The sequence below is a fragment of the Ruegeria sp. HKCCA5839 genome (assembly GCF_013035585.1).
Lineage (GTDB): Bacteria > Pseudomonadota > Alphaproteobacteria > Rhodobacterales > Rhodobacteraceae > Ruegeria.
In genome coordinates, this window is sequence record NZ_WQIE01000010.1 from 1 (window position 1) to 57671 (window position 57671).

Below are 57671 nucleotides of genomic sequence, written 5' to 3' on the forward strand. Positions count from 1 at the left end.
ACCACCGCGTTTTAGGCGTCGGGAACAACGTTAGCCAATTTCGGGTGTGCGGACAAAGCGTAGCTACCTTGAGAAGGCCGACAACGATGTCTAGGTATCGACTTCTCCCCGAGAGCCATACTCCAACCACGCTCGATCTTTGGGATCTAGATATGCATTCATTACGCTGTCGTAGTTTGCCAGTTCGTCGACCGTAAGTTTTCCGAGCCATTTGCCACTCGTACCGCTGTGGAAAAACTCAGCATCCGACCTGAGGAACCCCTTACCACCTGATGGAGCATAGCGCTCTGCCTTGTCCTTCATATTGTCGAAGTCGCAGCCTGAACAAGTTGTTCCATGACTGCTTCGGAGTAGGTCATGTCCAAGATGTCAGCCAGTCTGGAGAACGTGCCTTTCAAATCCCGTGTCATATCCGCATAGTGGAAAAGCGATACGTTCGGACGGTCGGAAACTGCCGCAGCAGCTTTGTAATGCTGGAGAATATGTGCGAGCGGCATTGCATCTCCATCGAATCCCTCCGCTCCACCGTCCAGAAAGCGGCGGAACGTGATGCCCTCTTCATCGTTCTCGGGAAACCAGGAGTCAAACCAGGTCATTGGGATGTTTTTCACGTGTTTGCGAAAGGAGAAATGCGCATCCAGTGGATGACGAAACACACAGATGTACTGCGCTTGATCATCTAGAGGTAGCCCATCCATTGGCGTGTGGCTTTTCATGCTGCGCCGATGCTTCATAGCTTCGAGCCGTTCAGCGACTTCAGGCATCTCTCGAATTCGGACGTCCACCCAAGGCATTTTTAGGGACAACTCCGTTTCAACTTCGGGATCACCAGAAAACAAAAGAGATACGATCGTTTGCATCCAGGTGGTTCCGCATTTCGGAGGTGTCACTACGAAAACATCGTCTGGGCGGATGCGAACCATATCCCAGCGTCTATTGTCAGTAAGGGGACCAAGGTAGAGCTTTCGGTTCTTCATGTCTGAAATCTCCTGCGTGCAGACTGTGTCTGCAAGGCTGAAAAAGCAGACAAGCGTTCTCAATCACCGTTTTCTACAACACGAAACTCAAATACCAACACTGAAAGCCAATTGTTTAATTCGGTTTATTCAACTTGATGAGCAAGCTTGCCGTCCCATTCTTCTGTCGAAATTTTGGGTGCCGGCGGGTCTGCGATGTAAGACGGTGTCATTATCTGCGTTCCGTTTTCATTAAACACATCGACAATGTTTTCGCGCAAATCAGACAAAATCTTGGGCAGGCTCGATCCGCGCGATGTATATGCGTTGATCTCATAATTGATTGCGTAGTCAGCCAGCTGCGTCCAAAGCACAAAAGGTTCAGGGTTCTTTCTTAACCCTTGAGTTCGATGAGCTGCCTCTATCAGCATCGCTTTGATCTTCTTTGGTGGCTCCTCGTATCCTATCCCTACTGTCGTGTGGACCAACAGCCCTCGACCATCCACTTTACGCGAGTAGTTTACGACCTCGGAATTGAGTAGCTGTGAATTTGGAATGCTTATCATCTCATTCTTGATCGATTTGATGAGTGTTTCCATCAGTTTAATCTCGGTGACGTCGCCAATCTTGTCCCCAACCTGAATTCGATCGCCTACATTGGTACTGCGCCTATAGATGACAAACAAACCTGCCATCATATTCGAGACGACCGTGTTCGAACCTAACGATACCATGATACCGGCAAGAATAGTCAGGCCTTGGAAGGCTCGAGAGTCAGATCCGGGAATATAAGGGTAGGCAAACACCAGCGCGATAACAATCAGCACAGCCCTACACAGCATTTTTGTTGGTGCAATCCAATGATCTTCAAAATCTTTCAGTTGGAATGCACCGCTCTCGACGTTGTCGAAAAAAAGATCGAGGCCTCGAGTTCCTAACCGTGTCACAGCTGCGATGATTGCGAGCATGATCAAGTTAGGGACATATCCAAAAATTGCCAAAACTACAGTTACAAGCGGCTCGCTCACGTATTTCAATAGGATCTGGGCTATGCCTTGCGTTTCAGCAAAGGAGAGCAGCACCAATGAAAGATAGTAGTAGAAAAAGAAAAGGAACAAGACCCACATCAATAGGTGGATTAAATAGACAATAATCGACGCGATTGCCCTGCTTCTCAAGATCGATTTTGTGGCTTCCTCAACGCTTTCAGCTCTTTTTTGCAAGTTGTTTCTGATGAAGTCTAAAAGCTTTCGCCGTTTCGCAAAGAACGCATATGAAGCGAGGGCGAATACTGCCGTCCAAGCAAATGCAACCATCGCACTATCTACTCTGCCTTCATTGGATCGAGCATCTCGGTATTGAAGGATTGCAGTCTCAATCGCTTCAGCCTGAAGCCCAGCCAGAACTTCAATAGCCATTTGTTCGTGCTCGGCGTCGGCTTGGGTGGTTATTGTGACCATTTGCCCGTCGACACGTATCATTTTCCCAAATTCAGCGTCCGAAACTTGAGCTTGAACCGACGCACTCGTAGAAGCATCGGCGACTTGAGCAATTCGACCTTCAATCTTTCTCGCTCGCTCGGCAGCGGGCAACGCACTTGATCCGCGAACCAAGAACAACTCTTCGCCATCCACTATCACTGGAGCTATAAACTCGGGATCCTCCATCTCTTCAATCGGTGTGAGAATATCTTCTGACTGAGCAAACGCGACACCGCAGACGAATAGAAGTGTAAGCAACCAAAGTGTAAGAGCCCTCATGATTTTGCTCCTTCTGCGGGAATAATGTGCACATCGCGTTGCGGGAACGGTATAGATATTCCTTCTTTGTCAAACCGCTCTTTTGCTTGGCCGGTCAGGTCCCAAAAAACGGTCCAATAGTCATCTGACTTGGACCAAGGGCGACAGAAGATGTTGACGGAGTTGTCTCCCAACTCACCCACGAAGATCTCTGGTTCTGGCGTCTTCAGGCAAAGCTGGTGTCGCGCAACCAAGTCTTTGAGCACTTCAATTGCTTGGGCAGCGTTGTCCGAATAGGCGATGCCAAAGACCAGATCGACGCGACGTTCTTCGGATGCGCTTACATTGGTTATTACGTCCCCCCAAATCTTGCTGTTCGGGACTATGATAATCTGATTGTCGAATGTTCTAATCTTGGTTGAAACCACCGACATCTCATCCACAAACCCAGATGAGCCGCCTATTTGGATATAGTCGCCAGTGTCGAATGGCTTGAGAACCATGATCATCAGACCGCTTGCGAGGTTTCCCAGCGTTTCCTGCAACGCAAAACCTAGGATGAACGACAAACCGCCGAGCACGGCAAAAAGCGGTGTAACATTAACTCCGAACAAAGCTAAAACGACGAGAATGCCAAGGACGAAAACCGCCCAGTACACGGCGGTGGCAATGAAGCGTTTAAGCATTCTGGAAATAGTTGGAATTTTATTCAGCCCCTGTTCAGCGACCCGTCGCACCATTCGAGCAATGAACATCATGGCCCACACTGCCAACAAAACACCCAGACCGGCCATCAGCAGACCGACGCCCCCATCCCAAGAGAACAACCACGCCCAAGCGTTCTGAAAAAGTGTTTGAAGATCGGTCGTTTTTAGGGCTCCCGTTTTCAACGCGAGAATATAGTCAGTATGCGGCTCCAGATCTTCCGCCTTTGCGCCTTTCAGGGTCCACGCTTCGAGTACCAGGCGATAGTTGTTGAGAATGTCTGATCCAGAGTCGTTCAAAGAGGACAACCGAGATCGCAAGTTGTCTTCGCGAGTTCCGCTCGCCGACCGAAGTTGCAAGTTTACTCGCGCGACTTCTTCAAGCCGAGAGCGCACATAACTCTTCCAAGTACCAGCGATCTGGGAAAGCTCTTCCGCAGTTAAGGGAACAAGCAGGATCTCGAGATCGTCGGCTGCAATCATCTCATCTACGACTTCATTAATAAGATCGTCATTCTCGACCTCCACAGCCTCTTTGTCCGCCTCAGTTTCTTGCGCGCCGGCAGGAAAAGCACTCGAAAATGCCGTGAACCAAACGAATGACCAAATCATTAACGTTCTCAGTGATTGTTTCATCTGTCTGTCCCCTACTGCCTTAACAGTCGAAGAGAGCACACACAGACTCAAAAAATCCAGAATTATCTTGATGTTTGAATGTTCCGCAGTGATCAACAGATACTTAGTTTGGGTCTAACTCTAGATCTGATCACTCACCCAGATCAGCCGGAAATATGTACTCTCCGGAAAACGCTTACGCCAGTTCGAGTAACTGCTACCCACCGCCCTCTTCCATCTCTCTACCGGTCGTGGGCCGTATTAACATCCAGAATGAGTTTCAGGGAAAGTCGGAGCGCAGCACGGAAAACAGAACCACAAAGCTCACTTACTGTTTTCACGAAAGCTTTTTCCATCTTTGTTGTTTTTTATGCGACCGTTTTGGAATAACTTCAACTGGAACAATCGAAAAAAGCGGCCAAACAGATCTAAGAAAGTACTCAGGAAACTTGCCGCCAAAACGTACCACCGTGAGGAGTTGTCGTATTACGCTCTCCGAAATTGACAGCAGTTGGCCCTATCAAATATGCAAATTGGATACATAGAAAAATCAAACATCAATATATCAAGATGTTTCCCGTAGTGAGTGCGGGCATCGTTTTGATTACCTAGCACTTTCCTACAGTCCTGCGTCGATCCCATCCCAGGGCAATCGACGCGGGGCATTTACTAACTTTTGATTTTAAAAACAACTATTCTATTACGATGCCGAAGTACCAATGCACCGTGTGTGCTAGCCCTAAAAAGTTTCGAAAAACGGTAGGTTTAGGGAAACTCCACGTCTTCTTTGAGCTCACAGCAATCAGCGTATTTTTAAAGCACAGCTGCACGATGGAAATAGCGGCTTTGGGCTCTCAGCGGTCGCTCGCAAAGTTTGGGCGAATTTCTGCTCTGCGGACATAGCTGCCGTCCACTTGGCACAAGGCAATAACCGCTCGCAGTCCACTGAGGGCACCAAGATGTACTGCGCTAAGTAGGCTCGCGCACAAAACGCAAAGCTGGCCTCAGGCAATTTCTTTGAAATCACAGTTGATTTTGCAGTGAATGGCTCGGCAATAACGCAAAAGATCCAGTGTCAAATTTTGATTCAGCTGCTTTTCTCAATAGTGTTGGAAAGCAGAAAATTATTGATCGCAAGTCGCCAATCATAAGGGTCAAGGTTGCAGAATGAAACTCTCGTATCTCCTTCACGGTCACGTAACCCATCAACTTTACTGGCGATCACATTGCGCTTCGCGGCAAGCGCTTCGTCCAGCACAAGTCCGTAAGCCTCCCAACGCGACGGAATCGCAACAATATCGACGGCTTGATAGGCCTCTGCAGGGTCCTCGGCGTAGCCCCGAAATTCTATGCGCGGGTCACCCTCTGCCAGTGTCTCAAGGTATAAACGCTGACTGCCTTCGCCAAAGATCAACAAACGCGCGCCCGGAGTTCGGGTTAACCGAAAGCCTTGGATCAGGATGTCGAAGCCTTTCTGCTGCTCGAGCCGCCCGATGGCACCAATTGTGGTCTTTGACTTGGGGGGCATCGTGTTGCGCGACAACTGCTCAAGATCAACGGTCGGAGGAATGACGATCAGCTTTTCCGAGGCGGCCAGGCGTCTTTCCTTCATCCAGCCCGACTGCGAATGGCTGACCGCGACCACCTGATCGAAGAAGGAATAGATCACCCTCAGCATTGCAAAGAACCGACGTTTGTGTGGGACATTCAGAGTGGTGAATGCCCGGGTGTAACTGTGTTCGACATGGACCAGTCGAGTGTCCAGATGCATTGCGCGAAGCGCCGAGAACGCGGGTAAGCTTCTCCAGCTTGGTACGACGTGGGACACGATGACATCCGCATTCAGTTTGCCCCAAGAAAATGCAGTCCGTTTGACCTTCAACACCTTTTGATCGACCGTTTCGGACAGATCTGATTGCGCCAAAAGATGGTCGAGCATCCGCATCACGCCGCCCGCTGTCGTGTCGTCCACCAGGTGGAGTATCTTTTTCTGTTCCATGGTGACGCCTCTCTCAGATCGATTGCAGTTTGGATTTCATTTGTCCCAGCCGGGTGATCGGGCCGGGTCCAAACGTTTTCAACACAAGGGCTGCGGCGAAAGTGCTGAACGTTTTCACAGGTTCCTCAAACACCGGGCGGAGGCTTTCCTGGACGCTGCATGCAAACAACTCCCAAGCTTTGTCCCGATCGAGGTTGGTGATAGCCCGCCGCGCCAGATAGCGCAGCTGATAAGCACGGGACGAGGGTTCGTGCCGGGCAAAGAATTCAGGGTTCAGCGGGCGCAGCTTCGCGACCATCCTCTCCCACGCCTCTAACTGGCGATCTAAAGCCGCCGAAAGCCCGCCTGCATTGATCCGGTAGTGGGTCAGCAGCCCCGGAACACCTTCGATCTGCCAATCGGTCTTCAACATCAGCCGCATCCAGCATTCGATATCTTCGGACTGACGGAAGGTCTCATCGAAGACCCAATCCCGCTCGGTTTCAAAGCTCGGGCGGTAGGCCAAAGCCTCCAGCACTGTCTTTCGAATAACGGCCGCCGATCCGTTGCCGATCGGGTTGCGGTTCAGAACATGTGCTGCGGTCACATTCTTCAGGCGGGGTGCTTGTTTGATCCTCATCATGCACCCCGCTTCGTCGATCAAGGCACTGCCCGAGTAACTAACCCCCACGTCCGGTTCGGCCTTGAGATGGTGAACATGAGCCGCCAGCTTTTCGGGCATCCACAGATCGTCGGCGTCGCAAAAGCCGACTAATTTACCCCGCGCGGCAGCGATGCCAGTATTTCTTGCCCCCGCCAGCCCACGATTGGCTTGCCGGACAAGTCGTACGCGTGTGTCGCCTTGATGCGCGCGAGCAATCTCGGAGGTCGCGTCCTGCGATCCATCGTCGACGATGATGATTTCGAAATCGTCATAGGTCTGCGCCTGCAGTGAGGCGAGCGTTTCGGCCAAGGTTGCTTCGGCATTGTAAGCGGGTACGACGATTGATGCTGTGGGCATGGTGATCTCCTTCAGAATTCTTAAGAAAACAACGCGCTTTTGATCGCTTGCGGCAGGATCGGGGCCAGCGCGGCCCCTGCGGCGGTAGGCAGTCCTCGGCGCAGGGGCAGCAGAAAACTGCGCGCATGCAGGCTCAAGCCTTTGCGGGTGTAAGACAGCGCCTGACCCTGATGCCCTAAGCGCAACGCCCGGCGGGCGAGATAGCGAAGATAGACGGCCTCGGACGACCGCGACGGGAACACGCCATATGATGCGGCTGTTTTGACCGCGTAGGCCCGCCCAGCGCGCATGGCGGCCAAATCCGAGGACAAGCCCCGGGCGCTGGTGCGATACCAGACCTGAAATTGATCCACCCCTTTGATGGCGAACCCTTCGCCTGCTAGGCGGATCAACAGCTCCAAGTCTTCGTTATGCACCGTTCTCGCGTCCAACCCGCCAACGGCGTTAAAGACCTCGCGACGGATTGAAAGGTTGGACATGGTGCAGACCGGGTTCTCAGCCAACAGGTCCTGAATGGTCAGTGGTGCGTTAGGAACCCTCGAGCATGTCTGAGAATCTCCGAGCTGATCGGCGAAGAACCTGATCTGCCCAAAAACCGCATCCGTCGAAGAGGATTGGAAGGCTTCGTTCAGCTGCGCCAGCTTGTCCTTGTGCCACAGATCGTCTGCATCGCAGAACGCCAGCATGTCTCCCTTGGCCAGTTCGGCCCCATAGTTGCGGGCGGCACTTGGGCCATCGAAGGGGCTGCTTGCGATCCGGATACGGTGGTCTTGGGCAATGTGATTCAGCACAATAGACAGGCACGCCTTCGAGGGACGATCGCCGACGCAGATCGCCTCCCATTCCGTGAAGCTTTGCGCGCGAATGCTGGTCAACGTGTCAGCAATTGTGTCCGCATCGGTGTGAAACGGCACGATGATGGTAAAGCGGGTCATTGGAAGCCGAACCTCTCTGTTGTCTTTTGATCCCGAGGCAGCAGAACCCAAGAGGCGATCAACATGAGGGCAGCACTGGTCATCAGGTATCCCATCGCCAGCGGCATCAGCCCGAACGGCGCCATGATCGCGGTGTTGAGGATCAATGCGAATGCAAGGGCCGTGCTGACTCGTAGCTCGGTGATCGCGCGGTTCTCGGACCGCAGCCAGCCGGCCACGGCGGACCAGATGACGCTGGGCAATGCGGCAAGGCACAAGACCGAGACGACCGGTGAAATCTGCTGCCACTCAGCACCCAGCAGCAGCGGCACGTAGATCGGTGCAAGCGCGGCTTGCAGCAAAACCAACGGGCTCAGCACCAGGAGGGACGTGCCGAGCCCATGACGCAGCGCCTTGGTTTTATCCGGGGCTGCGCAAAGATGTGGGAAAAGAACGACTGAAAAGGCCTGCGTGAACGATGTCGCCAAGCCGAGCCCAGCATTGAAAGCCATGAAGTAGATGCCAAGGCTCTCGGCCCCCAGCATCGCGCCAACCACAAGCTTGTCGGCCTGCAAACGCAGAACTTTGACAACCTCAACCCCCAGAACAGCCCAGCCAAAGTCAACAAAGGGGCGAAGTGCGGCAAACCCGCGCGGCGCGTTTGATGCCCAGGGACGTAGACGGCGCATCAGGACCAGCCAAATCGGGGCGGCCAGCAATCGGGGCAGCACCAAAGCCAGCGGTGAGGCCCAGAGCAGCGCCAGTAGCGCGGCCATAGCATTTGCGCCAACCACCTGCCCTCCGGCAACAGCGGCTGTCTTTTGTAGCTTGCCCTCACGCATCGCAAGCGCGGCCTGCACCAGACCGGCGGGCATGAACAGGTACTCTCCGGCCAGAATAGCGAGCAGCAGCGCCAGGGTCTGGTGCCCTATCGCATAGAGGGCAATGGCGATGGTCACCTGCAGCAAAAACAGCGCCCCGCACCAGACCCAGAAGATACGATGCGCGGTGTTGCAGCGCTGTTCCAGCTCGGAATGCGGGGCTTGGATGATCCTCTGCCCCACGCCGTTCTCGGTTAGCGCCTTTAGGATATCCCCTGCCGCGAGGGCAGCGGCAGCCAGCCCTATAGCCTCGGGGCTGAGAGTGCGGGCCACAACCACGACCACCGCAAGGCGTGAGGCTTTTGCCGCCACTTCGGACACCGCATAGGCTAGCAGGTGCCGCAGGAAACTGGAATGTACCAATCGCTGAGTCATATCGCCAAGTGTCCAAAAACAGTGTTGGGATAAGTTCTAATTGGCAGCGACATCCCTGTCCCAGACGCGGGCGGACAGCCAGACGAACCATCGGGCGAGCGACCTATCCGATTGGGATAAACGGCAATCCCGATGCCGGTCTGACACACATCAAGACACTGCTGTAGCTGTGGATGCAGTTCAGGAGAGTTCAAAATGAAACGACATTTCAAAGTTTTGGTTTTAGGGGCCGTCAGCGCGATTGCTCTGTCGGGTTGCAGCAGCATGAAGACCCCGCGCAACATCGAACCCGTCGCAAAAGGCGAAAGCTATCAGGCCCAGTACCGTGCCCCATCACGGCGCCGGGCAAATGCGCCCTTGCTGCAAGCGGAACACTTGAACGGGCGCGCCTGTATGCCTCCGACCGGGGATCAGGGCAAAGACGCCTTTGCCAAATGGTCTAAACACGCGCTTAGCCCTTTGCTGGGCGAGAAACTTTCGCGCAATGATATGGTGCAGATCACCATCGACGGGGATGAGCTTCTCAGCGACACCTATGTTGTGTCCCGCGATGGCGACCTGAAGCTGCCGTACCTGCCGCCGGTGCGCGCGCAGGGCAGAACGACCGAGCAGGTCGAGCGGGACGTGGCCCGGGTTCTGGTAGCCGCACAGTTCTACGACAGTACCCCGCGCGTCACGGCGCGCATCAGCGATTTCGCCTCGGTCACTGTCGGCGTGAAAGGCGCGGTGTTTGAACCCCATTCAGTCGAGATCGGAGGCATCCCCGGCGACGTATTGGATCGAGGGCGTCAGGGCGTGCTGGGTGCCTCGACCGAGGCGCGCAACCTCTCGGTCGCCATTCGCGCTTCCGGAGGTGTGCGCCCGGATGCGGATCTGTCAGCAGTTGAGCTGCACCGGCAGGGCACGATCTACCGGATGGACCTGCGCGGGGTGTTCGAAGGCTCGGATCCGACCGACATCATGCTGCTGACCGGGGATCAGATCGTGATCAACAGCCGAGGGTGTTTCCAGGATGAGTTGATGCGTCCCAGCCCGATCAGCCCGCCCGGCGTAACACTTTATATGTCCAACCTCACGCAACCTGCCACCGGCAACGCTGAGTCGGCCATTGGAAGAGACGTGCGTGAGGTACCCTATGGCACGCGCTACCTGCAGGCCGTAGTCGATACCAATTGCGTCGGTGGGGCCAAGACCACCAATGCCAATCGCAGCGCGGTCCTGTTCACCCGCAACCCGATGACCGGGAACTCGATCGTTATTGAACGCAATATCGAAAAGCTGCTGCGACGTGGGGATCGCGATGACTATGACCCCTATGTTCTGCCAGGAGATGCGATTGCATGCTACGACAGTAAGGTTACCGGCCTGACCGAGGTCGCCCGCGCAGTTGGCATCGTCGGCGCAGCGGCGCTGCTGGCGCCCTAAGTCAATCTCAAGCGGGCGATGATTTCGCCCGCTCCCAAGCAGTGGAGACTGCAGCGAGTTTGTTAGTGATGTCTTTGTGTTCTTTGGCTGCAGTCTCTACCGCAACTAACGCCTCTCGAAACTCTTCCACGCCGAAGGTTGCTGCACTCCCAGCCAGTTTGTGACAGGCCAGAGCTATTTGACTTAAATCTGTCTGGTCAAATGCCCCGGTTTCTAGTTGTTCAACCAATTCATCCCCTTCGGCAATGAACTTGGCATGCAGGCGGGCAAATACTTCAGGGCCGAGGCTGCCTTTCAACTCCGCTAACGGATCTGGCTGCGCATGCTCCGAAATCTGCCCGTCGGTGCGCGTGACCACCGAAAGCGCCCTGCGCAGGGCATTCAGCGAAATCGGTTTTCCAATGAAAGCCGTCATACCGGCCGCGCGAAAGTTCTCAACCGCATCTGGCAGGACATTGGCCGACACAGCGATAATCGGCACATCGGTCGACTGACCCTGACCGCCACGAATATGGCGCGCAGCGGTTGGCCCATCCATCACTGGCATGCTGATATCCATCAGGATCGCATCGAACCTCTGACTGCTGGCCTTGTCGACGCCAACCTGCCCGTTCTCCGCCGTAGTTACACGGTGCCCGTCCAGCGCAAGCATATTGCAGATGACCTCGAGGTTGATCTCGTTGTCTTCGACTACCAACAAGTTCAGCGGGAGAGCGGTCTCGGTATTGATCTGAGCAGCTTCTAGCAGTTGGTCGCGCGCTGACGGCTGTAACGGTATCCGCAGCCAAAAAACGCTTCCTTCGCCCAATGTGCTTTCCGCCCCCACCTCACCACCCATGGCCTGCGCGAACCTGCGGGCAATTCCCAGGCCAAGCCCGGTTCCTCCGACCGTTCGACCGATAGAGGGATCGCTGGTGTGGAAGTCATCAAAAATGGAGTCGATCTCATCCTCGGCGATGCCAGCCCCGCTGTCGATCACACGCACTTCGTAGACATGCGCTTTACCCTGACCGCAAGGTTCACATCTTTCGACCTCGATAGACACACGGCCATTTTCGGTAAACTTGATCGCATTACCCACAAGGTTCAGCAGAATTTGCCGCAACCTTTGCGCGTCAGTCGCGACATGCGGATAGGCTCCGCCCACCCATTGCCACGAGATTGAATTGCCGCGCGAGGCCGCATTGCCGCTTTGACCATCCACAATGTCCTGCAACATCGCGTTCAAGTCGGTTGGCTCGTGCGCGACAGACAGCTTGCCGGCCTCGAACCGAGCAATATCCAGGACTGCATCCACATGATTTTGCAGAACCTGGCCCGAGATCTCCATGTTGCGGACAAACTGAGACTGCTGTTTGGTCGTGCGTGTATTCTTGAGAAGGGTGAGGTTGCCCAGCAACCCGTTCAACGGGGTTCTGATCTCATGACTCATAACAGTCAGAAAATCCGACTTGGCCTTTTCCCCGGCAAGGGCACGGTCGCGGGCCGAGACAAGCTCTTTCTGATCCGCAACGCTTTGTGAGATATCGCGGACAAAACCGATAACAATTTCCTCGTTCCCGGCCTGAGCGGATTGCAAAGCGAGTTCGACGGGAAATACATCGCCATTCTTGCGCAACGCCTCAAGTTGAACGCGACCCTTGCCAACCACGTGGCGGTCGCCCCCGCTCTGCATCCGCTCCATGCCTGCATCATGCGCCGCGCGTAGATGCGCAGGAACAATCAAGTCGCCGATCGAACGCCCTTTGGCCTCATCTTCGGAATACCCGAAAGTCGCCTGTGCAGCTGGGTTGAACTCCAGCACTTCGCCGGCGGCGTTCACCACGATCACGGCATCCAATGAGGTAGAAAGGATCGTATTCATGCGCTGGTTGGCCTGCTGGATTGCCCCACCGCGTCGTTCTGCCTTGCGATTGACCACCAAGAGATAGGCGCTGACCGCGGTCAGCGTCACAAACAATCCCCCGGACAAAACGGCCAGTTGAAACAGGCTGAGCGCGGTTTCTTCACGGCGCTGATCCGACTGGCTTGCAAAGTACGAGATCGCCGAGACCGAAAGCTCTCGCACTTTTTGAGCGATCCCCTGCGCGCCGTCATAGAGAACCGGCAGCCCCGCCTTCAACCCTGGGTCCTCAGCATCGATTGTAGGCACCGAGACCTCCAGATATGCGGAGACGTCGTTCAGAGGTTCAGCGAATTTCGGGTCACTTCGCAGCGTTTCAAACAGACGCGAGGTGTCTAGAATATCGATACGGCTGTAAAAAAGATCGAAACGGCGCCGGACAAGGTCCAGGTTTTCTGTGCTTGGCTCTGCGTCCGATACACCCGTCTCAAGCGCGTTGAGGTAGAACAGGAACTCGACCTCGACCTGCGTCAACGTCCATTGCACGTTATCTGTCTGGGCTGACTGCCGGTCGCTTAGGTCAGATATCACCTTGACGGACAGCAACACGACCAAAGCAAGGGCGCCCAAAACAGCGATACCGATGAGCCCGAGAGCCCACCGGCGCCGCGAGTGGTATTGGAATTTTCTTGTCAAAGTCTGGCCCGTATCACCCACTTCACACTGTGTTGTAACCCCACGCTATTTAACGATTTCCAACCTGTCGAGCTGCCAAATGCTGCGAGAGTAAATCACCTCGGTCTGGTACTTGGTGTCACTGTCATATGGATATACGATCCATAGCGGACCTTTATGCCGCCGGGACATCGCCGCGCCGTCCATCTCATAGGCGACAATCGGGTCTTGCGCCGATATTGAGCCCACAGGTATCTCAACCGCGTAGTCGTTGATCGCCGTTGCCCGGATCGTAGCACCTTCTGCTTCGACCTGTTCCAGCAAGACAGAGAGGGGAACGCCGACAAAGGTGGTCTCGCCTTCAGTCCAGATCGTCGAGGTTTCAAAGCTGCGCTGCGGTAGCGCCTGCAACATTTCCATATCGAACTGCGCCGCCCCGTCGGGGCCGGTCTGTGCAATGTTGCCCGAAACGGTCAGGACCACTCCTCCTGTCGGAGTTCCCAAGTCTGCGGCTTGCGCAGGCGTCAGGCAAATGATGAACGCCGCTGTGAGGATCGCAAAAAACATACGCATCGTAGTCTCCACTTCATTGACCTCAAGAAACCAGAAAGAGATCCGCCGCGACAGATGGGCATGGGGATACGCACCTATCCGAACGGATAGGTGCGCAGGTCTCATGCCGCGGCAGACAGGAGGTTCATGCGCTGACGCAACATGGATTTGAAACCGTCACGCAGCTCGGCACGTTCCAGCGCAAAGACGGTCGTTGCCTCAAGATATCCGGCGACTGACCCACAATCGAAGCGCTCTCCTTGAAAAGCGAAACCGCAGCATCCGGTCGCTTCGATATCGGCCGCAATCGCATCGGTCAGTTGAATTTCATTACCCGCGCCGGGTGCCAAACCGTCCAGCTGATCGAAGATCGAAGGGTGCAGCAGATACCGCCCGACAATGCCAAACTCTGACGGAGCCTGATCGGCCGCGGGCTTTTCGACCAACCCTTTCAGATGCTGTACCTGCCCTGTCCCATGCGCGATATCGACCACGCCATAGTCGCTGATCCGGTCGGATGGAACGGCCTCGGTTGCGATCATGTGGCTGCCTTGAAAGTTCTGGACCATTTGCGCCAGGACCGGGCGACGCGCGTGGATCACATCATCCGGCAGGATCACCGCGAAGGGATCGTCACCGACAAAGTCGCGCGCCAGAGACACCGCGTGGCCCAAACCACGCGGGCTGTCTTGTTGGATAAAGTTGTATGTCTCATCATCAAGATTCGATCGGCGCAAACGGTTCAGCAGGTTGGTCTTGCCACCATCCTTCAGTTTGCGCTCCAGCCCTGAGTTGCGCCCGAAATACGCCTCGAGCACGGATTGTCCGGTTGAGGTGACGAAGATGAATTCATCAATCCCCGCGGCGCGAGCCTCGTCCACAGCGTATTGGATCAAAGGGCGGTCGATCAGCGGCAACATTTCCTTTGCCACAGATTTGGTGGCGGGCAGAAACCTTGTGCCCAGACCCGCGACCGGGAAAACAGCTTTGCGAATACCTGTCATTTCAATGCTCCTAGGTTTGATCAGTAAGCGCCGCGACCTGACACGACGGCACGTGCGGTCATTGCAATGAGGATGAGGTTCAGAAGGGGCGAGCGGGAGCGGACATAGGCTGCATCCAGCGCGATCATGTGGTCAAAGCCGATGCCGGCGCGGCCCGAAACCTGCCAGAGGCCGGTGATGCCGGGACGCACCTGCAGGCGCTCCAGCGCTTGTTCGGGATAGGCAGCAACCTCTTCGGGCAAAGCTGGGCGCGGGCCGACCAGCGACATATCCCCTTTTAGCACGTTGAAGATTTGCGGTAATTCATCCAGCGAGAACCGGCGCAGAACCTTCCCAACGCGGGTGATGCGTGGGTCATTTTTGGCTTTGAAGCACAAGCCCTTACGATCCGAATGGGTGAGCAAATCCGCACGTCGCGCTTCGGCGTCCTGCGTCATCGAGCGAAATTTGTACATTGTAAAGGGCACCCCGTTTCGACCAATACGTGTCTGCCGAAAAAAGGCGGAGCCGCGACTGTCCAATCGCACCAATGCGGCGATTGCGGCCATGGGAAGGGCCAGAAGAGACAGCGCGACCACCGCCAAAGTGAGGTCCAGCAGGCGACATGCTGAGACCTTGGGAACAGAATTGTGCGCGACACGCACGAGGAATTCGAAATTACCCACTAGATATCTGCGGGCCATACGGCGGGGCTCCATCGCCAACCGCCATGCCCATTCCATCCGGGCGCGCCGAACGATGCGCGGTGCCCGACGCACATTCCCGGCCAGGAAGTCGAACAAAGCACCCACGCCAAGCGCGATTCCAGGGTCGAGCCGGTGACGGTTCTGCGTAATCCAAAGCTCCTGCAGTGGGACGCCCATAGCGATCAACAGAATGTCCGCGCCAGATTGGTTGATATCGTCGATCGCCTCATCAACCCGCGCTGCCCCTTCATAGCCGTCGCGCGTACCAACCACGACCAAATCGGGGATCATGTGCTGCAACCGCGCTGCCGCAGCCTGAGCTGTTCCGGGACTTCCCCCCAACAGGTAGACCGACTGGCCAAGACGCGCGGCACGTTTTAGTAGTTTTGGAACAAAATCCGTACCGTTCAGATTCTCGGCCAACGGGACGCCTTGCAACTTCGCCGTGACCTCCACCCCAATTCCGTCAGGTAGGATCATATCTGCCCGGGCCAAAGCTGCTCGATATGTATGGTTCCGGGCCCTTATATTTGCGCAATGTGCATTCAGGAAAAACACAGTCCGGCGGGTCCCATCCAGCAGTTTTGAGATCACCTGTCCGGATCGGGCGTTCACAACTGGCAGACCCAAAATCTCAGGCTTTTCCAAAGTTGGTTTGGGTGTTGGCTGCGCGCCTTTATGCATATCTTGGACTGACAGGAACTGCATGGAACTCTCCGATCAACGATGACAATCTGTGGCTTCAGACTGCCAATGAGACCCTGCAACCGATAGGCGAGCATCCGGAGAGGGATCGGAGAATAGGTCTATTAAAACGACCCCGCAGCACATAGCGTGGTGAAAACGGCCGGCTGACCTATCCGATTGGATATTCACCTGTCCGTCAGGAAGGCTTCATGCCATGGGTTCAATGTTTTACCAACGCATTTGGGTGTGGTTGGGGGCAGACGGAGATTTGAGATGAAAGTTCTTATTGCTGACGACCACGACCTTATTTTGGATACGCTCGTTGCCTTCATAGAAGCAGCAGGCGGGATCGAGGTGGAGACCGCGCCGGATTTCCCAGCCGCGAAAACTTTGATTGAGAACGACGGAGCCTTTGATCTGGTTCTTCTGGACCTGAACATGCCCGGCATGAACGGGTTGGCCGGACTTGAAACCTGCATCGCTTTGGACGGTGCCCAGCATGTGGCGCTGTTTACCGGCGACACCTCGCGTGATCTGGCGCAACGCGCGCTAGAGCTTGGTGCAGCCGGTTTCGTCCCAAAAACTTTACCGGCTAAATCTCTGGTCAACGCGATCCGCTTTATGGCGATGGGGGAACAATACCTTCCTGCGGGTTTCATGAACGCAGAGCAGCCGGAAGACTCCCACCCCATGGCTCAAAAACTGACAGAGCGTGAGCGGCAAGTTCTGAAAGGGCTGACTGAGGGCAAATCCAACAAGGAAATCGCTCGTGATCTGGATCTGACAGAGCCGACGATCAAGCTGCATATGAAGACTTTGTACCGAAAAGTTGGTGTCAGCAATCGAACGCAGGCCGCCCTAGCCGCGCGCGAGGCTGGGTTGTACTAGGCCTAACTATCCGAAGGGATAGGGGACGCTCCCAATCCCCTCGGCCCCTAGCCTGCTGAGCGAATGATCAGCGATCAGATGCGGTGTATCACCCTTGTAAGAAAGGGTTTTTCCATGCCGCAACAGATTTCGAACTCCCCTGAGTCCACGCGCGACATGCAATTTCTGCATTGGGTGCGCATTTCCCGATCCAATTTCAGAACGCTCGGGTGGCGCCGCATCGTAAAGGGCGGGCGCCTTAGCGATGTAGGCCGCCTGCCTCGTTACGTGGCATTATACCTTCTTGGGGCGAGTTGCATCTGGGCCCCGATCAGCGGCTATTTGGCGACCGCGCCTGTAAAATACACCTCTCACGCATCATTAATCCTGCCAGGATCTGGCGCTTCGGCATCGGTCAATCTGGCCAATATCGGTCAGGCATCCTCGTACGCGAATTCCGCCTTTGCCAACGGGTCAATCAGCCCGACCGAGACGTATAAACGTTTGTTGTCGGCCGACCGTATACTCGACGCGGCAGCCAAGGCGGTAGAGGCTGACCGGGACGCGTTTGGAAAGCCGCGGGTGCAACTGGTCGATCAAACCAGCCTGATCCATATCGAGCTTCAGGCGGCCTCTCCGGCAGACGCTCAGCAATATGGAGACGCCTTGGTGGCCGCTTTTTTCGCTGAGATTGACGCCCTGCGCGCCGATGAAATTGCCACCCGTGAGGCCAGCAATACCGGCGCGATCGAAGACTACACGAGCGCAATTCAGGCCACGCGGGCCGAGATCAAACAGCTGCAATCGCAAAGCGGTCTGATATCAGTCGCGCAATACCAAGAGCAGGTCGCCGCTAATGACCGTGCAAAGCAGGAGCTGCGAACGCAGGAGAGCGAGCTGGCACGCCAATCGGAACGTGTCGCCGCGCTTCAAGTCGCGTTGAATCTGCCCTCCGACGCAGCGGCGGCAACGCTGAAACTCTATGCTGATGCGCAGTACCTATCGTTGCTTGCGGATGTGTCGATGGGGGCTGCAAAGCTGGCGCAAGCCGACGCGACCTACGGATCGCGCCACCCAGTCTATGTGAATGCCCAAAACGAATATGAAGGGGCGCGTTCGGTGGCTTTAAAACGCGCGGCGCAGGTGACTGGTCTTGAGGTCGAGCAGCTCGGTGGACTGGATCGCGCGCCGGAAGGGCAACGGGCGCAGTTGCTCAGCGAGTTGGTGCGCGAAGATGCCTTGCGCGCCGGATTGGAAGAGCATGTCGCGACACAACGCGCGCAAGTTCGTTTGGAAACCCTGCGCCTGTCAGACCTCGCCCCTATCGCCGCTGAATTGGAGGACCGGCAGAGAGATTTCGCCGTGGCAGAAGCCGTGTTCGCCTCTGCCATCGCGCGGTCCGAGTCGAAAAAGACCGATGTCTATGCCTCCTATCCCTTGATCCAAGTGCTGGAGAACCCGTCTCTGCCGACTCGCCCGTCTTCGCCGAACAAGAAGATCTCGATTGCCGCCGGGATCGTTGCAAGCCTTATGCTGCTGATGGGTTTGGTTCTGGCATGGATCCGGAACCCGCTGATCTCAAAGCTGCTGAAAGACCAGAAAGAGGCCGCAGTTTGACGCGTGTGGCCCCTCAAACGCCAGCCGAAAAGATCGTCTGGTGTACGCTGATCTGGACATGGCCGTTCTACGGGCTTGGCGCGCTGTATGTTGTCGGTCCGGTGCTAGGTTGGATGTTGGCTACGATAGCAGGGGTGTCACTTTATCTCGGCCCGGTGATCCGTTTGGATATGCGTGCAACGGGCCCTGTACCTGCTCTGGTCTGGATCTGGAGCGTTGGCATGCTGGTGCTGCTGGTCTCACTTTGGGCAGGCCATGCGGATTGGAACCTCGGCACCACCAAAACGATCAAATCGACTATCGGATGGGCAAAGGGTTGGGCGCTGATCCCGTTGTTTATCCTAGCAGGGGCGGTTTTGCCAATACGGCGCGAGGTTTTGGTCAGAGGGCAATGTGTGGTAGGCCTTTGGACCTTGTGCCTTCTGCCGTTGCTCATTGCCGCCCCGTATGCCGGTCTGCCGCATCTGCTGTTTACATCTCCCCTTAAAGCAGTGGGCGGCCCGGGACCTGAATATTTCTCGGTCTACCTGTATACAATCGACCCCGCCAGCGGCACGCCGCGGTGGCAGTTCTTTGCGCCCTGGTCGCCATTCGCAGCCTTGTTGGGTGTCTGCATGGTCCTATTTGCCCTGGAAGAAAAACACAGCAGCTGGAAGGTCATCGGCTTGGCTGCCGGAGTTCTGATGATCCTTATGTCCAAGTCCCGAATGGGTATGGTCGGATTGGTGATCTGCTCGCTGTCACCCCGCCTCTTGCCACTTGTCGCCCGCAGCTTGGGGTGGATTCTATTGTCTGCAGCCACCACCACCGTAGCCGTTTGGGGCGCAGTCTTTGTCGAATTCGGCAACCGAGCCCTTTACAGGTTCAAATCCGCGCGCGCCGATAGTACCCGCGTACGCGAAACTCTGCAGCGTATAGCGTATGAGCGCTGGCAATCGGATGCGATGGTTTTCGGGCACGGCACAGTCAGACCCGGTGCGCATCTTGTTGAGTACATGCCGATCGGCAGCCATCACACCTGGTACGGATTGCTATTCGTGAAAGGGCTGACCGGATTTGCCGCGTTTCTCGTTCCTTTCCTCGGTCATTTAGCAATCGTCACCCTGGACGCCATAAAGTCGGAACGCGGGAGGCTGCCGCTCGGGCTGTTGCTCACAGTTCTCCTGCTGACCTTTGGAGAGAACGTTGAAATCCAAACCTATCTACTCTGGCCGACCTTACTGATGCTCGGATTGCATTTGCGAGAGGTCAAATCAGTATGTCTGGGAAGCTGATACGCCGCTAGGATTGTTGCGACACCAGCGTAGTGTCAGACGTCACTCTTTTGGGTTGGTTCTTCACTGCTGATAGGGGCATTTTGACCTTGTAAAGTGAGTACTTTCACATCGGGCAACCAACGAATTGACCGTGAAATGCTCTTCAGCCCAGCGTTTAGTGGCACTAGTCGCCGACTAGAGCCGGCTGAAAGGAGCCGCCCGTTGTCCCTCTACTCAAAACTCTTCGGCGGCGTTGAGAAGTCCGAGCCGGACCCGTTCTCTTACAAAGGGTTCGAGATCTTCCCCGACCTGATGGCGGAAGGCAGCAAATACCGTCTGTTGGTCCGTTTGGAGAAGACCATCGACGGAGATCGAAAGACCCGTACTTTGATCAGGGCGGACGTGTTTGACAGCCGGAATCAAGTCGAAGGCTTTAGCATTGCAAAGCCGAAGCAAATGATTGGTGAGCAGGACGAAAACGTTTTCGACTTGGCAAGCCGGTAGCTTTAAGCTCGATCTATGATCGGGAGCACTATATGAGCGGCACCGTGCGCGCGCCGCTAGGCATGCTTCTACGTCCAAGATTGAACGGACGGCTTAGGTTATCATTGGTCAACCATTTGTTGGGCAAAGGAGACTGTTTATCCGCCCTGTTGGTTTGTTAGCGGCTTCCGCAAAGCGCGGAAAGCGAACGTTCGCGAAAAACACTGTAAGACAGGTTTGTCCCGCATCGCAGTCAATAATGTACTGCAGAGAGAATGGCTCCTTTGCGGACTTTGCAGCCATCCGCATTCTTAATTCAAAGGACCGCAGTCAGCCCAAACCGGACATTCGATACTGGAATTCGCAATTCCCGAGATGCGGGAAGAGGTGGCCATTTCGTTTTTCTGCGATTGAATGCGACAAGCCAGTGTGAGTTTCTTACGGTTGTCAGATTTGCGGTAAAACAAATGCGTAGAGGCGTGACTTTTTTTCATCATCGGTCAAGATGTAGAGAACGCCACCACTTTCATCCAAAGCTATCCCCTCAGGGTTCTTCACTCCCTTTACTTCATCCTTTTTGGAGTAAACTAAGTCGATAGTTTTGACCGTTTGAACTTCAGGATCAAAAACAAAAATTCGGCGCCCTTCATCGCTGAGTATCCATAAAGACTTAGTCTGGCCGGACCAGGCGATCCCGCTGATGTCTAGTTCGTCATCGTCGGCACGAGATGAAACGAAACCAGCCTGAGCCGTTAGTGGAACTGCTTCGACAATCTCATCAATCTCTGGCGAAATGATGAGCAGCAGTCTTGGTTGACCCTCAATGACTACGAATACTTGCCCAGAGTCTTGATCTACAGTGATCCCTTCTGGCCCCTTGTTCAAAGGGTTCTCAGCAAGCATTTCAGCAACTTTGCCGTAGCCCCTGAGTGAAGAAATTGGAGTAGAATTGATTTTGATTGGTTCTGTAGGTTGGACCGTTACGATAGATCGGTCAGTTTCTTGTAACAGCAATACAGACCCATCCTTTCTTCCCGCGACACCTTCCAAGTCTGCGCCCAGATATTCTGGAAGTTTGAACGAACTCTTTAGCCCTCCATTTACTCCTAGAAGGTGCAGCTTCGATGCTTCATCGCTTACTGCCCACAAGAATCCATGAACACTTGAAAGCGACAATCCGGATGGCTCAGAAAAGCCCGCTGATTTATCTGCAACTTTGTAAGACTCAATAAGTTCCAACATATCAGTCTGCGCTCTCACTGGGCTCGTTAACGCCAAAGCGTTGGCGACCACAGCAAGGCTTACGCAAATTACCTTCGCAACTCTTCGTTTGTGCCGATCATTTGGCTGGTTCATTCGAGTAAAACCTGCGTTCTTTTGGACTTAGTTCATACTCGATCAAAAATCGATGTTGTCCAACCTAACACAGTATTTGGCGGAAGTTTGATGTTTCATCCCGCAAGGCTTTACCGGAACCAAATTCATAAGGTTGAATTAGTCTATGGGAGTGCGGCTTCATCGCGAGGTTTGGAACGATTGCGTCAAGTTACTCACTTCGCAGCGACTATTCGACGGTACAGCGGGAGGGAAAGACTTTTGAGTAAGCTATTTTCGATAGTATCGGTCCTTTTGGCGGTGCTTTTGCCTAGTGTTAGCTATTCCCAGATTGATCCTGCTTCCTTGCTTGCGGGAACGTCCGAGTCAGAGATAGTGATTGAGCGAGGCTGGACTCAGTTCCGCGGTAAGCAGGAACTCTACTTCTTCACACTAGACGTCATTGTAACTATCATTTTGACCGCATTGATTGTCTATCATCCCGTACGACGTAAAGCGCGCCGAAGTGTCAGCGATCTGGTTATGCCCAGACTGTTCTTCCTTTACGCGCTAATTGGAATGGCTGTGGGATTCCTGGTGGTCCAGCATGGGTCAATGATTGGTTTCGTTATTTTTGGCATCGGTGCGTTGCTCAGGTTCCGCTCCAATCTGGATGATCCGGTCGATACAGTCGAAATGATAATCGTAACGGTTCTTGGTCTTGCCGTCGGTTTGGGCTTACCGCTGATGGCCACGCTGGTGGCGATTGTGTGTTGGAGCTTCATTTGGCTCGGAGGGCGAAACAAGGGCGTGGAAGTTTCGCTCAAAGCTTCAGATGAAGAACACTCATTGAAAGTCAGCGGTGACATTGAAGCGATGGCCGCAGACGCTGGCTGGAAGCTGGTCAGAAAACACCACGTCCCCGGAAAGTCTCGCGTCTCATTGCTTTTCATCACCTCAGGAGGACTTTCAGAAGCCCGGATCGAAGAGATGATTAACGATCTGGTCCCAGAAAAAGTTGAACTGAAACTCAACCTCTAGTCATTTGACAAGGTCTAAGCGTTTCAACACCGCATTCGGAGATCTGATCTCTTTCGGGAGCGACTTGAAATTTACCGACCTTTCGAAATCAGGCCCTCGATATACTGCTATCCCAAACTCTCCGTTTGGCTGGAACGTAACATGAGTGAAGCTGTGAGGTGATCTGGCTTTTGAGCCAATAAGCCGTCGCGGGCCACCTCCCAAACAAGCTTGAGAGACGTAAGCTACCCCGTCTTTCCAACCAGGATAGAAGGCATGGTGGTGGCCTGAAAGATGCAGAACGACACCGCTTTCCAAATAGATTTTTTCAAGTGTTGGGTCACCGATGATTTCGCGTTCGCGCTGGATCGCGAACGGCCAAAGTGGGAGGTGACTGAAAGTGACAATCGGGTCTCCGTCTGCACCCAGTTCCTGTAGGCGGTCCTGCTGGTCACCGGACAGGGGTCCTAGGGTTGTTGCATCCAGAGACGCAAACGTAATGCCCTGCATCTCAAATGCGTAGAAGAACGGGTAGTCATTTGAAACCAAGAAATCGACGTCTGGTTTTCTCGGAGTCCATTCCGCTGCGTATATTTTTCTTTCACGCTCGAACCCACTGTAGGCGGAAGCATCATGGTTTCCAGGCGTGACCGCAAATGGAATTCCGGCAGCCGCTAGAGGATCTGATACGGCCACGTGAAACGCCTTCCACATCTCCCTGACCTGTTTGTCGGACAAGTTGGGAATGCGCTGTCCCGCAACCATGTCTCCGGTCGAAATCACCAAATCGGGATCAATCTCGACTATCCGCTTAATCGCCTTGTGGACGCGGGCATCGTATTTCACCGAACCATAGCTGCCGTTCAGATCCGATATGACGATAACATCCAATGCCGCCGCTTTGCAGGCGAGCAGAGTGGTCCAAATGAACGCCGCAAAAAGGGTGGAAAGCTTACGGGGCATTACAGTCCACAGCCTCTACCTCGGTGTCGTTTCTCAAAAAGAATGCGACAGGATCCAAGTCGAACATCAAATCACCATTAGAACAATTGTCCTGGAGAATGGACGTTGCCAGCTCGGTGTTTTTCACAACTTGGGCAATCTGCCTATCTGACAACCCAAAGCTTTGCGATAGCCAGTCATAGACCGAGCCTTGGGTTTGAAGGTCACTATTCAATGCAACCAAGCTCCGATATGTGCTTGGAGAGAAGTGGCGAATTTTCTCCAGCATTTGTGTAGATTTCGCGAAGTTGGCATACTCGACACGCCCACCAGCATCGTTGTCGTTTAGATTGCTGCGACGGATCAATAACGCGTCGGCGGGAACGTCTCCATCGTTTGGCTCATGGTGCTTGGCTTTCTTATGCTTCAACTTTCCGTCTTCGACCCAATACCAATAGGGTGTGAAGTCTATGTTTCCTACGCGGTCCTGCTGGCTAAAGATGAAATCGAGGAGAACAATCTCGGTAAGTTCTTGCATCCAAAATGCCATCTGTTGTTCGCTGACATCGGGACCGAGATCCTTGTTGATCATCCGGTCTCTTCGACCTTCTCTGACGCCCTCTGCGATTGCCTCTGACAATGGTTTTGAAGAACGCAAAGCCAAGAAAGCGGGGGTTTCCTGAAAATCACGGTTTTGTCCTTTTCCCCAACCAGATTTGCGGGTGCCGTTGATTTCCGAGCCGTATCGATGTCCAGGGCTCTCAAGCAGAACACCATATATTTGCGTTCGATCTGCGGTGAATAGATCATCGGTCGGTTGGTATGAGTCCGGGTCCGCATCCGCAGCTGCGAAGACCCGCCAGCCTTCGTGGTTCATGCGCCCGCCATGAGAGCCACCGGAAATCGCAAGGCCGGGCTCTGCGACCTCGGAAAAATGCGCCCGGGCGTCCATGCTGCGCCAAACGGCGACTGGGACTTTGACAGTCGCGTCGAAATATCTGGAGAAATGATAGTAAAGCAACGACGAGGTGGAAAAGGTTCCACTGGTGCCTTTTTGGTTCATGGTGGACTTGAATTTAGCCACCCTATCCTTGGCCAGATCTTTCGCGGCCTTCCCCTCTTTGCAAGCGTTTCTCTCGAACTCAGAACGGTTCCCCGTGTAGGGTCCTTCCGAAATATCGTAGACTGCCGTTCCTGGGCTGGTGCTCCAGGTTTTTGGGCAAATAGCAATTTCGGAGGCATAGAAATCGATCTCGCAATAGGCAGTTTCTTCCTCAAGATCGCTGTTCTTGTACACGCCCGTTGGAACTTTTTCGATACGAATACAGCGTTCAGTAGCGCCGTTGGGACTATTAAATGTCGTGGCTTCACCGAGAACATCGTCGCTCGCCCACAAGGCAGTGGGTGCAATGAGAGCAAGTGACCCCAGAAGATTGAACTTCATTTGGATAGTCCTCCTGGATTCATTTAGGGCAAATCGCGGCCTGTTGTTCGGTGGAGATTTTCAACTTTGGGTCGACGCTGAAGTTGGAGAATTTTGAGTCAATCCACTGGTCGCATCCGCCTGAACATGGGGCCCCGTTTCGGGCATCATTCCAATATTCCTTGGCCCTTTCTTCCGTCCAACCGCAGAACTGAACGAGCGCCATTGCCGACAATGCACCTGAGGAATGAACGCCCCACATACAGTGCACCAGGACAGGGCCTTTTCCGGGGTTTTCAATCACCTCGTGTATGGACGCCATGACAGCACCGGGTCGGGAGGATCTGGCGCTTTGATAGTCAAAGGATCCGTTTCCGCAACTGGTGCGACCGTATTCAGTGTTTTTACCAAAGTCGGCGTAGAACCCGGTTGAAAACCCTTCACCGCACAGAGTTTCGCGTTGACCTTCACTTAGGCCCGTTCGCTCCTTGTCGCCGCCTTTGAAACCAGAGCGATACAATACTCCGCTTAAGACGGGGCGAAAAAAAGCGACGCCATCGATGCCTCCGTCACCACCCTTTGAGAGCATTTGACTGTTGCTTGGGCCGCCGTTTCGACTGGTCACGTCAGAATTGGCAGCGGTTGCGAAAACACCAATGAATATGAGGGACATCAAAAACCGCATGCCAGCTCCTTCCTATTCTTGAGCACTTGATGGTTACACTCTTCCGACCTGATAAACTCTCGAAAGGGCTGGTTCACGATAACCATTTCAAGTGGGCGGTTAACTTAACGTTATGAAACTTTAAATGGGCCACACCAGGTTGATGATAACGATGACCACGAAGTAGGCTAGAACAACTTTCCAGTTCCATTGGTGTTTGTTTTCTTCATTGATCACGCCAGCCGATATCAAAGCCAGATTTGTCATAACTAGAGCAGCGATGATGACCGCCGCATGTGCCAGGTCAAAGTGCAAGTGCGAGCTCCTTCTTTCAGATTGGAGATTGATGAAAATGTGTTAGCAATCACCTGATGGCAGCATAGCTACATCTGAGTACCTTCCCTCGGATGTCGTGATCCGAGCACAGGCACCGGTATCTTTGTTAAACCAGTAAGAGGTCAGCCCTTCGCTTCGGATGAGTTCAAACCCGAGACTTTGAATACCCATTTCAGCTTGGCCCGCTCTTGCCCCTTCAAATGAAGAAAGATCGCTAGAGCTGCCCACAGTTGGTGCACTTGCATCTACCGAAGCGCTACTCTCATCGCATGCTGCAAGCGCAGAAATGCACATCATGCCGATCACAAATAGTACTTTGGATTTCATCTGTTTTTCCTAGCTTTATGGGGGATACGTTTCGGGGATTCTAGTCGATCACCTATTCAATTCCGAAAATTACGTTGTAGTTGACGGAAGAGTTGCTGCGATTGATAACCTCCACAACATGATCACCAGATTGCCAAAGCTGTCCTCGATACTCTTTGTCCGCCGACATCAATCCCAACAGTTCAGTACCATCGGGGTTACGTATAACGTAGTCTAAGGAGCCATTTCGCGGAGCAACGCGGACGTAAAGAAACTGTTCGTTTTTGGCACCCAGAACGTATTGCTGCGACGCTCCGGGCGCGAGTTCACCGACTAGTTCTGCGCCAGTGGAACCAGAATCAAATTTGACACGTTGGCTTCCAGTAGACCCGGCTGCGCCTGCCATGGCTCCTCGTCCATCATCCATCGCTTCGACAACCGACATCTCGCCGATGCTTCCATCCTTGTAAGCGATGCAGCGCCAAAGCGTTCCGCCTGCGTCACGTAGCATGACGAGCGTACCAGCTTCCGAGAACTGCGAGCTTTCAATCTTACCTGATTGACCGTCTGGTCCTCCCACCTGCCGCAAATGGTCAATACACGCATCGTCGGCTTCTGATATTGCAAAAGCAGCTGTACCCGCGATTGCGAAGACGGGTGTGAGGAGTTTGAGTATCTTGAGCTTCATCAGTTGGCCCCTGTTGAATGATCGTTATAGTTTCGTTTGGCCCAAGGTTGTGGCGGGCATACTTCTAACTTCAGATTTGCCTTACTCGGTTGCTTAGCTTCCAAATGAAGATCTAAGTGTCCCGAATTTCTAATCCCTCGACAAAGACCCGTCTGGTAAAACGAAGTTCACCGGCTCAAGTTCGTTTAGGCAGGGTGCAGAAACCTCGTTTGAAACGTCGGCAAGAAACTTGACCATAAGTGAAGCCGCGCAACGGTTGAATTCACCAAGTTGGACATGCGTGTCAGACGGAAAAACAAACTGTTGCGCGTTCGGTAGCGACTCCGCGATCTTGTTTGCGAGGAACGCTGGTGTTCTCGCATCTAGCTGACCTGTCAGTATCAGCGTTGGAACGTCGGTTCTGAGCGGCTCATCGGTTTCCCTTGGAAGCTCTGGAAGCGCCAAAACCTCACACGCAGTCTTATACTGTTCAACTACCAACCCTGAAAACAACGAAGCATATTCACTCGTGTCAGGTGTTGTCTTGACTTTATCGGTTGAGTTGACCGGATCTTCAGAGCAGACGACTGAGAAATGCATTAGTGAAGCAAGACTCCCGGCCGGTGCGTCTCTAGCTTCTAGCGCTGCCTGCCCGATGATTGGGCCGAGCCCTTCAGACAAACCCGCTCGGCCTTCGGAAAGTACGAGTGTCAATACGGCCGGCAAGCTGCCAACAGAGATCTGACCACTTTGCCGCTCAAACACAAACTCAACGAAACTTTGTTTCGAGATGCTGAAGGTCAAAGTCTCTGTTTCGTCTTTCGGGTTCACATAGGTTGTTGGGATCGGTCCTTCTTGAAAGAGGTCAATACCCTCTTGAACCAGAGAAAGCAGATCAAACTCTGCCGCGCATTTTGGTTCGGCCGAACACTGGGATGCGAGTTGCCCAATCGAGAAATCTACGCCAACAGCCCGGTTCTCTGCCCAGTTTTGGGTCGTGGGCGTCTCTGCACCATCAAGAATGAGAGCTTCAATATTGTTGCCAAACATACGAGCGTGGTGTTGCGCCAGAAGAGTTCCATAAGACGCACCGTAGACGGCGATTTTTTCGTATCCGAAGGCTTCGCGAGCCGCGTCTAAATCCTGTGCCATTTGCAAGCTATTGAATTTGGTCAAATCAATACCGTCAGCTTCAGCATCAGATTTGCAAGTTTGAATAGCGTCACGAAGCCAATTGGTTGTATCTGATTTGGTTTTGTCTTCCAAAACAGCACGCCACGGCAGACGATGGAAGGGTGTGCAATCCAAAGAAGGTACACTGTTTTTGGAACCGCGCTCTTCTAGGATAAAGATATCCCGGGTCGCGACCAACGAGCCGAGCATTGGGTCTGAAAAGACGGCGTAAATCCCTTCAGTCAAAAGCGAGGATCCGGGTCCGCCTGACAGCATAAACACTGGCGGATCTGCCGCTTCCCTTTTTTGGGAGACACGGACGAAAGGTAGGCCAATTAAGTCATCGTTAGGGTAAGAGCGGTCCTGTGGAACATAAAACGTGCCGCAAGACAAATCCGACGCAATTTCTGCTTCATCTGGGACGGGTACAACGCAGGGACCAGGAACAATCTCAAACGCACTTTGCGCGAATGCTGATCCGCTCAAAGCAATCATCGTCAACATGCCCACTGTGCACATCAAACGCAGCTTGCCGACAGTGGATAGAGCAAATTGGTAACAAACAGTAGGTTTCAGAGTCCTGCTGCTCATCAGGTCATGGTCCGTACGGCCATACTAAATTCAGCAGGAAGACAACAACGGCCATCGCGACAACTACTTTCCAGTTAAACTTGCGACGTTCCTCTTCTTTAATGATCCCTGTCATTTGAAGTACAAAGAGTGTTGCCACTAGTAGTAGTACGGTGACGACTGCATGTGCCAAGTCAAAGTGCATTCAAAAAGTTCCTTTCTTTTAGAAATCAATCCCTTCTTTGAACTAGGATCAGGGGATTTCACTTCGCTTCTTTTAACTTTGACAGAAACTCATCGCATGCCTGTGCGCTACCGACGATCTCGCCCGTCGCATCAATTCCTTGCAGTGACGCCATCTCGGAATTAACGCGATTGAGGATCTGATCCGCTTGTTCAGCTGTGATCAGGTTTTCGGCCTGTGCTCCTTTCAATGTGGAACAGACACCGGCGGACAAGCCAGTCGCTACGCCAACACCCATCGCGGCACCGCCACCCAGGGTCATCGCCCCAACCACGCCGAGAACGAGTCCGATCACGATTCCCAAGATTATTTTTCCCATGATTTCCTCCCTGTTGGTGAGAACGAGCTCAGCCTTCACTACTGCCGCGAACCGCGTGCCCATCTGCAAATCAAAACCAGCGCCAAAAGGTTGAGAACCGGTGCAAGCGCCGCGAACCACGGTTTGGCCGACTCTGAAACCCACTCCGCTACGAGTATCCAGGGTAATCCCAATGGCAAAAGGAACATCCCGGACAACGGGTCTCTTTCTTGTCCCAACCAGCCAAATGTACCCGTCAAGAACAGAAACAAAGCCAGCAGGTAAAAGATCGCAAATACGACGGTGGTTATTCTACAAACCAAGTCGAGTTTTCCGAAGAGCAAGCCAGTGTTGCGCGGCCGTGTTCAGCCACGCACCAAATTGATCACAATGCGCCTTCGTCGCCCAGGAACTCGATACCAGCTGTCGCGCCATCACTGTAAGCAATACAATTCCAAGGGGCACGATCCTCGCCAACGCCGACGGTTACTTGTGTTCCCGCCTCGCTAAACGCAGACGACAGCACCACGACTTGCGAATTGTTTGTCGTATTGGCGACATCACGCAGACACGCCTGCTGGGCAGGAGTCAGTTCCGATGACGCAGTCGAGCCGCCAGTATCTTCACATGCTGCAACAGTCAAAGTCACAAACAATACAGCAGTGGGCATCAATATTCTCTTCATTGTTCTTCCTCTGTGATCTCCGCCTAGTACTAAGTCAAAGAATCAGGACAAAATCAACAATTTGATTATGTGACTATCTGGGTGACTTTTGCCCCATAAAGCTTTGCAAAGTCTGCTTTCTGCGCATAGCCGCCGTCGATTGATCGCGCAGCATCGGTCACTATGGGCTCGAAGCGGTTGCTCATAGAGTTTTGGCGAATGCCTGCTGTGCGGGACTATCCGGACATTCGCCGGCCGGTCGCAAAATCGAAAGCCGCAGAGCTTGGCCCTTTAGATCTCAGCTCAAGCAGTTTGGATTTTCCTTCAGTAAGGCTAGGAACATGGCCTGCCTCAATAGGCCAAATAACATAGCTTTGATCATCGACATGCTCGAACCACTGTGCTCTGCGATCTATGAATTTGCCATGGATGGTGTTGTGAACAAAGTTTTCAAAGTCTTCGAAGCTTTCCCATGTGGACAGTGTTGCGAGAGCTACCTCAGGTCGGCCAAACAATGCCCCCGCATCGTTCTCAGGCAGATCATAGCCTGCTCCTTGCAATCTCCAAATGAATCCTTTTGAGCGGTCCGCAACGGCGTTCACGAGATCAGAGTTACCTTCAAAACCGGCGACTCGAGGATCGCCATGAGGGAAAAGCAGATAACCCATATTCATTTGCGCAATATGTCCCATGGCAACCTTAATTTATCGCCTGTCTCTCCAATAACAAAAAAACAGCGTCTCTGACGAGCGCGGTACTAATGGACTTTGGTTTGCGCGATAACCAGTGCCCGATTTGGGCTCAGAGCGGTCATCCGACAACTTCGGTCAACCATCGCTCTTCTCCAAGTGTGCCAGAGGTTCGCTCTGTGTAAATTACCTCAGCCCCACAACGCGCGTGCATATAAATGAGGACCTTCCAAACCTAGTGTTTGCACATGACAAGACTTGCCACCATCCCCGCCCCCAAGCCCCGGATTTCATCAAAGCTACGCAAGGCCATCGAAATGCGGGTTCGTGGTGGACTGACGATCGACAGGGCTTGTGCCGAGGCGGGACTATCTCCGGCCGGATACTACAAGGCGATGAAGCGGCCGGCTGTTAAGGAACACTTCGAAGCTGTCCAGCACGCCTATATCCAGGAGGCAGAAAAGCTCCGCTCATTGGCCAAAACCCGAGCTATTGAAGTGGCGCTAGATCTGATGCACAACGCGAAGTCTGAGACGATCAGAGCCCGTATGGCGGAATTCCTTGCGAGTGAAGGAAAAGGCCCTCAGGTCGCTGTCCATGTGGATGCTCGGCAGGCTCCTCAGGGCTACGAATACGTCAAACCAGGGCAGCAAGTTGTTGAAGTGGTTCCTCAGGTTGTTGAACAAAACGAACTCGACACTTAGACCACAACAGCTGCCATCGCCGCGTTTGCAACACAGTGCAGCGCGAGCGGCAGCGTTGCGCAGTGAACGGACTTTGCAGTTTCTCAAGACCGGCCCAAAGCGTTCATCCAGCCGCCGATTGGATATCGGCAATTCTGGTCCTCATTCGAACATTGAAGTCGCATCTGTTGCCAAAACTTAGCTCCCTCGAAAAGGGCGAGAATGCGCGATTCCGAGAAAAGGCCACCGCGGCGTGGCATATGCTGTCAATCAGTCAATCCGGCCCACAAAAGACTTACATCATCCGAAAACAGCATCTCCCGGAATCGGCGTAAAGCGCTTGCAACTAGCGTTGAAGGAAAGCAGGTTGACGGCAACTAGGCTAAGGAGACCTCCCGACACGCGATCAGAGATCATTGCATTGAACAACCTATTGTTGGATCCAAACAACTATCGCCTTCAAGAACAAGACGGATTCGTCTTGTGTGCAGAAAATCGGTTTCACTTGGAGCGAGTACAACTGGGGACACTTCGGCGGCTGCAAAGAGAGAATCTTCGGCCGCTACGAGACTCTATTGTCTCAAATGGGTTTCTTGAAATCGAGCGAATTGTGGTCGCCCCATACGAGCATGAAGATGAGAAATTTCTGGTCATAGAAGGAAATCGCCGCATAGCTGCTCTTAGGCAAATTCGCGACGAGTACGAAGGTGGAATTGATATTCCTGACGGCGTTGTGAATGTTTTGGACGCAGTTCCTTGCCTCGTAGCCGATGGACCGGATCAGGAGGCATACTTCCGAGAAGCCTTAATGGGCATTCGTCACGTGGGTGGAATCAAGGAATGGGGGGCTACCAAAGAGCCAAGTTGATTGCGGAACTTAAGGACGTCCACAGTCTTGAGGCTCAAGCTATTTCACAGCGACTTGGGCTCTCAGTTCAAGAGGTAAACCGTCGGTATCGAGCGTACAAAGCGCTGGAACAAATGAAAAATGATGAAATCTACTCCGAATTTGCGGGCGCGAGCCTTTACCCCATTTTTCACGAAGCAGTTTCGTTGCCAGTAGTAAGAGATTGGCTCGACTGGGACGCCGAAGCAAACACGTTTAACAACAATGAAATCCGCGAACAATTTTATCAGCTTATCACACCAAGAAATGTCGGCCAGGATGATGAAAAGGAGCCGAAAGTTCGAACCTTTTCAGAAGTACGGCAACTGCGCGACATTCTCGTGAATGACGATGCGAAATCAGAATTGTTGCAGTTGGATCGCGACTTGGTAGATGCGGTCGCCATTGCAAATCAAGACAAGATGGCGCGCCGTTGGCGAAACGAAATAGCCGAGGCAAAAGCAGCATTGTCCAAAATCCCTGGCCTCGAAATTCGAAATTTTGGTGCCGATGATCTCACTGCGATCAATGAGCTTATCGATACAGCAAATCAAGTTCTTCAAATGAACGTTGCATTGCAGGCCAACGGTTAGGTGACACATGCGTGGACCGGCCGCCGCTGCGAGTTTTATTGAGGCCTCCTTCGAAGTTGATATGGCACCTCGCCTTCTGACCGATCTCATCGTCGACGCGATTGAGAATAACGGAACCGTCGGGCTTTGTCTGCTGAAGAAGTAGCGGAAACTTGGGCGCCAAAAGTGAAGAGTCGGCTCATTTCAATGATCGAGGCTGGCAAAGAGCCTGCCAAGTTTGTGCGGGTGACGCTGAACTCATCCAATGACGACTACGTCCAAGGGTCTTGTTTTGTCGAGCCAACCGAAGATGAGTATGTAGCAGAGGCAAAGAAAAAAGGGCTGCGTTGCTGCGGTATGTTGATGAATTTGAGGCGATTAATCCCAATGACTTTGAGTGGTTATGCGGACGGACTTTAAGCCTATTTCAAGTAGAAGAAGAGTTTGTTACCCGTTCAAGCGCTGACCAAGGAATCGACTTTCTTGGGCGTGTACCAGTCGGCGAAATCCTCAAACCAGCAGTCATTGACCCTGGCCCGGAACAGCACTTCAAAGTTTGGCTAGTGGGTCAAGCCAAGCACTATCAGGCAACGCAGGTATCGACAAAAGACATCAGAGAACTTGTCGGATCGGTTGCGCTTGCGAAGTCGAAAGTTTTTGCGGGGAAAACTGATCCACTTTCGAACCTTCAGATGCGGGTTTGCGATCCTGTGGTGTAATCGGGAAGGAAATCAGCGCAGAGTGCGAACAATGGCGCGCTGCATTGGAGCAGCCTTCACCAAGATCAACTCCCGTTTAACCAACCCATTAACCGAATGTGCGGTTATAACCCTACAACGCGGTGGCAACTTTCTGACAAATTGGCTGAGTGTTTTGAACATGGCCTTCGCTTGAAGGTACTGTTGGAGATAAAACGAAATTCAAAGTCAGCGGAGCCGGAACCCTATTCCGCTTCGCGGCCAGTTGCTGCCGGTGCTCACGGTCCACTTCAAGGCATTGCTGGCATGCAATACCTTCAAAGCAAGCAGACCCTAGCACCGGCAACCAAAGGTTATATGTTGGCAATATCGGAAGTACCTATGCTGACGCTCTTCCAATGTTAGCGATAGCGCTTCCGCTTGGAGCTCTAGACCTTGCTTACCCGTGGGAATCACACCAAAAGTGCGGTGCTGGACATGAATGTGCCGTCATGCGCAATTGGAAAGAACACCAAGGATCTTGTTGGCAACGAACGGCCAGCCCCCATAGTTGTAAGCAGGTAACTTAGAATGGCCGAATCCTCGAATGACTTTGATGCCCTTTTCAAATCAAAGTTCGGATTTTCGTATACAGAAGACTCCGATGCTCTGCAGGAGTTAAGAGTTTCACCATATGACCGTTGGAAGCTCGTGTCTGAGATCCTTGATCTTCTACCTGATGCTCCCGCGTCACTGTTTATCCATGTGCCCAAGACAGGTGGAACGACGTTAGGAGAATCTGTTGCTAGAAACAATCTGAGGAACGTGGTGTCATGTGATGCTGAGGACAAAGAGTTTTTGTCCATGTTGCGTGCTTGTTGTGTGGCACCGAACGAAATGGGTATCTTGTTCCGTGCGCACCATCCCTATGGCACCATATTCAAAAATAATGATGAGTCTCGTTTTGACTTTATCTTTTCTTCGTTTCGTGACCCTCTGTCTGTGCACATCTCGAATGTGACGATGATCCTTGAGCGTTTGGACAAGTATTATCGCGGCTTGGATCAAGGACAGGGTGTCCAGAAGTTTTGCGAAATATGGGATCGGGTCATTGTCGAAGGCGAATTGAAGTTTAACAACTCCAGCGAGTGCGCGGTCGCTATTCTTGCCTCGCCGCACTACGTCAAAACGATGGCTGGCGTCTATGACAAATTCTTTGGACGATGCTCAGATGAGCAACTGCGCAATGTCACATTCTTTGACTACAGGCAATTCGACACGTTCATGGTGCAAAGATTTGGCTTTGAAACACCGCCTGAGCGCAGGAACGTGGCACAGAACCGCAAGTTGGAAATACAAGACATCCCGTCAATGGTGTCTCAGACGCTGTTGGAGAAGGACGAGCAAATCGTTGACCGAATTCAGGCATTGATCTCAGGAGAGATGCAACAACCTGACCAAACCTCCGGCTTTATTCAGTTGGTCAAGTCTGCATTTCGACGTAAACGTAATTGAACGTCCTGATCACGTAGCTGGCTCGTTCGTACGCTACAGATTACACCGCGATCGGTGGTAGTAGCGGCTAATCGCTTTCGCGCTGGCTTACTTAAACCAGCTAGAAGGCTTCATCTTCTTAACTTCGATAAGGTTGGACCTAAGAGCAGCCAACTGTTTCTCGAATTCGAAGATTTGCTTCTCAAGTTTCTTTATCTCGGCAGCTTGCCATTGCATCATAGCTTTCTCGGCTTCTTTTCTTAGCCTATCGGCGTCACCTTTTCCCGGTTTAGGTTTTTCTGACAGCGCTTTTAGGACTTGAGCCCAAAAGCGGCTGGAAATCTCGTTTTCTTTCTGCATTACATTTGCAAGACCTTGGAGGTGATTTGAAGCTGCTGTTGTATTTTCTTGTGCCTTGGTCAGCTTTCTAATCTCGGCATTTGCCTTCTTGCCTTTCTCCGAATTCATGACTCGCATGAACTCTACGATCATGGTCGTTCCCATGGTCTCCCCCCCGCGAATTGCACCCCAGCCTTTTTTATAGGCCTGAAATTCGCTTGCACCCGTCGATGGGTCTTTGCGTCACCGAGCATGAGGCGCCGCCCCCCTCGCTTTAGATCGAGAACTTGTGGCGCCCAATCTCCAGCAGAAAGGTCTGGGTTTGAACAACCGGCAACAACTAAGGCTTGCAATCCCGCACAAGACAAATAGAAAACGGGTTCGTCTCACATCACGTATGAAATCAAACAAGCATTGGCGCAGACTCTATGGCAAATGCAGTAATCCTATACACCGGGAATGTCTGTTCCACCCCGATGATAGAGTATGCGCGGGAAGCCAAAAATGTGTTTGTGCCGTTTCGTGAGCAGTTCGACTATTATCGAATTTCGGAACAATTCCCGAATGAAGACACAGTTTGCGAGGAATTCGCAGTTCTTCTACGAGACCTCTTTGAGAGGCGAAACAATCCGTTCTTTGATGACCCCGGCCTAATAGACTTCAGAGGCCAGCGCGCGCTCCCGACCAAATTTGAAAAGGCCAACATCCTTTTTAAGTGGCGATGCTGGAACCCCAGTCTCAAAGGTGTCGAGAGTATTGCCCGTGTCTTTCAGGACCACGGTGCGAAACCGATCATCATGCTGCGAAGGTCATTGATTGAGCAGGTCACCAAAATCCACCTGTCCGAAAAAGTCTATGGTGGACGCCACCAACAGTTTGCAGCAGCAGCAATGTCTGCAGAAGAATACCAAGACTATCTCGAACAGCAGAAGCGGCTGAGAGTCAGGCTTACCGAAGATGACATCGCAACTCTTAGTGCGACCGCAACAAAGTTTATCAAGCGGACCAGGTTGTTGATCGACGCACAAGCGACCTTCTTCGGCAAAAAGCCCCTGCAGGTCATCGTTGCCGAAGATATTTTCAAGCCGATGATCGACTACGATGCCTATAATCGAGTTCTGAATAGGGTTTTCCCACCGCGCTCGGTCTTCAAACGTTTGACCGGTTTGCTCTCCGGGCCTGAAACCCTTGTTGAACCCGGATCGGAATCCGCTGTCCGAAAGGGCGGATTGGAGTTGTCCCATTGTGAGAATATCGAAGACGTTTGGGCCAATGCAGAACTTGCCGAGCTGGAGGCCCAATACAAGGATATGATTTCAGGGCACACTAAACTGTCCTGAAGGTCACAAGCAGTCCGTACAGCCGATCTTTCTGACTTCTCAGCCCAAGGATCGAGCGCGCTGCGATCTACCTGAGACGACGAGTATTCTCAGTGTCCACTCAGAACCAATGTGTTCACCGGCATCAGGATCAAGCGCAATCGCAGACCAGCCGCGTGAACGACACCAATCGTGTCCACGACATGCAAGAATGCCGCGTCCCAAAAGCCAAGGTCTTCATGTTCCAGCCGCGCGTGATTATCCGTGTAGACATTTGCCAGGCAGTTGCTGCCCGGAGGAATGTCGTCTGCCATACCTTTGTACAAAGGTTCCATATACACTAGGATCGAACCTGGCACGGTATTGGTTTGAACATCGCGCAATACATCTGACGGGCGGATCTGGCCGGATGGGATGACGTCCTGAACCTCGACCACCACCATAGGGATTACCGTGAAGGGTTTTGTCATACAGCCCAATTCGCCGATCATTCCCGGCTTGATGACCTGAGCCGACAGCTGATTGAACGCAGCCTCGAACCGATCATGGCCCGAATGGGAGGGGACGAGAATACCCGCAGGACGCAGCAGCGGGCTGACATAGTCCCCGACTTGCAGACCGAATTGTTCAATCCGGCCTGTGACGCCTGCGTTGATGACGGTTTTATCCAGCTCTGTCAGCGCTGCATCCAGCTGAGCGTTCGCACTGGCCAATTGCGCCGGGATCAGGTCCTGTATCTCCTGTTCCACTGCGGCGCGCCGGGACTGCGCGGCCAGCAATTGCGCTTCGCGCTCGGCCACAAGGTTCTCTAGCCGTTCTATCTCGGCCAATCGCACTGCGCTTGAACCCTGATCACGCAGGGTCGTGTTGCGCTCCAGGTCTTCCAGCGACTGTGCAAGCGCGGCTTGAGCACCGGCAATCCCAGCATCCGCCTCGGCCAGATCTGTTTGGGCCACGTTCAACGACGCCTGAACCTGCGCAATTTGCGCGTGTGCCGATTCGACCTGAGCCCGCTGCGTGAAGTCTTCGATACGAAAGATCGGCTGACCGGCTGTCACCTGTTCATTGTTGCGCACATAGACTTCGGACACACGACCGCCCAGTTGAGGCAAAATCGTGACTGTCCGGAAATACGAGGCCGCCGCGCTGCTGGACGGATGAAAATAGAACAGAGTCGTGATCACGGTCAGCGCCAGAATGGCGCAGGTGGTCAAGCCCCAACGCAACTCGTACCACATGGTAAACAGCGTGATTTCATGTCCGATCCGTTTGCCCTGTACAAAGCGGCGAAACAGGTAATCAGGCAAGACGGTCACAAGCGCACACATCAGAGTTTCAAGCATCGCCTATTGCTCCTGCGCTGCAGCTGCGGAAGGTGTGGGATCAACCGGAGGCTCTTCAATGACAGGGTCCGATTTGCGTTGCGGCCCAAGCGAACGAATGGCGTCAGCGATGCCGCGCAAGGGGGCTGCAAAATCAGGAAATTGGAAGCCCGCAACCAGAATGGCCGCCACCCAGAACAGGCCGTTATGGGTAAAAAGAGCCAACAAGGCCAGTATACCCACCAACTGGAACTGCGGGTGGTTGGACTTATGCGCCAGTTTCTCGGGGATCGCGTGCAAGGTAAAATAGGCGACGCCGATCAGAACAATAACAATGACAGTAAAGACCAGCATGAAGGTGAACAGGAAATCACTTCCATCCGCCTGAGTGACATAGGAGGGAATATGTCCCGTCGCCATGGGATGTAAATCCGCTGTGCTCACCCTGCTCTCCTGTCTGTTGTTTGGTCTTTCTTGACGAGGTTGCAGTGCGATTTCAAGGTTGATCTGCCCGTACAAATGGATTTGATCAGTGTCAGACTTCGTCGCAACGTCCTGAAAACGCAGGCATAGGCAGAATGATTGACTTTCTTGTTATTGGCGGTGGTATCGCGGGGCTGAGCGCAGGTGCGCGGTTATCTGCTTTGGGTCGCGTCACCGTGCTCGAGGCCGAAGACGCGCTGGGCTATCACGCGTCGGGCCGGTCGGCGGCATTGTTCGAAGAAAACTATGGCCCGCCTTCAGTGGTGGCTTTGAACCGGGCGGGTGCCGCGTTTTTTCATGACAAGACATCCAACTATCTGACACCCCGAGGACTGATGTTGCTGGGGAAAAAGGATGAAGCAGAGGCTTTCGCCCAAGACGCCGATGAACTTGGCATGACGCCGATCAATGTGCAGGACGCCATTGCACGTGTCCCGATCCTGAACCCTGAAACCGTTGGTTTTGCTGGGGAAAGCTCTAGCGCTTTTGACATAGACACGGATCGGCTGTTGCAGGATTTCGCCAAGATCGTGCGTGTCAATGGCGGTGACGTCCTCACGAAATCCCGTGTCTCTGCGATCCGAAAAGATCGGTATTGGATTGTCGAGGCAGGTCGCGCCTTTGAATCCCGCACCCTTGTGAATGCCGCCGGTGCCTGGGCAGATCAGATCGCCGCACTTGCCGGGATCAAGCCGATTGGCATCGTGCCAAAACGCCGCTCTATGGGTCGCATTCCTGCACCCGGAGGGCATGATGTTCGTTGCTGGCCGATGATGTTGGGCGTGAATGAGGCTTGGTATGCCAAGCCAGACGCGGGAAAGCTGCTGGTGTCGCCATCAGAGGCTGATCCGGTCGCTCCGCATGATGCTTTTGCTGACGATATGGTGCTGGCCGAGGGTATTGCGCGGTATGAAGAGATGGTGACAGAACCCGTCATGCGGCTTGAGGCCAATTGGGCAGGACTGCGCAGCTTTGCCCCTGATGGGACGCTCGTGCTGGGGCCGGACCCATTTGATCCCAGCTTTGTCTGGTCTGCTGGCCAGGGTGGCTATGGCTTTCAAACCGCACCAGCCGCTTCGCTACTGATTGCTGATCTGATTGCCGGAAAGCCGTCGGAGCTGGACGACAAGACCGTCGCCGCACTGCGCCCCGAACGGCTGCACCGATGACAGAGCGCGCCACCCCGCCAAGCACGCCAATGTCTGGCCAAAGGACAAACAACCGCCTCGTCGCGCCTGCAGCGGCTCGCAATGCGGATGCTCTGTGTAACGTGCTAAAGCGCCTCGCACCGCAATCCGGGAAAGCTCTGGAATTGGCAAGCGGTACAGGGCAGCATGTTGCTGCCTTTGCGCAGCACCTGCCGGGCTTGAACTGGCAACCCACAGAAATCGATCCAAACCGGCGTGCCAGTATCGATGCCTATTCACACGGCCTGAGCAACGTCGCGACGGCACGCCACCTCGACGCAACAGTCTCGGGCTGGGCGTTTGACTTTAGTGAAAAGGACCTGATTGTTCTGATCAACCTCCTGCACCTGATATCCTGGTCCAAAACAGAGATTTTGATCGCAGAAACCGCTGCGGCGCTCGCGCCTGGTGGGCAATTTGTTCTTTACGGCCCGTTCATGCGAAACGGGCAGCTAACCAGCGCGGGGGACCAACGCTTCCACACGGCGTTGATCCAACAAGACCCAGAAATCGGCTACAAGAACGATGCTGATATCCTCGGTTTGCTGAAAGAAAGCGGGCTCAATCTGTCGGAGATAGTGGACATGCCCGCCAACAACCTGGCTTTTGTCACACAAAAACCGTCAGGCGAGCCCCGGCCCTGAAAAAGCCTGCAGTGGCAGGCTTGCCTCCGGCGGAGGTATTTTTAAACAGAAGAAGTAACGGATCATTAATCTTGATCAGCGACAGTCGCCAGGCGGTACAGGCGGAGGCGCCGATGACCGCAACAGGAGAAGGCCCCCTGTCCAAAAGCAGGGGGCTGGATCTTTTCAAGTCCCCTGCTTCTTCTGTTCAAAAATACCTCCGCCGGAGGCATGTGCCGCGCAAGCGGTGCATTTTGCATCACCGGCCACCCGTCACGACTCAACCATCTTTGCGGATGGTCTCGTTCTTAGGGTCATAGGGGCTGTCGCACGTCACCACAGCGTCCCACAAATTGTCCTGCATCTTGACCTTCAGCTTGGTGCCTTCGACCGCCAACTCGGGTCTTACATAGCCCATGCCGATAGATTTCTCGAAGGCTACCGAATAACCGCCCGAGGTCAAACGCCCCACACGTTCGCCTTCCGGCGTATAAAGTGCCTCGCGTCCCCACGGGTCCGCATCATCCGGCCCGTCAATCAGCAAAGTGCAGCATTTCACGCGCACACCGGTCTCTTCCAGCTTGGCCTTGCCGTGAAAGTCCTTGGACAGGTCGACAAAACGCGGCAGGTCAGCCTCGAGCGGAGTCGCATCGCGACCGAGTTCAGTGCCAAAGGCGCGATAGGATTTCTCCTGGCGCAGCCAGTTTTGCGCGCGAGCCCCGACCAGCTTCATGCCGTGTTTCTCTCCGGCCTGTTCCAGCAGATCGAACAGATAGTTCTGCATCTCGATCGGGTGATGCAGTTCCCAGCCAAGTTCACCAGTATAGGCCACACGGATCGCGTTGACCGGGCACATGCCCAGCTCAATCTGACGAGCCGACAACCAAGGAAAGCGCTTGTTGGACAGTGCGGTTTCGGGATCGGCGTCCTTGATGACCTCTTTCAGAACGTCGCGCGATTTGGGTCCGGCGATGGCAAAAACGCCCCATTGGGTGGTCACGTCCTGGATTTCGATATAGCCGAACTCCTCCATCTTGTCCTCGGCGGCCTTGCGCAGATAGTCAGCGTCATACTCTGTCCAGGCTCCGGCGGAGACGAGGTAATAGCTGTTCTCGCCAGTGCGGACGATGGTGTACTCAGTGCGGGTAGTGCCGTGCGAGGTCAGCGCATAGGTCAAGTTGATGCGCCCGACCTTGGGCAGTTTGTTGCAGGTGAACCAATCCAGAAACTGGGTGGCACCGGGGCCTTTGACGACATGTTTGGTGAAGGCTGAGGCGTCGATCAGGCCGACGCCATTGCGGATCGCCTTGGCTTCTTCGACGGCATATTCCCACCAACCGCCACGACGGAACGACCGGCTTTCCTTGTCGAAATTGTCCGGCGCGTCCAGCGGGCAAAAATAATTCGGGCGTTCCCAGCCATTGACCCAGCCGAACTGCGCGCCGCGGGCCTTCTGGCGATCATAGGCCGGAACGGTCCGCAGCGGGCGGCAGGCTTCGCGTTCTTCGTCAGGGTGATGCAGAATATAGACATGCTCATAGCATTCTTCATTCTTGCGCGCCGCAAATTCCGTGGTCATCCAGTTCGAGGAATAGCGTTTGGGGTCCAATGAGGCCATGTCGATCTCGGCCTCGCCTTCGACCATCATTTGCGCCAGGTAATAGCCGGTGCCACCTGCGGCGGTGATGCCAAAGGAAAAGCCTTCGGCCAGCCACATATTGCGCAGGCCCGGAGCCGGTCCAACCAGTGGGTTGCCGTCCGGCGTATAGCAGATCGGGCCGTTGAAATCATCTTTCAGGCCCGAATCCGCACAGGATGGCACGCGTTCGGCCATCGCCATGTATTGATCGGCAATTCGGTCGATATCCAGCGGGAACAGGTCGGCGCGGAAACTGTCCGGCACGCCATACTCAAAGCGCGCAGGCGCACCGTGTTCGTAGATGCCCAGAATCCAGCCGCCGCGCTCTTCACGCGCATAGGATTCGTTGTCGGCATCGCGCACAACCGGGTGTTCTGGGTTACCGGCTTCGCGCCATTTGACCAATTCGGGGTCTTTGTCCATGACGATGAAAGTGTGCTCGACCGGGATCGCAGGCATCTTGATGCCCAGCATCTTGGCGGTGCGCTGCGCGTGGTTGCCCGATGCGGTCACCACATGCTCGGCTGTGATCACCACTTGCTCGTCTGACGGAACAAGGTTGCCGCCCTGCTCGACCATTTTGGTACAGGTCACCTCCCAATGGGTACCGGTCCAATGGAACGCGTCGGCCTGCATCTTGCGGACGATGTCAACGCCGCGCTGGCGCGCGCCTTTGGCCATCGCCTGGGTGACATCGGCAGGGTTAATATAGCCGTCTTCAGTGTGGTAGATCGCGCCTTTCAGATCGCCGGTTTCGATCAGTGGCCAACGTTCCTTGATCTGCTCAGGCGTCAGCCATTCATATTTGACGTCACAAGTCTCGGCTGTGGACGCGTAGAGCATGTATTCGTCCATGCGGTCCTGCGTCTGCGCCATGCGCAGGTTCCCAACCACGGCAAAGCCCGCATTCAGGCCGGTTTCTTCCTCGAGCGTCTTGTAGAAGTCGACCGAGTATTTGTGGATATGCGTCGTCGCGTAAGACATGTTGAAAAGCGGCAGCAGGCCCGCCGCGTGCCAGGTGGACCCCGATGTCAGCTCATCCCGCTCGATCAGCATCACGTCATCCCAGCCTGCCTTGGCCAGGTGATAGGCAATTGATGTCCCAATGGCGCCACCGCCAACAACCAATGCTTTGACTTGGGTTTTCATAACCGGCGTCTCCCTAGAATTCAGCTGACACCATATGGCGCATTTGCGGGTCAAAACGCGACAGTCATCCGACCCCTGATCAATAAAAAACGACCCGCTTTAAGGGCGGGCCGCAAAATTTGAACATCGATATTGTTTTAGTTGCCGACAGCACAGCGCTTGTTCGCGCCCCACATCGAGCAAGACTTGGTATCCAAACTTCCTTTACGCACCTTGACCTCGGCAGACTGAGAACGGCTTCCTGATCCGTTGAAGATTGAAGTCAATCCGCTGAGCAATCCGCCGCCCGAAGACGCCTGCGTGGGAACGGGCTGCTGAGTTGGGTCGGCCTGTTCAGCACTGCCACCGGTCACCTTGGCGAAAAGACGGCCGAACATGCCTTGTTCCTGATTGGTGCTTGCTTGATCGGGCTGATCGTACATCAGGTCGTTCAAGCCTTTACGATACCCCAATTGCATCAACTCTTGCGGTGAAGAGATTTTGTTCGCAGTCAGGTCGAACGTATCACCCGGCAACCCGTAGCTACCGGCAAGTGTGTTCGCCACCAGCGACAGGTTGTCCAGATTGTTTATCCGCATCTGGGCCAGTTCACCGCGCAGTTTGAGGAATTCGGTGCGCAGTTTGGCCATATCGACTGCAAGTTCGGGCTCGACTGCCTTATCGATCACCCGATCATTGCTGACCCCCGGCACAGGCAGGCTGAGTAACGCATTCAGTCCGTCATAGTCGACCTGTTGAAGGAACGAGTAAACCTCGTCGCGGGGCGCATCCGACATGACCTTCAGGCGAATTTCCTGCCCCAGACCCAGCGTACCAACATAAGTTTTGAAACTGACCTGTTTTCCGGTTTCAGCTATTTTCTTCTTCATCAAAGCCCAATTTGTGCGGGTTCCCTTCGACACATCGTAAAAGTCGCCCGCGACCTCTTCGAAAAAGGCGACGCCCCCGATGACACCGAGCGCGGCGTAATCGGTGCCCTTGAAGTTCATTCCGGCCAGCGATGCTTCTATGTTGCCGACAATGGTATTCTGGTTTGGGCTGCTGACCAAGCGCGCTTGTAACCAGATGGTTTTTTCGCCGTTCTCATAAAGCCACCCGATGCGATCCAGCTTGTCGGCGCGGACCTTGGCCTCTTGCACTGCAACTTCGATCGCCAGGGGCCGGGCTGCTGCACTTGCCTTGGCTTGTTCGGCGCCAAGGCGGGCATCCACGGTATAGTCGTGATCGGTTATCGCGCGGCGCACCCATTCTTCGCTGCTTGGGGGCAAATAGGGCTTGGCACCTTGCCGCCAGCGCTTCTGCCGGTCTTGTTCGACCTCTTCAGCAAGCCGTTCCTCTTGGTAGAGGTTAAAACGGCTGGCAACCGTGTCGAAATACCCTTCAAGCGTCAGGGTTTCTTCGTGCTTTTTGTCCTGCTGGTAATAATCCAGCCCAACCACAACTGCCAACGCGACTATTGCGAATCCTAAGAACCGCAGGAAATCCATTTGAGACCTCAAAACACTTTCTGCTCCGAGGTCTCGGATCTCATAACATTGAGGCAAGGTTATGGCCCGAAATGGCCCACGAAAGGGTCAATCCAGGATCTTGCCGGGGTTCATGATGTTGTCAGGGTCAAGCGCTGCCTTTATCGCCGACATATAGCCGGTCGCGGCCCCTAACTCTTTGATCAGATAGGGACGTTTCCCTTGTCCGATGCCATGCTCACCGGTGCAGGTGCCGTCCATTGAAATCGCAAGCTCGTTCAGCCAATTCACAAACTCCTCGGCGTTGGCCACCTCCTCGGGGCTGTCCATATCGAGCAGGACCAGCGTGTGGAAGTTCCCATCGCCGACATGACCAACAATCGGGGCCAAAAGGTCCAGTTCTTCGGCTTTTTTCTGTGTCAGACCAACGCATTCGGCCAAACGCGAAATCGGTACGCAGACATCCGTGGAAATCCCGCGGGCACCCGGGCGCAATTGCAGGCTGGCCCAGTACATATCGTGCCGCGCCTGCCAAAGCTTGGTGCGCTCTTCGCTGGTGGAGGTTGCGGCAAAGTCCCTGCCCTCGAACTCTTCGGCAATTCCTCCAAAGGTTTCCGCCTGCTCTTTTGCACCGTTCTCTGACCCGTGAAATTCAAGCAGCAAGAGCGGCGTTTCCGGCAGTTTCAGGCCAGAATAAGCGTTGGCTGCTTTGACGGACATTTCATCCAGCAGTTCAATTCGCGCCACGGGGATACCGTATTGGATCGTCATCATAACGGCCTGACAGGCCGCATCCACCGTTGGAAACGAACAGCGAGCCGATGTGATGGCCTCGGGGATCCCCTGCAAACGCAATGTGATTTCAGTGATAATGCCCAGCGTACCCTCGGCGCCGATCAGCAAGCGGGTTAGATCATACCCGGCCGAAGACTTTTTCGCCCGATGGCCAGTGCGAATGATCTGCCCGTCCGGCATTACCGCCTCAAGGCTGAGGATATTGTCTTTCATCGTCCCATAGCGCACCGCGTTTGTGCCCGACGCCCGCGTCGCCGCCATGCCGCCCAATGAGGCATTGGCCCCCGGATCGATTGGAAAAAACAAACCCTGATCGCGCAGATAGGTGTTCAAGTCTTCGCGGGTGACGCCGGGTTGCACAACACAATCCAGATCGCTGGCATGCACCGCCAGAACCTTATTCATCTGCATCAAGTCAACCGAAATACCCCCGGCGGGCGCGTTCACATGCCCTTCGAGCGAGGTTCCCGTGCCAAACGGGATCACCGGAACTTTGTGCGCCGCGCAGGTCTTGACGATCTCGGCAACCTCTTCGGTCGAGTGTGGAAAGACCACGGCATCGGGGTTTTGATTGTCGATCCAAGTGGTCGTATGCCCATGCTGTTCGCGGATGGCCGCGCCTGTTTGCAGACGATCACCGAAACGTTGTTTAAGAACCCCAATCGCGGTTTCGATCCCCTGTTCGTTGCGGGGCAAGGCCATTGCCTGAACCATTCTGTTCCTCCCTTGGCCCAAAGACAAAGCGGGCCTTTCAGCACTATGACTAAAAGGCCCGCCGATGGCGCGCAATGATTTTGAGGATCAGAGCTTATTCGCCCAGCGCGATCCCTTCTCGACGCGGATCAGCTCCACCACTCAGGCCCTCACCGATCTCGATAGCATGCAGGCCCGAGGTTAGGTCGCGGGCGTTTACCTCGTACCCAAGCTCTGCCAGCGCGTCGGAATACCCTTCGGCGGCGGTGCCAGCTTCGACATCATAGGTGCCGAAACGGTTTACCAGATGGGGCAACATCACGGCCTGCTGGACATCCATATCCCAATCGGCCCAGGCGATGATCGATTTGGCCACATATCCGATGATCCGACTGCCACCGGGCGACCCGATAGCCAGAACCGGCGCACCGTCTTCAAGAACGATCGTGGGGCTCATGGATGAACGCGGGCGTTTGCCCGGTTCAAGCCGATTTGCGATGGGCACGCCATCGGAATGAGTGCGGAACGAGAAATCGGTCAGCTCGTTGTTCAGAAGGAACCCGTTGGTCATCAGGCGCGACCCAAAACCGTTCTCGATGGTGGTCGTCATCGACAAGACGTTGCCATAGGCATCGACGATCGAGATATGAGAGGTCGACGGCAATTCGATCGAGACATCATCAGCCCAGTTGAGCGCATGGTCAAATTCAGGATTGCCGGGCGCAACCTCTTCCAGCGCTGTGGTTCCAGACATCAGCCCCGCGCGTTCAGCCAGATAGGCCGGATCGACCAAACCCTGCGTCGGGACGGGCACAAAATCACTATCCGCCATGTATCGGCCCCGATCAGCAAAAGCCAGGCGCGAGGCCTCACCGATCAGACGCCAGGCCTCGGCGCTTTCGGGACCCATTGCACCCAGATCATAACTGTCCAGCATACCCAGAATCTGCCCCACCGTCAGCGCACCGGACGATGGTGGCCCCATGCCGCAGACCTCGTAAGACCGGTAGTTGGCACAGACCGGTTCGCGCTCGATCACCTGATACAGCGCAAGGTCAATGCCAGACAAAACGCCGGGGTTGCCGGGGGCATTGCGCACTGTGTTCACGATCCCGGTGGCAACGTCACCACCATAGAACCCGGCAGCCCCCTGAGACGCCAGCGCCTTTAGCGTATCTGCATAAGCCTGATTGGTCAGCCGCTGCCCCTGTGCCAAAGGCTCACCACCGGGCAGGAAATAGTCAGCAGTGGCAGGAAAACGTGCCAGTCGTTCCGCATCCGCTTCTACCAGCGATGCCAATCGCGGCGACACAAGAAACCCGTCTTCGGCCAGAGCAATGCCATTGTCAAACAACGACGGCCACGGGCTGCGGCCCCAACGACGATGTGCTTCTGCCATCAAGGCAGGGGTGCCGGGGGTTCCCACCGACAACCCACCAACTACCGCATCAAAGAATTTCAACGGCTCACCATTTTCGTCCTGAAACAACGTGGGCCGCGCCGCGAGCGGAGCGGTTTCCCGCCCGTCTAACGTGGTCAGTGATCCGCTGGTCGCATCATACCAAACCAAAAAGGCACCGCCGCCCAAACCGGAAGATTGAGGCTCAACCAGGCCCAGAACAACTTGCACCGCAACCATCGCATCTGCTGCTGTTCCACCCGCCCGCAGCACCCGTGCGCCAGCCTCAACGGCCAATGGGTTCGCCGCTGCAACCATCCAATTCTCGGATTCGACCGGCACACCGGCCAGCTTAGCTTCCAGCGCCGCAATGACCTGCTCGGTCAGGGCCTGAGCTTCACCTTCGGTTGCCGCCTCGGGCGCAACGGCGTCAGCGGTTTCCTGCGCCCATAGCGGGCCGGCAATAAAAGTCGCCGATAACAGCAACCCCGATATCAAACTCACACGCATGTGGATCTCCCTTTTGGTCAAAATCAATAGCGTTCGCTCGCGCCGGATAGACCGCGCAACACGATGTTCAAATCAAGACAGCAGGCCCGGCCCAAAAAGGGGCAAAAATCACAGCATCGACGGAACAACTTGATCCGGTGGCCGGTGACCATCCTCGAAGGTCTTGATATTAATAATAACTTTCTCACCCATCTCGATCCGACCCTCAAGCGTCGCCGAGCCCATATGGGGTAGAAGAACGACATTGGGCAATTGCCGCAAACGGGGATTGGCGTCGGTGCCATGTTCGTAGACATCCAGCCCCGCGCCCGCGATTTCACCGGCACGCAGCATTCGGGTCAATGCGTTTTCGTCGATAACCTCGCCGCGCGACGTATTCACGACCACCGCTGTGGGTTTCATAAGCTTTAGCCGCCGTGCATTCATCAGATGGAAGGTCGAAGGCGTCGACGGGCAATTGATCGAGATCACGTCCATCCGCGCAACCATCTGGTCAAGGCTATCCCAATAGGTCGCCTCCAACTCTTGCTCGATCTCGGGGCGCAGCTTGCGCCGGTTGTGATAATGCACCTGCATACCAAAGGCGCGCGCGCGCCGCGCAACCGCTTGCCCGATCCGGCCCATGCCCAAAATGCCAAGCCTCCGCCCGCCGACCCGACCGCCAAGCAAAGCGGTCGGAGCCCAACCGGCCCAATCGCCTTTTTGCATGACGCTCAGCCCCTCGGGGATCCGGCGCGTTACCGCAAGGATCAACCCCATGGTCATGTCAGCGGTGTCATCGGTCAACACACCCGGTGTATTCGAAACCAGAATCCCGCGCTGGCGTGCCGTGGCCACATCAATATTGTCGACGCCAGCCCCATAGTTTGCAATCAGACGCAACTGCTCGCCCGCCTGCCCCAGAACACCTCCGTCAATGGTGTCCGTGATCGTTGGCACCAAGACATCAGCCGTCTTGACTGCAGCGACCAATTCATCCCGGCTCATGGGGTTGTCGGTGTCGCGCAACGTGACATCGAACAGCTCGCTCAACCGGGTTTCAACAGCCTCGGGCAATCGTCGCGTAACAACAACACTCAGACGTTCTCTTGGCACCTTGGCCCTCCTATTGTTTTGCAAACGGTCACGCGCCATGGCATCGTGGCGCAGGATCAGGCGGGGCACAAGAACCCTAGGGCACAGACCCACCCTTTTTTGAGAGCGCAGAAGACAAACATAAGAGCAGGCAGTGAGTGCTATTTTTTCGCTAGATCGTCGTGTGTTGGCGTTTGCTTTGGTTTTCCTCGCATTTATGGGACCGGTGGCGGCCCTAGCGCAGGATGCGCGTGGCTCGGTCACGAATCTCCCGCTGCCACGTTTTGTGTCGATGAAAGCCGCCGAGGGCAATGTGCGGCGCGGCCCTTCACTGACCCATCGCATCGATTGGGTCTTCAAGCGCCGCGGGATGCCTTTGCAGATCACGGCCGAATACGGAAACTGGAGGAAAGTTCAGGATCGCGACGGCGCTGGCGGTTGGGTCCACTATGCGCTTTTATCAGGAGTCCGCACGGTGTTGATCGAGTCCGATCTGCTGCCGGTTTATGCCTCTGCGGATCCGCAATCTCAGGTCAACGCGCAATTCGAGTCGGGTGTTGTCGCAAGATTGGGTAGCTGCACGCTCGACTGGTGTCAGATCTCGGCTGGCGGATATCGCGGGTGGACGATGAAAGAGAATCTCTGGGGTGTTGGTCCAGAGGAAATAAGAGAGTGACGGCAAAAACCATGTCAATTCCGCAGGGTTATTCGTTGTCAAACAGCACGGCCCAGCGCGCATAGAAATTTTTCCGAGACTCGTTGAAATTTTGCGCCAACCCTCTTGAACCCGGTCAGCAACAGTCGTAGATAGCCGCTCACCGTTGGGGTGTAGCCAAGTGGTAAGGCAGCGGTTTTTGGTACCGTGTATCGTAGGTTCGAATCCTACCACCCCAGCCATCCACTCCCAAATTTTCAGCTGACAAGAGAGTGCGCCGATATTGTCGCGTGATTTCCGCGGCTTGGCATCATCAATTTCTGACAGAGACTCGAGATGCAGAGCAGCAAGGGCCGATTTGTGCCCATAGTCTCTGTTTGCCATTTCGGCGGTACGAGTTTGGAAGATTTCGGGCAGGTGTCGCTCAGAGCTTCGCGAACCGTTCACGTTGCTCGGACCACGAAGCCCGCACGCCCGATTTGATGAGGTAATCGGACGTCAGGTCTGCTGGCTGTTCACCCGATGCGATGGCATCCAGAATGTCGGGCGCAAGCATTGCCAGATCAACCACATCCTGAACTCGGCGTTTGGACGTCCCTTCCGCCTCAGCGATCTCCGCAAAGGTTTTTCCGCTCAGGATCATAGCCATCCATCGCTGCGCTTTGACGATGTTCTGGACCAGAGTGCAATCTACCTCCGAGGGCGCGTCTCCCAAATGCAGCTTCAACTCAACGCCGCGCCGGCGCATCCGGAAGGGTGCTTCAAAACGCAATGATGTTGAGTCGATCCGATCACTTTCACATTCAACTAGCTCGGCGATTTCTTGATTGTTCAAAGTAACAGCGAGCTGGCCCGGTTTAAGGTCGACGCGCGCAACAAGAGCAAGGCCCTGTTTCGCACTTTGGACGGCAGTCAGTTTCGTGGAGAAGCCAGGGATCTCTGCGGCCGTTACGTCCGGCATGAGGGCTGCAACAAAATCAGGACGGCTCAGGTCCTTTCTGATGAGATCTGTGATTAGCGTCTCAAGTTCGTCCGCAGGCAGGCGCCAGGCATCCGGATGCTTCTGGCTGCGGTCCTTCACTAACCGGTGGGAGATGTAGTACCGCAATCGCTTTCCATTCTTCCTGCTGTGACTGGGTGTCAGTCGGTCGCCGGTTTCATCGAAGAGCTTTCCCACTAGCAATGATCGCTGGATTTTGCGTTTGGTGCCTCGGGATTTTGCGGCCCCATCTTGCAGCATCTGCTGAACCTCATCCCAGACCTCTGGCGCAATGATCGCAGGATGCCGTCCGTCGTACACCTGGCCCTTGTGACGGATCCGTCCGGCATAAATCGGGTTGCTCAAAATGTGATGGATGTGCCCGCGATCAAAACGGAGACCGCCAGACACCCGCCCTTCCCCACGAACACGCCGTCGCGATCTGAGATCCATCGCGTCTGCACGCTCTTTCACAAGTCGGATGAGGCCATGCTCGAGATAGAGATCATACAACGCTTTAACAGTCTTCGATTCCTCCGGGTCGATTTTCAGAGTTCGGCCACTTGCCTGATAGCCGAGCGGGACGTTGCCACCCATCCAAAGGCCCCTGCGTTTTGAGACCGCGATCTTGTCTCGAATGCGCTCCGCTGCGACCTCGCGTTCGAATTGGGCAAAGCTGAGCAGTACATTGAGCGTGAGCCGCCCCATGCTAGTGGCCGTATTAAAGCTTTGCGTCACGGATACAAACGATGCTTTAGCCTGATCCAACCGTTCCACCAGCTTGGCAAAGTCTGCCAGCGAGCGGGTCAACCGGTCGATCTTGTAGACCACGATCTGATCGACGTGTTTGTCATCTACAGCTTGCATCAACCGCTGCAAAGCAGGCCTATCGAGGTGTCCGCCGGAGATGCCGCCGTCGTCATACCGGTCGGGCAGCAATTCCCAGCCTTCATGCTTCTGGCTAGCGATGTAGGCTTCACAAGCCTCTCGCTGTGCGTCCAGAGAATTGAAGTCCTGTTCCAGCCCCTCTTCCGAGCTCTTGCGGGTATAGATGGCACAGCGGATTCGGCGCATCACTGGACCCCGAAGAAGCGCGGACCGGACCAGTGTGCGCCCGTGATATGTTTTGCGATGGCTGACAGCGACCGCCAGGATTTGCCATCCATGACGTACCCTCCCTCAACGACCTCGACTTGGTAAGTCCGTCCGTTCCATTCCCGGACAAGGTGAGAACCGGGCTTGGCAGTCGTGGGCAACGCTTTCCCGGCGGCAATCTGTTTCAGACGGCGGGTGGTCTTGACGGACACACCGCCCAGCGCCCTGTTCTGCGTCTCCCAGATCAGCACCTGCTTCATGAACAGTGGCGAAAGATACTTTGGGGGCGAGCGCCCGAAAGTCTCGCGCCAGCGGTCGAGGCACGAGGCGCGATCAAAGGCTTCAATCTCCGATATCAGGATCGACACCTTCTCGTTTTGCTCGGCTTTCATTGGGCGCCCTGGAATTCGACAATTCGGTAAACCGATCCCTTGTCGGTCTCTGCCCTGTCAACCACGCACCCTGCTTTGCGTTGCGCGGATATCGCTGCCCGAGCCGTATGCGGTTGCCAGCCGAAGGTCTTTTGAAGCTGCGCGATTGTGACGCCGGACTTCCGCGTGAGCATTCTGTGAAGCTGCTTATGACGGGTCAGCTTTTTACCAAACTTTGTGGTTCTGGCCGAACTTTGCGCTACCGCATTTGGTGTAGTCATCGTGTTTCTCCACTCTGCGGGCAAAGGCCCATCCCTCGCCCCGTACTGAGTGGAGCCCGGTGATCCCGGGCGATTGCGACATGGACAGTACCGCTCTGAACGGCTGTGTGGTCAAGTCCAATTGTGGAGAAGGCCCGCGATTCATTGGATCGCCGAGCGGTGTCTCATGTGTCTGCTTTCCGTTCACAAGCGGTCATCTGACAGAAAGACTCAGATGACTGCAGCGAGCCCAATGTTGCCGTTAATTAGAATTGTGCGCGAAACTCCGCAGCGAAAGACTGTTAAGAGCCCGAAGTGGACATGCGCTGGTTAGTAAGCTGTGTGGTATTGCTCGTCTATGAAACGTCGCATAATCGCAGTTCTTGCCGCCGATATAGGCAACCCTTTTGTTATTGTTGGGTCGGGGTCGACCGGCTCGCGGCGAGTGTTGGGCAGCCTTATCATGGTTTTTTAGCGGTAATGACGTTGGGACAGGTCTGGCGATCAACCCACTGCTTCAATGTCTGCACCAGTTTCGCCGGCCAGCAATCGACCAAGGTGAAACAAGATCAAGGGGTCGTCTTCGCACTCGACCAAAAGCGCCGCAAAGGATTGGCGCGCTTTGGGGTCACTCGCCTCTAGCAGCTCATACGCCGCCTTGTAATCTCTCACTTGATCGCTGTCGACAAGCGCCTCTGACAAGGGTTCATAGCAGGTCACCGCTTGCGTTTTGCCTTTCAGCAAGAGTCTTCCAATTGGGCGGCCAGAGAAGTTGTCGATCCCCTTGGCAACACTTTCCGAAGTGCAGATGCGCGTCCCTATCGTCTTGTTAGCCTGTTCCAGCCTTGCCGCAGTGTTCACAGCATCGCCATACGCTGTATAGTCGAAATAGCTCTTGCCGCCGAAATTGCCAATGATCGCACCGCCGCTGTTCACACCTATGCGCGTGTCTCCCAACGCGATGCCGCGATCCAGTAGTTTCTTCTGAAAACCTTGGGCAAATTCGTCGAGCGCCAAGGCGCAGGCCACCGCGTGCGCGGCATGTTCCGGATCGTCAACTGGCGCACCGAATATTACTTGGATGGCGTCGCCTATGATTTTCATGACTGTTCCGCCGTGCGAAAAGATTGTTCGGGTCATGCCATCTAGGTATTCGTTGAGAATTTCGACGATCAGGTCGGAATCCGAGCTTTCTACCAGCTGAGTGAAATCGGCCAGATCAGTAAATAGAAAGGTTGCTACGCGGCGCTCGCCCTTGGCCTCTATTGCCTCTGGATCACGCGACAACGTCTCAACCACCGTAGGAGAGAAATACCGTGACAGCGTCAATCTCGCTTGCTCGGCATTATCACGGGCCGTGCGCAATTGGCGGAGCAACTCAAGGTGTTCCAGCGTCTTGGCAATGGTCCGGTCGAGATCTTCGAACTCAATCGGTTTGGTCACGAAATCGAAAGCCCCGCGGTTCATAGCCGCGCGGATATTGTTCATGTCGCCGTAGGCCGAAACCATAACAGTTTGCAGATCAGTTTCCATCTCGCTCAACCGCTCAAGCAAAGTGAGACCATCCATCCTGGGCATGTTTATGTCGGAAAGGACGATATCTATTTTAGGGTTCTCTTCGAGAACTTCGAGGGCGTGTTTGCCGTCATGAGCAAACAATAGATCGAGTTCCCCTTTGCGTACGCGACGCCGAAACTTTTGCGAAATCAACGCTTCAAGGTCGGGCTCGTCATCGACAACTAGAATGCGTGGCGGCGTCACGTCGCATCTCCGACAAATCGTGAGAGCCGCTCTTTCAGTTCAACAAAATCGACGGGCTTGGTCAGGAACTGTTCCGCTCCCAGTTCCCGGACTTTCGCCTCGGTCGCTGCATCACCATAGGCGGTGATCATCATAACCGGTAATTCAGGCCAGCGAGCGCGCAGTTCCTGCAAAAGCTCGATTCCTGACATGCCGGGCATGTTGATGTCCGAAAGCACCAACATCACTTCTTCTTTCGAATGACTTATTGCGTCCAAGGCGGACTCGCCAGACCCGGCAAACCCAAAACTGTAGACTCCTTTTCGTATCTCCCGCCGAAAATTTTGTCGAATCAGGTCCTGTGCGTCGGGTTCGTCATCTACCATCAGAATTTGTCCTGTCATGCTAGGTCCCCCTGAGAATGGACCGGGACCGAAACGACAAAAATCGTGTGATCCCCTGGCTTACTGTCCACAGTCAAAGTTCCACCATGCTGCTTGACGATGGTATCATAGCTCAACGAAAGGCCGAGCCCTGTGCCTTCACCCGCGGGTTTTGTGGTGTAAAACGGTAGAAAAATTTTCTCCCTCATTTCTTCTGGAATGCCCGTACCATTATCGCGAATAGTGACGTTGACGCGGTCACCATTGGCTCGCGTCGATAGCCAGATCGTCGGTGAAAAGTCACCTTCTTCCGCGTCTTTACGTTTGTTGGCCGCATACATGCCGTTGCTGATGAGATTAAGAAAAACACGCATCAAATCCTGCGGATAGCAATCGATTTGGCCAACGTCGGGATCAATGTCGGCTCGTATTTCGACATTGAAACTGGAATCCTCCGCCCGAGCACCGTGATAGGCAAGGTTCAGCGCTTCTTCTGCGATCGGGTTTAGTGCAACACGTTGCAACTCGCTCGGCCCCTCACGGGAATGCAGAAGCATGTTTTTAACGATGCTGTCAGCACGTTGACCGTGTTGGTTTATCTTGCCTAAGTTGCCGCGTACTGTCTGCCATAGGTCCTTAGCTTCCTCGCGATCCTCTTCCTCCAGAGCCGCGATCGGGTCTTCTAATATCTCGTGTAATTCTTCCAACAACTCGCCAGACAATTTGGCAAAGTTGTTGACGAAATTCAGCGGGTTCTTGATCTCGTGGGCAATGCCGGCAGTAAGTTGGCCTAGGCTGGCCATCTTCTCGGACTGGATGAGCCGTTCTTGGGCTTGCCGCAGATCGTTGAGGGCATGTTCAGCCGCATCACGCGCGTTGGAAATCTCCGCTTCACGCCGTTTTAGTTCGGTGATATCGAAATAGGTCAGCATGCGACCGCCATCCGGCAGGTCCACGCATTGGAAACTCAACGTCATGCCATCAGCCCGACACAACTCGCCCGGTGGCATGTTTCCTGCCCGTATTGCCTCGACCCGCATGGACAGCCAGTCATCCCAGTCCTTCGGCGCGACATCATAGACTCCTGTGTCCTTGTTGTACTCTATCAGCTCCTGCATAGTTGGGCGCTGGTCGATGAATTTCTGATCGATGTTCCAAATTCGCGCAAATGCCCGATTTATTATACGCGCACGTAAATCCGGTCCCATGAACAGAATTCCATAGTCGACGTGATCGATGACCGCGTTAAATTCTGCCAGTGCCGCTTTCAGTGCTTCGTCAGCGAGTTTGCGGTCCGTAATGTCAGTGTAAGTTGCAACTAGGCCGCCACCTTGGATAGGGTTGCCGATAATCTCAATCACCGTACCATCAGGACGAATACGCTCAAATTTGTGCGGTAAGAATTTTGCGGCCAGTTCCACCCGCTCGCGCACTTGGGTATCAATGTCGCCCGGCCCATATTCCCCTCGTTCAGCATTGAACCGAAATGCCTCTTCCATTGTGAATCCGGGGCGAAAGCGTTCGCGAGGAAACTCCATGAGGTCAAGAAATTTCGAATTCAACGCAATTGTGCGCAGCTCTTTATCCACCAGCGTAATCCCCTGGCCCATGTTCTCCATTGTTAACTCGAGGATCGCTGATTGTTGTTCGATCTCCAGCTGTTTGGTTTTCAGTTCGGTAATGTCGGTATAGATCGAGACGATGCCACCATCCGAAGTGCGGTGATCCGTAATCTGCAGCCAGTACCCGGCGACTAGCTGTTCGCGTGGTTCGCCCGAGGCTTTCTTGCGTTTTTCGGCAATTCTCTCAAGATACCCTTCTACTTCTCCTTCGGAAAGTGGAAATAGGCCGCGCTTGATGCCGGCACCGATGATCTCTTCGAATTTCACGCCGGGTACGACCTTGTCGGCGAGTTCGCTCATGTAGGTGCGGTAGCGCTCATTACATACAACTAGCCGATCCTCTGCATCCCACAATGCAAAACCAGACGAAATCGCTTCAATTGCGTCTTCAAACCGCTGCCGTGCGGCCTGCGCATCTGCCTCCCTGCGTTTGAATTCGGTTATGTCGTTGTAAACCATGATGCGGCCACCATCAGGCAGGCGACGTTCGTTGAGCATGATCCACACACCGTTGCCCAACTCTAGTTCCCAGTTCGCCTTTGGCTTCTCCCAAGCGACGCGGCGGGCAGCGATCCAACCGTCAACGCCGTCTGGATGTTCGGTAAACATCCCAAGCTCATAGCCGTTGCGGATCATGTCGAAGAATTCGCGGCCCTCATAAATTAGGTTGCTCAAATCGGCGCCGCCAGCGGCGTCGCTGAAGATCTGGACGTAGCGGTCGTTGAATAACTCGACGCGATTTTCAGGTCCCACCAAAAGCAAACCATCGGCGATCGTTTCAATTGCTCCGAGTAGCCGACCTTCAATTCGGGCAATTCGTTCCCGTGCATCCCGGATTTCAGTTATGTCGCGCACGGCACCGACAAGCCGAACGACCCGGCCTTCGGCGTTTCGCACACCAACGCCTCGGTCGTGAACCCAACGGTAACCGCCATCACGCGCCCTCTGCCGGTAGTCACATTCAACGGCATCAGTCCCGCCCTTGAAATGGTTAACGATTGCCTTGACATAAGCGTCGTAATCATCCGGATGGATCTGCTCGGCCCATCGTGTCGAAGACGAATTGGCCTCGTCCAAACTGAGTAGATCGTTCAGGTCAGCAGAGACAAACAGAACATCATTGGTCACGTCCCAATCATAAATTCCATCGCTGGTAGCTTGAGTGACCAACTGGTATCTTTCCTCACTTGCGGCAAGGGCTGCATCCCGTTCAATCTTGGGTGTAATGTCCCGAATTGCGGCAACCATACGCGTCGCGTAGCCGTTAGTATCGCGAATCGAGGTGCCGTGATCCGATACCCAGCGCCACTTTCCGCTGGCTACTTTGAGTCGGTACTCACATTCCCATCGTTTCTTCTTGCCGGATATATGCGCCTCCAACGCTGACAAGTAAGAGGGCAAATCGTCGGGATGAATAATGTCTTGCCATACCCACGTTCTCTCTCCCTTAGGACCGGTCTCAAGCCCTAGGAAAGTCTCAAGTCGTGGGGACGCATAAAACTGGTCGTCGGTAATGTGCCAATCGTAGATTGCCTCTTCCGCAGCGTCTGAAACAAGCGCGTAGCGCTCCTCACTTTCTCGCAATGCTCTTTCTGCTTTTCGCTCGGCGGTGCGGTCCTGATAGGTGACCATCGTTCCTCCCGAGGCCGTTCTGCGATAGCTGATCGC

51 protein-coding genes and 1 tRNA gene (1 of these 52 running past the window's edge) are annotated in these 57671 nt (G+C 54.3%); 16 read left to right on the plus strand and 36 right to left on the minus strand.

Going from position 1 to position 57671, the window contains the following annotated elements:
• Window positions 1-299: 299 nt before the first annotated feature.
• The 7 genes from GOV38_RS19535 to GOV38_RS19565 all read right to left on the minus strand — a co-directional run bounded on the left by GOV38_RS19535 (window position 300) and on the right by GOV38_RS19565 (window position 9183).
• A complete protein-coding gene (locus tag GOV38_RS19535) occupies window positions 300-977 on the minus strand; it encodes a sulfotransferase domain-containing protein (RefSeq protein ID WP_171210261.1) in 678 nt (225 codons plus the stop codon).
• A gap of 125 nt (window positions 978-1102) precedes the next feature.
• Window positions 1103-2716, minus strand: coding sequence for a mechanosensitive ion channel family protein (locus GOV38_RS19540; RefSeq protein WP_254430674.1), 1614 nt, complete (start codon window positions 2714-2716; stop codon window positions 1103-1105).
• Window positions 2713-4035: a mechanosensitive ion channel family protein gene (locus tag GOV38_RS19545; RefSeq protein WP_171210262.1), complete on the minus strand. Its 1323-nt coding sequence runs from the start codon at window positions 4033-4035 to the stop codon at window positions 2713-2715. Before GOV38_RS19545 ends, GOV38_RS19540 begins: the two co-directional genes overlap by 4 nt.
• Before the next feature lie 1066 nt (window positions 4036-5101).
• Window positions 5102-6013: a glycosyltransferase family 4 protein gene (locus GOV38_RS19550; protein WP_171210263.1), complete on the minus strand. Its 912-nt coding sequence runs from the start codon at window positions 6011-6013 to the stop codon at window positions 5102-5104.
• 13 nt (window positions 6014-6026) lie between these two features.
• Window positions 6027-7013: a glycosyltransferase family 2 protein gene (locus GOV38_RS19555; RefSeq protein ID WP_171210264.1), complete on the minus strand. Its 987-nt coding sequence runs from the start codon at window positions 7011-7013 to the stop codon at window positions 6027-6029.
• A gap of 20 nt (window positions 7014-7033) precedes the next feature.
• The gene (locus GOV38_RS19560; RefSeq protein WP_171210265.1) at window positions 7034-7948 is read right to left on the minus strand and encodes a glycosyltransferase family 2 protein; all 915 of its coding nucleotides are present in this window, start codon (window positions 7946-7948) and stop codon (window positions 7034-7036) included.
• A complete protein-coding gene (locus GOV38_RS19565) occupies window positions 7945-9183 on the minus strand; it encodes an oligosaccharide flippase family protein (RefSeq protein ID WP_171130712.1) in 1239 nt (412 codons plus the stop codon). Before GOV38_RS19565 ends, GOV38_RS19560 begins: the two co-directional genes overlap by 4 nt.
• A 195-nt stretch (window positions 9184-9378) precedes the next feature.
• On the opposite strand from GOV38_RS19565, the gene GOV38_RS19570 reads away from it, so the two are divergent.
• Complete coding sequence (locus GOV38_RS19570) at window positions 9379-10608, plus strand: polysaccharide biosynthesis/export family protein (RefSeq protein WP_171210266.1); 1230 nt, start codon at window positions 9379-9381, stop codon at window positions 10606-10608.
• 7 nt (window positions 10609-10615) lie between these two features.
• Here GOV38_RS19570 and GOV38_RS19575 read toward each other — a convergent pair whose 3' ends face one another.
• The 4 genes from GOV38_RS19575 to GOV38_RS19590 all read right to left on the minus strand — a co-directional run bounded on the left by GOV38_RS19575 (window position 10616) and on the right by GOV38_RS19590 (window position 16076).
• A complete protein-coding gene (locus GOV38_RS19575) occupies window positions 10616-13147 on the minus strand; it encodes an ATP-binding protein (RefSeq protein WP_171210267.1) in 2532 nt (843 codons plus the stop codon).
• Window positions 13148-13192: 45 nt separating this feature from the next.
• Entirely contained in the window at window positions 13193-13699 is a 507-nt protein-coding gene (locus GOV38_RS19580) for a molybdopterin-dependent oxidoreductase (protein WP_171210268.1), read from the minus strand.
• A 101-nt stretch (window positions 13700-13800) separates the two neighbouring features.
• Entirely contained in the window at window positions 13801-14682 is an 882-nt protein-coding gene (locus GOV38_RS19585; protein ID WP_170752081.1) for a UTP--glucose-1-phosphate uridylyltransferase, read from the minus strand.
• Window positions 14683-14702: 20 nt separating this feature from the next.
• Window positions 14703-16076, minus strand: a complete 1374-nt coding sequence (locus GOV38_RS19590) for a WecB/TagA/CpsF family glycosyltransferase (protein ID WP_254430675.1) — start codon at window positions 16074-16076, stop codon at window positions 14703-14705.
• A gap of 252 nt (window positions 16077-16328) precedes the next feature.
• On the opposite strand from GOV38_RS19590, the gene GOV38_RS19595 reads away from it, so the two are divergent.
• The 4 genes from GOV38_RS19595 (at window position 16329) to GOV38_RS19610 (ending at window position 20299) form a co-directional block, all read left to right on the plus strand.
• Complete coding sequence (locus GOV38_RS19595) at window positions 16329-16943, plus strand: response regulator transcription factor (RefSeq protein ID WP_171210269.1); 615 nt, start codon at window positions 16329-16331, stop codon at window positions 16941-16943.
• A 114-nt stretch (window positions 16944-17057) separates the two neighbouring features.
• Entirely contained in the window at window positions 17058-18539 is a 1482-nt protein-coding gene (locus GOV38_RS19600) for a hypothetical protein (protein WP_171210270.1), read from the plus strand.
• Window positions 18540-18544: 5 nt separating this feature from the next.
• On the plus strand, window positions 18545-19813 hold the full coding sequence (locus tag GOV38_RS19605; RefSeq protein ID WP_371808552.1) for an O-antigen ligase domain-containing protein: 1269 nt from the start codon (window positions 18545-18547) through the stop codon (window positions 19811-19813).
• A gap of 204 nt (window positions 19814-20017) precedes the next feature.
• On the plus strand, window positions 20018-20299 hold the full coding sequence (locus tag GOV38_RS19610) for an HlyU family transcriptional regulator (RefSeq protein ID WP_171210272.1): 282 nt from the start codon (window positions 20018-20020) through the stop codon (window positions 20297-20299).
• Window positions 20300-20725: 426 nt separating this feature from the next.
• On the opposite strand, the gene GOV38_RS19615 is transcribed toward GOV38_RS19610, so the two are convergent.
• Window positions 20726-21520, minus strand: a complete 795-nt coding sequence (locus tag GOV38_RS19615; protein ID WP_171210273.1) for an SdiA-regulated domain-containing protein — start codon at window positions 21518-21520, stop codon at window positions 20726-20728.
• A gap of 354 nt (window positions 21521-21874) precedes the next feature.
• Here GOV38_RS19615 and GOV38_RS19620 point away from each other — a divergent pair, with 354 nt between their 5' ends.
• Window positions 21875-22633, plus strand: a complete 759-nt coding sequence (locus GOV38_RS19620) for a hypothetical protein (protein ID WP_171210274.1) — start codon at window positions 21875-21877, stop codon at window positions 22631-22633.
• Here the strand turns inward: GOV38_RS19620 and GOV38_RS19625 are convergent, their stop codons facing one another.
• The 10 genes from GOV38_RS19625 to GOV38_RS19670 form a co-directional block, all read right to left on the minus strand.
• Window positions 22634-23575 carry a metallophosphoesterase gene (locus GOV38_RS19625; protein WP_171210275.1) on the minus strand — a complete coding sequence of 314 codons (942 nt, stop codon included), beginning with the start codon at window positions 23573-23575 and terminating at the stop codon, window positions 22634-22636.
• Window positions 23565-24998 (minus strand): hypothetical protein, encoded by a 1434-nt coding sequence (locus GOV38_RS19630; RefSeq protein ID WP_171210276.1) that lies wholly within the window; start codon window positions 24996-24998, stop codon window positions 23565-23567. The genes GOV38_RS19625 and GOV38_RS19630 overlap by 11 nt, the downstream gene beginning before the upstream one ends.
• A gap of 19 nt (window positions 24999-25017) precedes the next feature.
• The gene (locus tag GOV38_RS19635; RefSeq protein ID WP_171129927.1) at window positions 25018-25662 is read right to left on the minus strand and encodes a hypothetical protein; all 645 of its coding nucleotides are present in this window, start codon (window positions 25660-25662) and stop codon (window positions 25018-25020) included.
• Window positions 25663-25782: 120 nt separating this feature from the next.
• The gene (locus GOV38_RS19640) at window positions 25783-25956 is read right to left on the minus strand and encodes a hypothetical protein (protein ID WP_171210277.1); all 174 of its coding nucleotides are present in this window, start codon (window positions 25954-25956) and stop codon (window positions 25783-25785) included.
• 42 nt (window positions 25957-25998) lie between these two features.
• Complete coding sequence (locus tag GOV38_RS19645; RefSeq protein ID WP_254430676.1) at window positions 25999-26304, minus strand: hypothetical protein; 306 nt, start codon at window positions 26302-26304, stop codon at window positions 25999-26001.
• A gap of 52 nt (window positions 26305-26356) precedes the next feature.
• The gene (locus tag GOV38_RS19650; RefSeq protein ID WP_171210278.1) at window positions 26357-26971 is read right to left on the minus strand and encodes a hypothetical protein; all 615 of its coding nucleotides are present in this window, start codon (window positions 26969-26971) and stop codon (window positions 26357-26359) included.
• A gap of 129 nt (window positions 26972-27100) precedes the next feature.
• Window positions 27101-28714 (minus strand): alpha/beta hydrolase, encoded by a 1614-nt coding sequence (locus GOV38_RS19655; RefSeq protein ID WP_171210279.1) that lies wholly within the window; start codon window positions 28712-28714, stop codon window positions 27101-27103.
• Window positions 28715-28956: 242 nt separating this feature from the next.
• Complete coding sequence (locus GOV38_RS19660; RefSeq protein ID WP_171210280.1) at window positions 28957-29400, minus strand: hypothetical protein; 444 nt, start codon at window positions 29398-29400, stop codon at window positions 28957-28959.
• A gap of 220 nt (window positions 29401-29620) precedes the next feature.
• Entirely contained in the window at window positions 29621-29905 is a 285-nt protein-coding gene (locus GOV38_RS19665; protein ID WP_254430677.1) for a hypothetical protein, read from the minus strand.
• A gap of 230 nt (window positions 29906-30135) precedes the next feature.
• Window positions 30136-30591, minus strand: coding sequence for a DUF3291 domain-containing protein (locus tag GOV38_RS19670; protein WP_171210281.1), 456 nt, complete (start codon window positions 30589-30591; stop codon window positions 30136-30138).
• Window positions 30592-30836: 245 nt separating this feature from the next.
• Here GOV38_RS19670 and GOV38_RS19675 point away from each other — a divergent pair, with 245 nt between their 5' ends.
• The 5 genes from GOV38_RS19675 to GOV38_RS19695 all read left to right on the plus strand — a co-directional run bounded on the left by GOV38_RS19675 (window position 30837) and on the right by GOV38_RS19695 (window position 34921).
• Window positions 30837-31292 carry a hypothetical protein gene (locus GOV38_RS19675; RefSeq protein ID WP_171210282.1) on the plus strand — a complete coding sequence of 152 codons (456 nt, stop codon included), beginning with the start codon at window positions 30837-30839 and terminating at the stop codon, window positions 31290-31292.
• Window positions 31293-31692: 400 nt separating this feature from the next.
• Complete coding sequence (locus GOV38_RS19680) at window positions 31693-32139, plus strand: ParB N-terminal domain-containing protein (protein WP_171210283.1); 447 nt, start codon at window positions 31693-31695, stop codon at window positions 32137-32139.
• Entirely contained in the window at window positions 32136-32750 is a 615-nt protein-coding gene (locus GOV38_RS19685) for a hypothetical protein (RefSeq protein WP_171210284.1), read from the plus strand. Before GOV38_RS19680 ends, GOV38_RS19685 begins: the two co-directional genes overlap by 4 nt.
• Before the next feature lie 326 nt (window positions 32751-33076).
• Window positions 33077-33448, plus strand: coding sequence for a restriction endonuclease (locus GOV38_RS19690; RefSeq protein ID WP_171210285.1), 372 nt, complete (start codon window positions 33077-33079; stop codon window positions 33446-33448).
• A gap of 549 nt (window positions 33449-33997) precedes the next feature.
• Entirely contained in the window at window positions 33998-34921 is a 924-nt protein-coding gene (locus tag GOV38_RS19695; RefSeq protein ID WP_171210286.1) for a hypothetical protein, read from the plus strand.
• Between the two features lie 87 nt (window positions 34922-35008).
• Here GOV38_RS19695 and GOV38_RS19700 read toward each other — a convergent pair whose 3' ends face one another.
• Entirely contained in the window at window positions 35009-35404 is a 396-nt protein-coding gene (locus GOV38_RS19700; protein ID WP_171210287.1) for a hypothetical protein, read from the minus strand.
• 263 nt (window positions 35405-35667) lie between these two features.
• Between GOV38_RS19700 and GOV38_RS19705 the strand changes: the two genes are divergently transcribed.
• Window positions 35668-36579 carry a hypothetical protein gene (locus GOV38_RS19705; protein ID WP_171210288.1) on the plus strand — a complete coding sequence of 304 codons (912 nt, stop codon included), beginning with the start codon at window positions 35668-35670 and terminating at the stop codon, window positions 36577-36579.
• A gap of 89 nt (window positions 36580-36668) precedes the next feature.
• On the opposite strand, the gene GOV38_RS19710 is transcribed toward GOV38_RS19705, so the two are convergent.
• Both GOV38_RS19710 and GOV38_RS19715 read right to left on the minus strand, forming a co-directional pair.
• Window positions 36669-37901 carry an HlyD family secretion protein gene (locus GOV38_RS19710; protein WP_171210289.1) on the minus strand — a complete coding sequence of 411 codons (1233 nt, stop codon included), beginning with the start codon at window positions 37899-37901 and terminating at the stop codon, window positions 36669-36671.
• Window positions 37902-37904: 3 nt separating this feature from the next.
• Window positions 37905-38324, minus strand: coding sequence for a hypothetical protein (locus GOV38_RS19715; RefSeq protein ID WP_371808551.1), 420 nt, complete (start codon window positions 38322-38324; stop codon window positions 37905-37907).
• 134 nt (window positions 38325-38458) lie between these two features.
• Here GOV38_RS19715 and GOV38_RS19720 point away from each other — a divergent pair, with 134 nt between their 5' ends.
• A complete protein-coding gene (locus GOV38_RS19720) occupies window positions 38459-39532 on the plus strand; it encodes an FAD-binding oxidoreductase (protein WP_171210290.1) in 1074 nt (357 codons plus the stop codon).
• Window positions 39529-40194 carry a DUF938 domain-containing protein gene (locus GOV38_RS19725; protein WP_171210291.1) on the plus strand — a complete coding sequence of 222 codons (666 nt, stop codon included), beginning with the start codon at window positions 39529-39531 and terminating at the stop codon, window positions 40192-40194. Before GOV38_RS19720 ends, GOV38_RS19725 begins: the two co-directional genes overlap by 4 nt.
• A 259-nt stretch (window positions 40195-40453) precedes the next feature.
• Here the strand turns inward: GOV38_RS19725 and GOV38_RS19730 are convergent, their stop codons facing one another.
• The 5 genes from GOV38_RS19730 to GOV38_RS19750 all read right to left on the minus strand — a co-directional run bounded on the left by GOV38_RS19730 (window position 40454) and on the right by GOV38_RS19750 (window position 48919).
• Window positions 40454-42961: an FAD-dependent oxidoreductase gene (locus GOV38_RS19730; RefSeq protein ID WP_171210292.1), complete on the minus strand. Its 2508-nt coding sequence runs from the start codon at window positions 42959-42961 to the stop codon at window positions 40454-40456.
• Window positions 42962-43098: 137 nt separating this feature from the next.
• On the minus strand, window positions 43099-44448 hold the full coding sequence (locus GOV38_RS19735; RefSeq protein ID WP_171210293.1) for a hypothetical protein: 1350 nt from the start codon (window positions 44446-44448) through the stop codon (window positions 43099-43101).
• A gap of 87 nt (window positions 44449-44535) precedes the next feature.
• A complete protein-coding gene (locus tag GOV38_RS19740) occupies window positions 44536-45936 on the minus strand; it encodes an FAD-binding oxidoreductase (RefSeq protein ID WP_171210294.1) in 1401 nt (466 codons plus the stop codon).
• Window positions 45937-46030: 94 nt separating this feature from the next.
• Complete coding sequence (ggt, locus tag GOV38_RS19745) at window positions 46031-47824, minus strand: gamma-glutamyltransferase (RefSeq protein WP_171210295.1); 1794 nt, start codon at window positions 47822-47824, stop codon at window positions 46031-46033.
• 108 nt (window positions 47825-47932) lie between these two features.
• The gene (locus GOV38_RS19750) at window positions 47933-48919 is read right to left on the minus strand and encodes a D-glycerate dehydrogenase (protein WP_171103585.1); all 987 of its coding nucleotides are present in this window, start codon (window positions 48917-48919) and stop codon (window positions 47933-47935) included.
• Between the two features lie 196 nt (window positions 48920-49115).
• Here GOV38_RS19750 and GOV38_RS19755 point away from each other — a divergent pair, with 196 nt between their 5' ends.
• Both GOV38_RS19755 and GOV38_RS19760 read left to right on the plus strand, forming a co-directional pair.
• Window positions 49116-49574 carry an SH3 domain-containing protein gene (locus tag GOV38_RS19755; RefSeq protein WP_171103631.1) on the plus strand — a complete coding sequence of 153 codons (459 nt, stop codon included), beginning with the start codon at window positions 49116-49118 and terminating at the stop codon, window positions 49572-49574.
• A 146-nt stretch (window positions 49575-49720) separates the two neighbouring features.
• Window positions 49721-49795: transfer RNA gene (locus tag GOV38_RS19760), tRNA-Gln, on the plus strand.
• 182 nt (window positions 49796-49977) lie between these two features.
• On the opposite strand, the gene GOV38_RS19765 is transcribed toward GOV38_RS19760, so the two are convergent.
• The 6 genes from GOV38_RS19765 to GOV38_RS19790 form a co-directional block, all read right to left on the minus strand.
• Complete coding sequence (locus GOV38_RS19765) at window positions 49978-51606, minus strand: recombinase family protein (protein WP_171210388.1); 1629 nt, start codon at window positions 51604-51606, stop codon at window positions 49978-49980.
• Entirely contained in the window at window positions 51606-52019 is a 414-nt protein-coding gene (locus tag GOV38_RS19770) for a DUF2924 domain-containing protein (RefSeq protein ID WP_171210389.1), read from the minus strand. The genes GOV38_RS19765 and GOV38_RS19770 overlap by 1 nt, the downstream gene beginning before the upstream one ends.
• Window positions 52016-52279, minus strand: a complete 264-nt coding sequence (locus GOV38_RS22630; protein WP_171210390.1) for a DUF3489 domain-containing protein — start codon at window positions 52277-52279, stop codon at window positions 52016-52018. Before GOV38_RS22630 ends, GOV38_RS19770 begins: the two co-directional genes overlap by 4 nt.
• Before the next feature lie 483 nt (window positions 52280-52762).
• Window positions 52763-54019, minus strand: a complete 1257-nt coding sequence (locus GOV38_RS19780; protein WP_170482768.1) for a response regulator — start codon at window positions 54017-54019, stop codon at window positions 52763-52765.
• Complete coding sequence (locus GOV38_RS19785) at window positions 54016-54402, minus strand: response regulator (protein ID WP_170385089.1); 387 nt, start codon at window positions 54400-54402, stop codon at window positions 54016-54018. Before GOV38_RS19785 ends, GOV38_RS19780 begins: the two co-directional genes overlap by 4 nt.
• A protein-coding gene (locus GOV38_RS19790; RefSeq protein WP_171210362.1) for a PAS-domain containing protein crosses the window boundary here: on the minus strand, window positions 54399-57671 show its 3' portion. The gene runs 312 nt beyond the window's last position; 3273 of the gene's 3585 nt are visible here — the last part of the coding sequence; its start codon lies off the right edge, out of view; its stop codon occupies window positions 54399-54401. The genes GOV38_RS19785 and GOV38_RS19790 overlap by 4 nt, the downstream gene beginning before the upstream one ends.

Excerpts from the sequence above, each read along its gene's own strand:
- GOV38_RS19535 (WP_171210261.1), bottom strand. The coding sequence starts at position 977 with ATGAAGAACCGAAAGCTCTACCTTGGTCCCCTTACTGACAATAGACGC.
- GOV38_RS19540 (WP_254430674.1), bottom strand. The coding sequence starts at position 2,716 with ATGAGGGCTCTTACACTTTGGTTGCTTACACTTCTATTCGTCTGCGGT.
- GOV38_RS19545 (WP_171210262.1), bottom strand. The coding sequence starts at position 4,035 with ATGAAACAATCACTGAGAACGTTAATGATTTGGTCATTCGTTTGGTTC.
- GOV38_RS19550 (WP_171210263.1), bottom strand. The coding sequence starts at position 6,013 with ATGGAACAGAAAAAGATACTCCACCTGGTGGACGACACGACAGCGGGC.
- GOV38_RS19555 (WP_171210264.1), bottom strand. The coding sequence starts at position 7,013 with ATGCCCACAGCATCAATCGTCGTACCCGCTTACAATGCCGAAGCAACC.
- GOV38_RS19560 (WP_171210265.1), bottom strand. The coding sequence starts at position 7,948 with ATGACCCGCTTTACCATCATCGTGCCGTTTCACACCGATGCGGACACA.
- GOV38_RS19565 (WP_171130712.1), bottom strand. The coding sequence starts at position 9,183 with ATGACTCAGCGATTGGTACATTCCAGTTTCCTGCGGCACCTGCTAGCC.
- GOV38_RS19570 (WP_171210266.1), top strand. The coding sequence starts at position 9,379 with ATGAAACGACATTTCAAAGTTTTGGTTTTAGGGGCCGTCAGCGCGATT.
- GOV38_RS19580 (WP_171210268.1), bottom strand. The coding sequence starts at position 13,699 with ATGCGTATGTTTTTTGCGATCCTCACAGCGGCGTTCATCATTTGCCTG.
- GOV38_RS19585 (WP_170752081.1), bottom strand. The coding sequence starts at position 14,682 with ATGACAGGTATTCGCAAAGCTGTTTTCCCGGTCGCGGGTCTGGGCACA.
- GOV38_RS19590 (WP_254430675.1), bottom strand. The coding sequence starts at position 16,076 with ATGCAGTTCCTGTCAGTCCAAGATATGCATAAAGGCGCGCAGCCAACA.
- GOV38_RS19595 (WP_171210269.1), top strand. The coding sequence starts at position 16,329 with ATGAAAGTTCTTATTGCTGACGACCACGACCTTATTTTGGATACGCTC.
- GOV38_RS19600 (WP_171210270.1), top strand. The coding sequence starts at position 17,058 with ATGCCGCAACAGATTTCGAACTCCCCTGAGTCCACGCGCGACATGCAA.
- GOV38_RS19615 (WP_171210273.1), bottom strand. The coding sequence starts at position 21,520 with ATGTTGGAACTTATTGAGTCTTACAAAGTTGCAGATAAATCAGCGGGC.
- GOV38_RS19625 (WP_171210275.1), bottom strand. The coding sequence starts at position 23,575 with ATGCCCCGTAAGCTTTCCACCCTTTTTGCGGCGTTCATTTGGACCACT.
- GOV38_RS19630 (WP_171210276.1), bottom strand. The coding sequence starts at position 24,998 with ATGAAGTTCAATCTTCTGGGGTCACTTGCTCTCATTGCACCCACTGCC.
- GOV38_RS19635 (WP_171129927.1), bottom strand. The coding sequence starts at position 25,662 with ATGCGGTTTTTGATGTCCCTCATATTCATTGGTGTTTTCGCAACCGCT.
- GOV38_RS19645 (WP_254430676.1), bottom strand. The coding sequence starts at position 26,304 with ATGAAATCCAAAGTACTATTTGTGATCGGCATGATGTGCATTTCTGCG.
- GOV38_RS19650 (WP_171210278.1), bottom strand. The coding sequence starts at position 26,971 with ATGAAGCTCAAGATACTCAAACTCCTCACACCCGTCTTCGCAATCGCG.
- GOV38_RS19655 (WP_171210279.1), bottom strand. The coding sequence starts at position 28,714 with ATGAGCAGCAGGACTCTGAAACCTACTGTTTGTTACCAATTTGCTCTA.
- GOV38_RS19665 (WP_254430677.1), bottom strand. The coding sequence starts at position 29,905 with ATGCCCACTGCTGTATTGTTTGTGACTTTGACTGTTGCAGCATGTGAA.
- GOV38_RS19670 (WP_171210281.1), bottom strand. The coding sequence starts at position 30,591 with ATGGGACATATTGCGCAAATGAATATGGGTTATCTGCTTTTCCCTCAT.
- GOV38_RS19675 (WP_171210282.1), top strand. The coding sequence starts at position 30,837 with ATGACAAGACTTGCCACCATCCCCGCCCCCAAGCCCCGGATTTCATCA.
- GOV38_RS19695 (WP_171210286.1), top strand. The coding sequence starts at position 33,998 with ATGGCCGAATCCTCGAATGACTTTGATGCCCTTTTCAAATCAAAGTTC.
- GOV38_RS19700 (WP_171210287.1), bottom strand. The coding sequence starts at position 35,404 with ATGGGAACGACCATGATCGTAGAGTTCATGCGAGTCATGAATTCGGAG.
- GOV38_RS19705 (WP_171210288.1), top strand. The coding sequence starts at position 35,668 with ATGGCAAATGCAGTAATCCTATACACCGGGAATGTCTGTTCCACCCCG.
- GOV38_RS19710 (WP_171210289.1), bottom strand. The coding sequence starts at position 37,901 with ATGCTTGAAACTCTGATGTGTGCGCTTGTGACCGTCTTGCCTGATTAC.
- GOV38_RS19720 (WP_171210290.1), top strand. The coding sequence starts at position 38,459 with ATGATTGACTTTCTTGTTATTGGCGGTGGTATCGCGGGGCTGAGCGCA.
- GOV38_RS19725 (WP_171210291.1), top strand. The coding sequence starts at position 39,529 with ATGACAGAGCGCGCCACCCCGCCAAGCACGCCAATGTCTGGCCAAAGG.
- GOV38_RS19730 (WP_171210292.1), bottom strand. The coding sequence starts at position 42,961 with ATGAAAACCCAAGTCAAAGCATTGGTTGTTGGCGGTGGCGCCATTGGG.
- GOV38_RS19735 (WP_171210293.1), bottom strand. The coding sequence starts at position 44,448 with ATGGATTTCCTGCGGTTCTTAGGATTCGCAATAGTCGCGTTGGCAGTT.
- GOV38_RS19740 (WP_171210294.1), bottom strand. The coding sequence starts at position 45,936 with ATGGTTCAGGCAATGGCCTTGCCCCGCAACGAACAGGGGATCGAAACC.
- ggt (WP_171210295.1), bottom strand. The coding sequence starts at position 47,824 with ATGCGTGTGAGTTTGATATCGGGGTTGCTGTTATCGGCGACTTTTATT.
- GOV38_RS19755 (WP_171103631.1), top strand. The coding sequence starts at position 49,116 with ATGGGACCGGTGGCGGCCCTAGCGCAGGATGCGCGTGGCTCGGTCACG.
- GOV38_RS19765 (WP_171210388.1), bottom strand. The coding sequence starts at position 51,606 with ATGCGCCGAATCCGCTGTGCCATCTATACCCGCAAGAGCTCGGAAGAG.
- GOV38_RS19770 (WP_171210389.1), bottom strand. The coding sequence starts at position 52,019 with ATGAAAGCCGAGCAAAACGAGAAGGTGTCGATCCTGATATCGGAGATT.
- GOV38_RS22630 (WP_171210390.1), bottom strand. The coding sequence starts at position 52,279 with ATGACTACACCAAATGCGGTAGCGCAAAGTTCGGCCAGAACCACAAAG.
- GOV38_RS19785 (WP_170385089.1), bottom strand. The coding sequence starts at position 54,402 with ATGACAGGACAAATTCTGATGGTAGATGACGAACCCGACGCACAGGAC.